The 57,671-nt window shown below is 60.1% G+C and carries 52 protein-coding genes and 1 tRNA gene (2 of these 53 only partly in view); 41 read left to right on the forward strand and 12 right to left on the reverse strand.

Annotation, left to right across the window (positions count from 1 at the left end; genetic code table 11):
• Positions 1-430, reverse strand: partial view of an NBR1-Ig-like domain-containing protein gene (locus tag JH25_RS07745; protein ID WP_005791214.1) — the 5' portion only. Its footprint begins 263 nt before the window's first position; only the first 430 of its 693 coding nucleotides appear in the window; the start codon lies at positions 428-430; its stop codon lies off the left edge, out of view.
• A 229-nt stretch (positions 431-659) separates the two neighbouring features.
• On the opposite strand from JH25_RS07745, the gene JH25_RS07740 reads away from it, so the two are divergent.
• Both JH25_RS07740 and JH25_RS07735 read left to right on the forward strand, forming a co-directional pair.
• Positions 660-1,466 carry a 2OG-Fe(II) oxygenase family protein gene (locus JH25_RS07740; protein WP_032879594.1) on the forward strand — a complete coding sequence of 269 codons (807 nt, stop codon included), beginning with the start codon at positions 660-662 and terminating at the stop codon, positions 1,464-1,466.
• Between the two features lie 26 nt (positions 1,467-1,492).
• Positions 1,493-2,131 (forward strand): LysE/ArgO family amino acid transporter, encoded by a 639-nt coding sequence (locus JH25_RS07735; protein WP_005791208.1) that lies wholly within the window; start codon positions 1,493-1,495, stop codon positions 2,129-2,131.
• On the opposite strand, the gene JH25_RS07730 is transcribed toward JH25_RS07735, so the two are convergent.
• Both JH25_RS07730 and JH25_RS07725 read right to left on the reverse strand, forming a co-directional pair.
• Entirely contained in the window at positions 2,102-2,431 is a 330-nt protein-coding gene (locus JH25_RS07730; RefSeq protein ID WP_032879596.1) for a hypothetical protein, read from the reverse strand. The genes JH25_RS07735 and JH25_RS07730 overlap by 30 nt on opposite strands.
• Positions 2,432-2,515: 84 nt before the next feature.
• Positions 2,516-2,600 (reverse strand) — tRNA-Leu (locus tag JH25_RS07725).
• A 108-nt stretch (positions 2,601-2,708) separates the two neighbouring features.
• On the opposite strand from JH25_RS07725, the gene queA reads away from it, so the two are divergent.
• The 6 genes from queA (at position 2,709) to JH25_RS07695 (ending at position 8,786) form a co-directional block, all read left to right on the forward strand.
• Positions 2,709-3,758, forward strand: coding sequence for a tRNA preQ1(34) S-adenosylmethionine ribosyltransferase-isomerase QueA (queA, locus tag JH25_RS07720; RefSeq protein ID WP_032879598.1), 1,050 nt, complete (start codon positions 2,709-2,711; stop codon positions 3,756-3,758).
• A gap of 5 nt (positions 3,759-3,763) precedes the next feature.
• Positions 3,764-4,879, forward strand: a complete 1,116-nt coding sequence (gene tgt, locus JH25_RS07715; RefSeq protein WP_032803964.1) for a tRNA guanosine(34) transglycosylase Tgt — start codon at positions 3,764-3,766, stop codon at positions 4,877-4,879.
• Positions 4,880-4,922: 43 nt separating this feature from the next.
• Positions 4,923-5,261: a preprotein translocase subunit YajC gene (gene yajC, locus JH25_RS07710; protein WP_003175975.1), complete on the forward strand. Its 339-nt coding sequence runs from the start codon at positions 4,923-4,925 to the stop codon at positions 5,259-5,261.
• A 62-nt stretch (positions 5,262-5,323) separates the two neighbouring features.
• Positions 5,324-7,195: a protein translocase subunit SecD gene (secD, locus tag JH25_RS07705; protein WP_032879599.1), complete on the forward strand. Its 1,872-nt coding sequence runs from the start codon at positions 5,324-5,326 to the stop codon at positions 7,193-7,195.
• A 9-nt stretch (positions 7,196-7,204) separates the two neighbouring features.
• Entirely contained in the window at positions 7,205-8,119 is a 915-nt protein-coding gene (gene secF / locus JH25_RS07700; RefSeq protein WP_032879600.1) for a protein translocase subunit SecF, read from the forward strand.
• 124 nt (positions 8,120-8,243) lie between these two features.
• Complete coding sequence (locus tag JH25_RS07695) at positions 8,244-8,786, forward strand: glycine zipper 2TM domain-containing protein (RefSeq protein ID WP_005791197.1); 543 nt, start codon at positions 8,244-8,246, stop codon at positions 8,784-8,786.
• A gap of 205 nt (positions 8,787-8,991) precedes the next feature.
• On the opposite strand, the gene suhB is transcribed toward JH25_RS07695, so the two are convergent.
• Complete coding sequence (gene suhB, locus JH25_RS07690; RefSeq protein ID WP_005791195.1) at positions 8,992-9,807, reverse strand: type III secretion system regulator SuhB; 816 nt, start codon at positions 9,805-9,807, stop codon at positions 8,992-8,994.
• A 145-nt stretch (positions 9,808-9,952) separates the two neighbouring features.
• Here suhB and trmJ point away from each other — a divergent pair, with 145 nt between their 5' ends.
• The 21 genes from trmJ (at position 9,953) to JH25_RS07585 (ending at position 28,798) form a co-directional block, all read left to right on the forward strand.
• Positions 9,953-10,723, forward strand: coding sequence for a tRNA (cytosine(32)/uridine(32)-2'-O)-methyltransferase TrmJ (gene trmJ / locus JH25_RS07685; protein ID WP_032879601.1), 771 nt, complete (start codon positions 9,953-9,955; stop codon positions 10,721-10,723).
• Between the two features lie 2 nt (positions 10,724-10,725).
• The gene (gene cysE / locus JH25_RS07680) at positions 10,726-11,508 is read left to right on the forward strand and encodes a serine O-acetyltransferase (protein WP_032879602.1); all 783 of its coding nucleotides are present in this window, start codon (positions 10,726-10,728) and stop codon (positions 11,506-11,508) included.
• Positions 11,509-11,810: 302 nt separating this feature from the next.
• Entirely contained in the window at positions 11,811-12,302 is a 492-nt protein-coding gene (gene iscR, locus JH25_RS07675) for a Fe-S cluster assembly transcriptional regulator IscR (RefSeq protein WP_003194020.1), read from the forward strand.
• A 50-nt stretch (positions 12,303-12,352) separates the two neighbouring features.
• Positions 12,353-13,567, forward strand: a complete 1,215-nt coding sequence (locus JH25_RS07670) for an IscS subfamily cysteine desulfurase (RefSeq protein ID WP_003194019.1) — start codon at positions 12,353-12,355, stop codon at positions 13,565-13,567.
• Positions 13,568-13,666: 99 nt separating this feature from the next.
• A complete protein-coding gene (gene iscU / locus JH25_RS07665) occupies positions 13,667-14,053 on the forward strand; it encodes a Fe-S cluster assembly scaffold IscU (protein ID WP_032879603.1) in 387 nt (128 codons plus the stop codon).
• A gap of 28 nt (positions 14,054-14,081) precedes the next feature.
• Entirely contained in the window at positions 14,082-14,405 is a 324-nt protein-coding gene (iscA, locus tag JH25_RS07660; RefSeq protein WP_003209680.1) for an iron-sulfur cluster assembly protein IscA, read from the forward strand.
• An 8-nt stretch (positions 14,406-14,413) separates the two neighbouring features.
• The gene (hscB, locus tag JH25_RS07655) at positions 14,414-14,935 is read left to right on the forward strand and encodes a co-chaperone HscB (protein WP_005791186.1); all 522 of its coding nucleotides are present in this window, start codon (positions 14,414-14,416) and stop codon (positions 14,933-14,935) included.
• A 51-nt stretch (positions 14,936-14,986) separates the two neighbouring features.
• Positions 14,987-16,849: a Fe-S protein assembly chaperone HscA gene (gene hscA, locus JH25_RS07650; protein WP_032879604.1), complete on the forward strand. Its 1,863-nt coding sequence runs from the start codon at positions 14,987-14,989 to the stop codon at positions 16,847-16,849.
• A 3-nt stretch (positions 16,850-16,852) separates the two neighbouring features.
• Positions 16,853-17,194, forward strand: coding sequence for an ISC system 2Fe-2S type ferredoxin (gene fdx, locus JH25_RS07645; protein WP_005791182.1), 342 nt, complete (start codon positions 16,853-16,855; stop codon positions 17,192-17,194).
• Positions 17,195-17,208: 14 nt separating this feature from the next.
• Entirely contained in the window at positions 17,209-17,409 is a 201-nt protein-coding gene (gene iscX, locus JH25_RS07640) for a Fe-S cluster assembly protein IscX (RefSeq protein WP_032879605.1), read from the forward strand.
• 92 nt (positions 17,410-17,501) lie between these two features.
• A complete protein-coding gene (gene ndk / locus JH25_RS07635) occupies positions 17,502-17,927 on the forward strand; it encodes a nucleoside-diphosphate kinase (RefSeq protein WP_003175956.1) in 426 nt (141 codons plus the stop codon).
• Between the two features lie 29 nt (positions 17,928-17,956).
• The gene (gene rlmN, locus JH25_RS07630) at positions 17,957-19,105 is read left to right on the forward strand and encodes a 23S rRNA (adenine(2503)-C(2))-methyltransferase RlmN (protein ID WP_005791178.1); all 1,149 of its coding nucleotides are present in this window, start codon (positions 17,957-17,959) and stop codon (positions 19,103-19,105) included.
• Positions 19,106-19,117: 12 nt separating this feature from the next.
• Positions 19,118-19,876: a type IV pilus biogenesis/stability protein PilW gene (pilW, locus tag JH25_RS07625; protein WP_032879606.1), complete on the forward strand. Its 759-nt coding sequence runs from the start codon at positions 19,118-19,120 to the stop codon at positions 19,874-19,876.
• Entirely contained in the window at positions 19,876-20,880 is a 1,005-nt protein-coding gene (locus JH25_RS07620) for a RodZ domain-containing protein (protein ID WP_032879607.1), read from the forward strand. Before pilW ends, JH25_RS07620 begins: the two co-directional genes overlap by 1 nt.
• Positions 20,881-20,882: 2 nt before the next feature.
• On the forward strand, positions 20,883-21,992 hold the full coding sequence (gene ispG / locus JH25_RS07615; protein ID WP_003175952.1) for a flavodoxin-dependent (E)-4-hydroxy-3-methylbut-2-enyl-diphosphate synthase: 1,110 nt from the start codon (positions 20,883-20,885) through the stop codon (positions 21,990-21,992).
• A gap of 23 nt (positions 21,993-22,015) precedes the next feature.
• Positions 22,016-23,305 (forward strand): histidine--tRNA ligase, encoded by a 1,290-nt coding sequence (gene hisS, locus JH25_RS07610; RefSeq protein ID WP_032879608.1) that lies wholly within the window; start codon positions 22,016-22,018, stop codon positions 23,303-23,305.
• Positions 23,306-23,346: 41 nt separating this feature from the next.
• Positions 23,347-23,988: a YfgM family protein gene (locus JH25_RS07605; RefSeq protein WP_003194010.1), complete on the forward strand. Its 642-nt coding sequence runs from the start codon at positions 23,347-23,349 to the stop codon at positions 23,986-23,988.
• The gene (gene bamB / locus JH25_RS07600) at positions 23,981-25,132 is read left to right on the forward strand and encodes an outer membrane protein assembly factor BamB (RefSeq protein ID WP_005791169.1); all 1,152 of its coding nucleotides are present in this window, start codon (positions 23,981-23,983) and stop codon (positions 25,130-25,132) included. Before JH25_RS07605 ends, bamB begins: the two co-directional genes overlap by 8 nt.
• A gap of 134 nt (positions 25,133-25,266) precedes the next feature.
• Positions 25,267-26,736: a ribosome biogenesis GTPase Der gene (gene der / locus JH25_RS07595; protein ID WP_005791167.1), complete on the forward strand. Its 1,470-nt coding sequence runs from the start codon at positions 25,267-25,269 to the stop codon at positions 26,734-26,736.
• Between the two features lie 134 nt (positions 26,737-26,870).
• Positions 26,871-28,019, forward strand: a complete 1,149-nt coding sequence (locus JH25_RS07590) for a pyridoxal phosphate-dependent aminotransferase (RefSeq protein WP_032879609.1) — start codon at positions 26,871-26,873, stop codon at positions 28,017-28,019.
• Complete coding sequence (locus JH25_RS07585; protein ID WP_032879610.1) at positions 28,007-28,798, forward strand: amidohydrolase; 792 nt, start codon at positions 28,007-28,009, stop codon at positions 28,796-28,798. The genes JH25_RS07590 and JH25_RS07585 overlap by 13 nt, the downstream gene beginning before the upstream one ends.
• A gap of 161 nt (positions 28,799-28,959) precedes the next feature.
• On the opposite strand, the gene leuA is transcribed toward JH25_RS07585, so the two are convergent.
• From leuA to JH25_RS07565, 4 genes are all read right to left on the reverse strand, one after another.
• The gene (gene leuA / locus JH25_RS07580; protein WP_032879611.1) at positions 28,960-30,639 is read right to left on the reverse strand and encodes a 2-isopropylmalate synthase; all 1,680 of its coding nucleotides are present in this window, start codon (positions 30,637-30,639) and stop codon (positions 28,960-28,962) included.
• A gap of 323 nt (positions 30,640-30,962) precedes the next feature.
• Positions 30,963-31,781, reverse strand: a complete 819-nt coding sequence (locus JH25_RS07575; protein ID WP_032879612.1) for a M23 family metallopeptidase — start codon at positions 31,779-31,781, stop codon at positions 30,963-30,965.
• Between the two features lie 3 nt (positions 31,782-31,784).
• Positions 31,785-33,164, reverse strand: coding sequence for an exodeoxyribonuclease VII large subunit (gene xseA, locus JH25_RS07570; protein WP_032879613.1), 1,380 nt, complete (start codon positions 33,162-33,164; stop codon positions 31,785-31,787).
• 10 nt (positions 33,165-33,174) lie between these two features.
• A complete protein-coding gene (locus JH25_RS07565; RefSeq protein WP_032879614.1) occupies positions 33,175-34,065 on the reverse strand; it encodes a LysR family transcriptional regulator in 891 nt (296 codons plus the stop codon).
• 99 nt (positions 34,066-34,164) lie between these two features.
• Between JH25_RS07565 and JH25_RS07560 the strand changes: the two genes are divergently transcribed.
• The 4 genes from JH25_RS07560 to guaA all read left to right on the forward strand — a co-directional run bounded on the left by JH25_RS07560 (position 34,165) and on the right by guaA (position 38,851).
• A complete protein-coding gene (locus tag JH25_RS07560; protein WP_032879615.1) occupies positions 34,165-34,932 on the forward strand; it encodes a sulfite exporter TauE/SafE family protein in 768 nt (255 codons plus the stop codon).
• Positions 34,933-35,069: 137 nt separating this feature from the next.
• Positions 35,070-35,618: a hypothetical protein gene (locus tag JH25_RS07555; protein WP_005791157.1), complete on the forward strand. Its 549-nt coding sequence runs from the start codon at positions 35,070-35,072 to the stop codon at positions 35,616-35,618.
• A 104-nt stretch (positions 35,619-35,722) separates the two neighbouring features.
• Positions 35,723-37,192 carry an IMP dehydrogenase gene (guaB, locus tag JH25_RS07550; protein ID WP_032879616.1) on the forward strand — a complete coding sequence of 490 codons (1,470 nt, stop codon included), beginning with the start codon at positions 35,723-35,725 and terminating at the stop codon, positions 37,190-37,192.
• 81 nt (positions 37,193-37,273) lie between these two features.
• Positions 37,274-38,851, forward strand: coding sequence for a glutamine-hydrolyzing GMP synthase (guaA, locus tag JH25_RS07545; protein ID WP_005791155.1), 1,578 nt, complete (start codon positions 37,274-37,276; stop codon positions 38,849-38,851).
• Positions 38,852-39,063: 212 nt separating this feature from the next.
• Here the strand turns inward: guaA and treR are convergent, their stop codons facing one another.
• On the reverse strand, positions 39,064-39,768 hold the full coding sequence (gene treR, locus JH25_RS07540; RefSeq protein ID WP_032879617.1) for a trehalose operon repressor: 705 nt from the start codon (positions 39,766-39,768) through the stop codon (positions 39,064-39,066).
• A 239-nt stretch (positions 39,769-40,007) separates the two neighbouring features.
• Here treR and treP point away from each other — a divergent pair, with 239 nt between their 5' ends.
• From treP to JH25_RS07515, 5 genes are all read left to right on the forward strand, one after another.
• The gene (gene treP / locus JH25_RS07535) at positions 40,008-41,450 is read left to right on the forward strand and encodes a PTS system trehalose-specific EIIBC component (RefSeq protein WP_032879618.1); all 1,443 of its coding nucleotides are present in this window, start codon (positions 40,008-40,010) and stop codon (positions 41,448-41,450) included.
• 122 nt (positions 41,451-41,572) lie between these two features.
• The gene (gene treC, locus JH25_RS07530; protein WP_032879619.1) at positions 41,573-43,219 is read left to right on the forward strand and encodes an alpha,alpha-phosphotrehalase; all 1,647 of its coding nucleotides are present in this window, start codon (positions 41,573-41,575) and stop codon (positions 43,217-43,219) included.
• A gap of 68 nt (positions 43,220-43,287) precedes the next feature.
• On the forward strand, positions 43,288-44,508 hold the full coding sequence (locus tag JH25_RS07525; RefSeq protein WP_005791151.1) for a maltoporin: 1,221 nt from the start codon (positions 43,288-43,290) through the stop codon (positions 44,506-44,508).
• A 48-nt stretch (positions 44,509-44,556) separates the two neighbouring features.
• Positions 44,557-47,091, forward strand: a complete 2,535-nt coding sequence (ptsP, locus tag JH25_RS07520) for a phosphoenolpyruvate--protein phosphotransferase (RefSeq protein ID WP_032879620.1) — start codon at positions 44,557-44,559, stop codon at positions 47,089-47,091.
• Between the two features lie 2 nt (positions 47,092-47,093).
• Complete coding sequence (locus tag JH25_RS07515; protein ID WP_032879621.1) at positions 47,094-47,372, forward strand: PTS transporter subunit EIIB; 279 nt, start codon at positions 47,094-47,096, stop codon at positions 47,370-47,372.
• A gap of 136 nt (positions 47,373-47,508) precedes the next feature.
• On the opposite strand, the gene mltF is transcribed toward JH25_RS07515, so the two are convergent.
• Positions 47,509-48,969 (reverse strand): membrane-bound lytic murein transglycosylase MltF, encoded by a 1,461-nt coding sequence (mltF, locus tag JH25_RS07510; protein WP_005791148.1) that lies wholly within the window; start codon positions 48,967-48,969, stop codon positions 47,509-47,511.
• 286 nt (positions 48,970-49,255) lie between these two features.
• Between mltF and purL the strand changes: the two genes are divergently transcribed.
• The 3 genes from purL to JH25_RS07495 all read left to right on the forward strand — a co-directional run bounded on the left by purL (position 49,256) and on the right by JH25_RS07495 (position 54,071).
• Complete coding sequence (gene purL / locus JH25_RS07505) at positions 49,256-53,152, forward strand: phosphoribosylformylglycinamidine synthase (protein WP_032879622.1); 3,897 nt, start codon at positions 49,256-49,258, stop codon at positions 53,150-53,152.
• A 4-nt stretch (positions 53,153-53,156) separates the two neighbouring features.
• The gene (locus tag JH25_RS07500; protein WP_003193986.1) at positions 53,157-53,468 is read left to right on the forward strand and encodes an NIF3 1; all 312 of its coding nucleotides are present in this window, start codon (positions 53,157-53,159) and stop codon (positions 53,466-53,468) included.
• A gap of 309 nt (positions 53,469-53,777) precedes the next feature.
• Entirely contained in the window at positions 53,778-54,071 is a 294-nt protein-coding gene (locus tag JH25_RS07495) for a DUF6124 family protein (RefSeq protein WP_032879623.1), read from the forward strand.
• Between the two features lie 64 nt (positions 54,072-54,135).
• Here the strand turns inward: JH25_RS07495 and nagE are convergent, their stop codons facing one another.
• Together nagE and ptsP (JH25_RS07485) are read right to left on the reverse strand one after the other, a co-directional pair.
• The gene (nagE, locus tag JH25_RS07490) at positions 54,136-55,839 is read right to left on the reverse strand and encodes an N-acetylglucosamine-specific PTS transporter subunit IIBC (protein WP_032879624.1); all 1,704 of its coding nucleotides are present in this window, start codon (positions 55,837-55,839) and stop codon (positions 54,136-54,138) included.
• A gap of 26 nt (positions 55,840-55,865) precedes the next feature.
• A protein-coding gene (ptsP, locus tag JH25_RS07485; protein ID WP_032879625.1) for a phosphoenolpyruvate--protein phosphotransferase crosses the window boundary here: on the reverse strand, positions 55,866-57,671 show its 3' portion. Its footprint extends 705 nt past the window's final position; 1,806 of the gene's 2,511 nt are visible here — the last part of the coding sequence; its start codon lies beyond the right edge, outside the window — the gene reads right to left on this strand; it ends in the stop codon at positions 55,866-55,868.

Raw genomic sequence — 57,671 nt, forward strand, 5'->3', positions numbered from 1 at the left:
CCACTCGAACCAATCGTCGACCGCGCCAGGGGCGGGTACCGACGTTCTGGATCTCCCAGGTTTTCTGAAACGTTTCGCCAGGCAGCACGACGGTTTGGTCGGGCGTGGTGACGTCGGCGTTAAACACCACAATGTCGCCAAGATCATGCAGGCCGATGGCTCGGTTGGTGGTTGCCATTGAATGGGTATCGACCGGTGCGCCTGCCAAATCGGCGAAGTAGCGGAACAGCAATAACGGGGACACCTGCAGCGCCTTGGCCAGTTTGATCAGGGTGCGTACCGAGGGATCCTGTGAAATGCCACCCGCTAATCCGTAAAGATAGGTACGCGAAATACCGGCTTCCTTGGCCAGGGTTGTCATGGATTTGCCCAGTTCCCGGCTGCGTCTTACGACCAGTGCTCGGAGTGTGTCGCGGGTTTTGATGCTCATATCCGTACGTTGATCCCCGTCCTTGAAAAATCATCATCTTGTTCGCCAAAAAGGACAACTTGCTCGCCGTTGCGTGTAGTGAGCCCTGCACACTCGCAACCTGCTAGCGCCGTTGTGAAGGACATGGATCGGTCCCTTTCTGTTTGGCTATATCCAGTGTCGCGGTTTCTCGCATGCTTGCGAACCTAGTGTGTGTTGCATTCCTTTACAACTATCTTTGGGTATAGCTATGTCTCGATTAAAAGCATGCTGCGAATCCATAGCCCGATCAGGCTTTGGCATTCTGCAAATTCCTGATGCGATGTTGCAGGACTACAAAAAGATCATCGATGGGTATTCGGCCATTCCCCAGGCCATCAAGGATGAATTTTCCTTTGCCCAGGACACGGATGGGTTTTTCCCTTTTGGCGCCGAGTACTCCCTTGTCGAGGATCACCCTGACCTGTGCGAGCGGTTTTGTTACTGGCCCGCGCACGCTTCAAAAAGAACCGCTTTCGAATTCACCCGAAGTACTTTCGTTGCCGCAGTCGGCAGTTTTGAACGACAGATGAGCGAGTTGGCCCAGGGGGTGATGGATGGCATTTGCGAGGAATTTGGCGTGGCACCCTTGGCCCCCTTTCGCGCGGCATCGTATATCCAGTTGTGTGTCTACGGTCCACAGGCCAAAGACCATTCTCGTAAATTTGCTCAAGATCCTCATGAAGACGGGCATATGCTTTCGTTTATCAAGCCTACCCGCGAAGGGCTGGTCTTGATGAAGGGACGATCGTTGGAACCTGTACGCCTTCTGGAGAACGAGGTCGCGGTGCTGGCGGGCTCCTTGCTGACAGAGCTCTCCGATCATGCCGTGCCTGCCGCCTACCATGCTGTACTTGCGCCCAGCAAACCGGTCGCCAGAAGCTCATTGATTTACTTTGCAAACCCCAATCCGGACCAGTTGCTGACGACCTTTTACCGCCAGAAACCCATTGACCTGGGCAGCACGGTGAATGCTCGTCATACCGGTTTCGGTAATCAGCCGATTCAACTGCGCTAAATAGTCCTGGAGGGCTCGAACAGTCCATGTTTCCTCACTTCAATGCCCTTTACATCGAAGGTTTGCTCTTGGGCATCGGACTGTTCGCCGCCCCAGGCCCGAAAGACACCCTGGTGATCCGCCAAGGTGTCGGTCGCGGGCCGATCTGGGGCGTTGTCGCCATTTGCGTATTGGCCGATATTTTCCTGATCGCTTTCGGGGTCACGGGTTTAGGGTCGTTATTGGGAAGTCGGCCTGAGGTGATGGCGCTATTGCTATTGTCCGGAGCGGCCTATCTGCTTTGGTTTGGTGGCCAGCGTCTGTTGGCTTGTATCCGGGATCAGTCCATGCCGGATGCTCAAGGCGGCAATTCGCAAAGAGGGCTGTTGCGCTCGGCGGTCATACTCGGCTTTGCCAACCCTTATGCATGGCTGGATACCGTGGTGCTGATTGGTTCTATCGGCGCCACGAAACCTGCGGGCCAACAGGCACTGTTCGCGACAGGCGCCATGACGGCATCACTCGTGTGGTTTGTGGTGTTGGCGCTGTGCTGTCAGCGGTTGACAGTATTGTTTCGCAAGCCAGCGGTCTGGCGTTGGCTGGATGCAGGGGTGGCGGTATTGATGGTGTACCTGGCCGTTATGCTGATCACCGATTCATTGCACATCTTTCAGATAGCCCTTTAGAACGGTCAGCGGGCATATCAACTCATCAAGGTGAGAGATGTTTTGCACAGGGGTGGATAGCTTTAGCAATTCACGCCCGAGCACGCTGTCCGCTCCACCCAATGCAATCAACGCCTGGGTGATGCACTCATCGAGCTTCAACTGGATCTCAGCCAGGTTTCCCTGGCGCACCAACAACCCAAACACTTCGCGTTCATAGCCATCCATTGCAGGATCATCGCGCAGCAGCGGGCTGCCGTCCTCGGTTTCATGCGCCAGCTTCAGGGCGAACAGTGCAACCGCTTCAAGCATCAATTCCATGGTCTCACTAACCCCCCACTGCCACGCCCGGCACTTTTTCACAGGCGAAAAAAAGACCTTGAATTTCAAGGTCTTTCTTTAAGATGGTGCCCCGAGGGAGACTCGAACTCCCACTCCTTTCGAAAACGGATTTTGAATCCGCCGCGTCTACCAATTCCGCCATCAGGGCTCAATGGCGGCGAAGTATAGAGATGAGATTACCGTTGGTCAATCACGTTTCATGGTCTATTTTCACTATTTCCGCTAGACTTCCCGGCCCTGCTAGACGAACCCCATCATGCGCGTTGCTGACTTTACTTTTGAGCTCCCTGATTCGCTGATCGCTCGCCACCCTTTGGCCGAGCGTCGCGCCAGTCGACTGCTGACCCTGGACGGGGTCAGCGGTGCCCTCGCACACCGTCAATTCACTGATTTGCTTGAGCATTTGCGCCCGGGCGATTTGATGGTTTTCAACAACACCCGGGTGATTCCGGCGCGGCTGTTCGGCCAGAAAGCTTCCGGCGGCAAGCTGGAAATTCTGGTGGAGCGGGTGCTGGACAGCCATCGTGTGCTGGCCCATGTGCGCTCCAGCAAGTCGCCCAAGCCGGGTTCGAGCATCCTCATTGATGGCGGTGGCGAAGCCGAGATGGTGGCGCGCCACGATGCCTTGTTCGAGCTCAAGTTTGCCGAAGAAGTGCTGCCGTTGCTGGATCGGGTCGGCCATATGCCGTTGCCTCCTTATATAGACCGCCCCGACGAAGACGCGGACCGCGAGCGCTATCAGACGGTGTACTCACAGCGCCTCGGCGCTGTAGCGGCGCCGACTGCCGGGCTGCATTTCGACCAGCCGCTGCTGGATGCGATTGCCGCCAAGGGCGTCGAGACGGCCTATGTGACGCTGCACGTGGGGGCCGGTACGTTTCAGCCGGTGCGTGTGGAGAACATCGAAGACCACCACATGCACAGCGAATGGCTGGAGGTCAGCCAGGACGTCGTGGACGCGGTCAATGCGTGCAAGGCGCGCGGCGGGCGAGTGGTGGCCGTGGGCACCACCAGCGTACGATCACTTGAAAGTGCGGCGCGTGATGGCGTGCTCAAGCCGTTCAGTGGTGACACTGATATCTTTATTTTTCCGGGCCGGCCATTCCATGTGGTCGATTGCCTGGTCACCAATTTCCATTTGCCCGAATCCACGCTCTTGATGCTGGTGTCGGCATTTGCCGGTTACCCGCAAACCATGGCTGCTTACCAGGCCGCCATTGCCAACGAGTACCGTTTTTTCAGCTACGGTGATGCGATGTTTATCACCCGTAACCCGGCGCCACGCGGCCCAGAGGAACAACTATGAGTCGTATGTCGTTTGAATTGTTGGCCACCGACGGCAAAGCCCGTCGCGGTCGCCTGACCTTCCCGCGCGGCACCGTGGAGACCCCGGCGTTCATGCCGGTCGGCACCTACGGCACCGTCAAGGGCATGTTGCCGCGCGACATTGTCGCTACCGGTGCCGAGATTATCCTCGGCAACACCTTCCACCTGTGGCTGCGCCCGGGCACGGAAGTGATCAAAAAGCACGGCGATCTGCATGACTTCATGAAATGGCAAGGCCCGATCCTCACCGACTCCGGTGGTTTCCAGGTATTCAGCCTGGGCGCCATGCGCAAGATCAAGGAGGAGGGCGTAACCTTCGCCTCGCCGGTGGACGGTGCCAAGGTGTTCATGGGCCCGGAAGAGTCAATGCAGGTCCAGCGCGACTTGGGCTCCGACATCGTGATGATTTTCGACGAGTGCACGCCTTACCCGGCTGACGAAGACGTGGCGCGCATCTCCATGGAGCTGTCCCTGCGTTGGGCCCAGCGCTCGAAGAACGCCCATGGTGACAACACCGCGGCGCTGTTCGGGATTGTCCAGGGCGGGATGCACGAAAGCCTGCGTAAACGCTCGCTGGAAGGCCTCGACAAGATCGGCTTCGACGGCCTGGCCATCGGCGGTTTGTCGGTGGGCGAGCCCAAGCACGAAATGATCAAGGTGCTCGACTACCTGCCGGGCCTGATGCCCGCTGACAAACCTCGTTACCTTATGGGCGTTGGCAAACCGGAAGATCTCGTAGAGGGTGTGCGCCGCGGTGTGGACATGTTCGATTGCGTGATGCCAACCCGTAATGCCCGCAATGGGCATCTGTTCATCGATACAGGCGTGCTCAAGATCCGTAACGCGTTCCATCGCCATGATGATTCGCCGCTGGATCCCACCTGTGACTGCTACACCTGCCAGAACTTCTCCCGTGCCTATCTGCATCATCTGGACAAGTGCGGGGAAATGCTGGGTAGCATGTTGAATACCATCCACAATTTGCGTCACTACCAAGTCCTGATGGCTGGTTTGCGCGAGGCTATTCAACAGGGTACATTGGCCGCCTTCGTCGATGCCTTCTATGCCAAGCGCGGGCTCCCTGTGCCGCCCTTGGACTGAGTTTTCCGACCCTAAGATTCACTATTTGCAACTGGAGTGCTAAATGAGCTTTTTTATCTCTAACGCCATGGCTGACGCCGCTGCGCCTGCTGCTGCCGGCCCTATGGGCGGTGGTTTCGAGTGGATTTTCCTGGTCGGCTTCCTGGTCATCTTCTACCTGATGATCTGGCGTCCACAGGCCAAGCGCGCCAAAGAGCAGAAAAACCTGCTGGGCAGCCTGCAAAAAGGCGACGAAGTCGTGACCACTGGCGGCATCGCCGGCAAGATCACCAAGGTTTCCGATGCTTTCGTGGTACTGGAAGTCTCCGACACCGTAGAAATGAAGTTCCAGAAGGGCGCCATCGCCGCCACGCTGCCTAAGGGCACGCTCAAAGCGATCTAAGTAACAACCTTTACCAATCGACGGGGCGCGCAAGGCGCCCCGCGTTATAAGCGGGCGGCGTGATGCTGAACAAATACCCTCTGTGGAAATACGTACTGATCCTGGCGGTGCTGGCGATCGGTTTTATTTATTCCGCTCCCAATCTCTATCCTGATGACCCGGCGATCCAGATCTCTGGCGCCAGCACTTCGCTGCAGGTCAATCAGGCTGATCTGGAACGCGCTAGCAAAGCGCTGACTGACGCGGGCATCCAGGTTAAAGCGGCAACCTTGGCAGCTGGTTCCAAAGGCGGCTTGTTGCGCCTGACCAAGCAAGAAGACCAATTGCCGGCCAAGGACGTTGTACGCAAGGTCATGGGTGACGACTACGTCGTTGCATTGAACCTGGCACAGACCACGCCTCAATGGCTGCGCAGCATTGGCGCGCACCCGATGAAGCTGGGCCTGGACTTGTCCGGTGGCGTGCACTTCCTGCTGGAAGTCGACATGGACAAGGCCCTCGACGCGCGTCTGAAAGTCTATGAAGGCGACGTGAAGAGCCTGCTGCGCAAAGAGAAACTGCGTTATCGCAGCCTGCCGCAGCTCAACGGTGCCATCCAGTTGGGTTTCGCTGACGAAGCTTCCCGCGAGCAGGCCCGTGCGCTGATCCGCAAGAATTTCAATGACTTCGACATCGTTCCGGCCGACTTGAATGGTCAGGCTGTGTTGCGCCTGGCGATGAGCCCGGCCAAGATCGCCGAGATCCGCGAGTACTCCATCAAGCAGAACTTGACCACGGTACGTAACCGCGTCAACGAGCTGGGTGTGGCCGAGCCGATCGTGCAGCGCCAGGGCGCCAACCGTATCGTGGTTGAGTTGCCGGGTGTACAGGACACTGCTGAAGCCAAGCGTATCCTTGGTAAAACCGCCAACCTGGAATTCCGCCTTGCAGCTGAGCCGGGTGCCACTCGTGCGACCTCCGAAGAGTTCGAGTTCCGCGAGGGCAATCGTCCTCCTGCGTTGATCGAGCGTGGCTTGATCATCACTGGTGACCAGGTGACCGATGCCAAGGCCGGTTTCGACTCGCAGCACGGTACGCCCGAAGTGAACATCCGCCTGGATGGCCACGGTGGCGAACTGATGAGCCGCGCCACGCGCAGCAACGTCGGTCGCAGCATGGCGGTGATCTTCATCGAGCAGCGCCCCGTTACCACCTATACCAAGCAGATGGTCAACGGCGTCGAGAAAGACGTGCCGGTGCAGACCTTCAAGGAAGAGAAAAAGATCATCAGCCTGGCGACCATCCAGTCGCCGCTGGGTGCGCAGTTCCGCATCACTGGCCTGAACGGCCAGGGTGAGTCCTCCGAGCTGGCGCTGCTGCTGCGTGCTGGTGGCCTGGCGGCGCCGATGTACTTCGCTGAAGAACGTACCATCGGCCCGAGCCTGGGTGCCGACAACATCACCAAGGGTGTGGATGCGGCGCTGTGGGGCATGTTGTTCGTGTCGCTGTTCATCATCGCCATCTACCGCTTCTTCGGCGTTATCGCCACCGTCGCACTGGCGGGCAACATGGTGATGCTGCTGGCGCTGATGTCGCTGCTGGGCGCGACGCTGACCTTGCCGGGTATCGCCGGTATCGTGCTTACCATGGGTATGGCGGTTGACGCCAACGTGCTGATCTTCTCGCGTATCCGTGAAGAGATCGCCGCCGGCATGACCGTACAGCGTGCTATCAACGAAGGCTTCGGCCGGGCATTTACCGCGATTCTCGACTCCAACTTGACCACTTTGCTGGTCGGCGGGATTCTCTTTGCCATGGGCACCGGCCCCGTCAAAGGTTTTGCGGTGACCATGTCCCTGGGTATCTTTACCTCGATGTTCACGGCCATCATGGTGACCCGCGCAATGGTCAACCTGATCTTTGGCGGGCGTGACTTCAAGAAGTTGTGGATTTAAGGGGCTGCCATGTTACGTACAATCAACTTCATGGGCGTTCGCAACGTTGCGTTCGGCGTCACCGTGCTCCTTACCGTTCTGGCGTTGTTCAGCTGGTTCCATAAGGGCCTGAACTACGGGCTGGACTTCACCGGCGGTACGCTCATCGAGCTGACCTACGAGAAGCCGGCCGATGTCACCCTGGTGCGCAATGAGCTGGTCAAGGCCGGCTATCACGAGGCGGTGGTGCAGAGCTTCGGCGCCACTACTGACCTGCTGGTGCGTATGCCTGGCGAAGACCCGCAACTGGGTCACCAGGTAGCGGAGGCCTTGCAGAAGGTCGGCGGCGACAACCCGGCATCGGTCAAGCGCGTCGAGTTCGTCGGCCCGCAGGTCGGTGAAGAGCTGCGCGACCAGGGCGGCCTCGGCATGCTGATGGCGCTGGTCGGCATCATGATCTACCTGGCCTTCCGCTTTCAGTGGAAGTTCGGTGTCGGCGCCATTGTGTCGCTGATCCACGACGTGATCGTGACCGTGGGGATCCTGGCCTACTTCCAGATCACCTTCGACCTGACCGTATTGGCGGCCGTGCTGGCGATCATTGGTTACTCGCTCAACGACACCATCGTGGTATTCGACCGGGTTCGTGAGAACTTCCGGGTGCTGCGCAAGGCGACGTTGATCGAGAATATCAACATCTCCACCACCCAGACGCTGCTGCGGACCATGGCGACGTCGATCTCCACCTTGCTGGCGATCGCCGCGCTGATGATCTTCGGGGGCGACAACCTGTGGGGCTTCTCGCTGGCGCTGTTCATCGGTGTTCTGGCGGGTACCTACTCGTCGATCTACATTGCCAACGTGGTGCTGATCTGGCTCAACCTCAACAGCGAAGACTTGATCCCTCCTGCTGCTACTGGCAAGGAGGTCGACGACCGCCCTTGATGGGCGTTAGTTGATCGGCTGTTACAAGAAGGGCGCGAGTATTGAACTCGCGCCTTTTTTTTTGCTCCAAGGCTGGGTATAGCGCGGATCTTTCGATCCGTTTGTGATGGTCAGGAGGTTCAACGTGAACAAGTCGTTGCTGGTTGGTGCGGTATTGGGTGCTGTCGGTGTGACTGCCGGGGGTGCTGTTGCCACCTACAGCCTGGTAAAAAGCGGCCCTGAGTATGCGCAAGTACTGGCGGTACAGCCGGTTAAAACCCAGATCAAAACCCCGCGTGAGGTCTGCAAGGACGTCACTGTGACCCGGCAACGTCCGGTGCAGGATCAACATCAAATCGCCGGTACCGTGGTCGGCGCCCTTGCAGGTGGCCTGTTGGGCAACCAGATCGGTGGCGGTAATGGTAAGAAACTGGCCACCGTGGCCGGTGCGGTCGGTGGCGGTTACGCCGGTAACAAGGTTCAGGAAGGCATGCAGAACCGTGATACCTACACCACCACGCAAACCCGCTGTAACACTGTTAACGACATCAGCGACAAGGTTGTCGGTTATGACGTGCGTTACAACCTGGATGGCAAGGAAGGGACTGTGCGTATGGAGCGTGATCCAGGCGGCCAGATTCCAGTCGACAAAGAAGGTCGTCTGATCCTGGGTCAGAACCAGCAGTAATCCCCAGGCCTGGCTTCGATCCAAATGTGGGAGCTGGCTTGCCTGCGATAGCGGTGGGTCAGCAACTAATCACTTGGTTGGCAGCCCGTCATCGCAGGCAAGCCAGCTCCCACATTGGATTGTATTGAGCAGTTGGAATTGGTTTTTTGCTAAATCCCACGCATAAAAAAAGCACCCCTAGGGGTGCTTTTTTGTGCTCGCTCGCTTAACGCTTCAGCGAAGCCGGCAGGTGCGGCTGGATCGCCGTCAGTACGGCCTTGAAGCATTTGGTGTTGCCGGCAACCACGTGGCCTTTCTCCAGGAAGTCGTGACCGCCGGTGAAATCGCTCACCAGGCCGCCTGCTTCCTGAATCAGCAGGGCGCCTGCTGCCATGTCCCACTCGGACAGGCCTGATTCCCAGAATGCATCGAAACGACCGGCGGCGACATAGGCCAGGTCCAGGCTGGCTGCACCGGCGCGGCGGATACCGGCGGTCTGGCCAACCAGGGCGCGGAACATGCCCAGGTAGTTTTCCAGGTTGTCCATCTGGTCGTCACGGAACGGGAAGCCGGTGCCCAGCAGGGCGCCTTCCAGGCTGGTGCGACCGCTGACGCGCAAGCGACGACCATTGAGCTGGGCGCCACGGCCACGGCTGGCGGTGAACTCTTCCTGGCGCACCGGATCCAGCACAACAGCGTGTTCCAGGCGGCCACGGTATTTGCAGGCGATGCTCACGGCAAAGTGCGGGATGCCGCGCAGGAAGTTGGTGGTGCCATCCAGTGGGTCGATGATCCACAGGTAGTCTTCGCCTTCGCCGCTACCTTTGTGCAGGCCGGTTTCTTCGCCGAGGATGCCGTGGGTAGGGTAGGCCTTGCGCAGGGCGTCGATGATCTTCTGTTCGGCGGCGCGATCCACCTCGGATACATAATCCTTGGCGTCTTTTTCGTCGACCTTGATGGTATCCAGGCGCTCGATGGAGCGGAAGATCAATTCACTGGCGCTGCGGGCGGCGCGCAGCGCGATATTCAGCATGGGCTGCATGGATGTGTCACCTAAGGTTGTTAAAGAAAGCCGGGCATTCTAGCAGAAACTTTCCTCAGGTGAAGGACGACGTTAGCTTTCATGGCATAACCTTAGGCTGTTCTGTAAGATTTGCTCCCCTTTCCCGTGTCCGAGAGCGCCTCCCTTGCTGCAAAACATTCGTGTCGTCTTGGTCAATACCAGTCATCCCGGCAATATCGGCGGGGTGGCGCGAGCCATGAAAAACATGGGGCTGACGCGCCTGGTGCTGGTCGAACCGCGGGTGTTCCCGCACCACGAGGCCGATGCCCGTGCATCCGGCGCCAATGACCTGCTGGCAAACGCCCAGATCGTCGCCACCCTGGAAGAGGCTCTGGTCGGCTGCAACCTGGTGCTCGGCACCAGCGCTCGCGATCGGCGTATCCCCTGGCCGCTGCTGGATCCGCGTGAGTGCGGCACCAAAGTGGTGGAAGAGGCCATCGGCGGTGCCGAAATTGCCTTGGTATTTGGCCGTGAAGATTCCGGCCTCACCAACGAAGAGCTGCAGCGATGTCATTATCACGTGCATATCCCCTCAGACCCTGAGTTCAGCTCGCTGAACCTCGGGGCGGCGGTGCAAGTGTTGACGTACGAAGTGCGCATGGCCTGGCTGGCTGCTGCCGGCCAGCCGAGCAAAGTGGAAAAGGACGAAGTGGCGTCGACCAAAAGTGGTGAGCTGGCCACCATGGACGAGCTGGAGCGGTTCTATGAGCACCTGGAGCAAACCCTGGTGGCCATCGAATTCCTCGATCCTGAAAAGCCACGGCACTTGATGGCGCGCCTGCGTCGTTTGTACGGTCGCAGCTCGGTGAGCCGGGCGGAGATGAATATATTGCGTGGCATCCTCACGGAAACCCAGAAAGCGGCCCGTGGTGAGCTTCTTAAGCGGAAGGATTAAAAATGTTCGAGCGTTTGCGAGAAGATATCCAGAGTGTTTTCCATCGTGACCCGGCGGCGCGCAACGCCTTTGAAGTGCTGACCTGCTATCCGGGCCTGCACGCGATCTGGATTCACCGTCTGTCCGGCGCCTTGTGGGGCATGGGCTGGAAATGGCTGGCCCGGCTGGTGTCGAACTTCGGTCGCTGGTTGACCGGCATCGAGATTCATCCGGGCGCCAAGGTGGGCCGTCGCTTCTTTATCGACCATGGCATGGGTATTGTCATAGGCGAGACCGCCGAGATCGGTGATGACGTGACGCTTTACCAAGGTGTGACCCTGGGCGGTACTACATGGAATAAAGGCAAGCGTCACCCGACCCTGGAAAATGGTGTGGTGGTGGGGGCGGGCGCCAAGGTGCTGGGGCCCTTTACCGTGGGTGCCGGTGCCAAGGTAGGTTCCAACGCCGTGGTGACCAAGGCTGTACCTGCTGGCGCCACCGTGGTGGGTATTCCGGGTCGCATCATCGTCAAACCAGAGGTCGGCGACGAGCAGGAGGCCAAGCGCAAGGCCATGGCCGAGAAGATCGGTTTTGACGCCTATGGCGTCAGCGAAGACATGCCCGATCCGGTGGCTCGCGCCATTGGTCAGCTGCTTGATCATCTGCAAGCAGTGGACGGCAAGCTGGACGGTATGTGTGGTGCGCTGAAGGATCTGGGCAGCCCATACTGTGCGAAGGATCTGCCTGAGTTACGCGAAGAGGACTTCGCCGAGATCAAGGACGAGGCCGCCACCAAGGCAAGCTGAAGTCCCAAGGCCGCCAGAGATCCCTGTGGGAGGGGGCTTGCTCCCGATAACGGTGGGTCAGCTAACTGATAAGTGACTGACATTCAGTCATCGGGAGCAAGCCCCCCTCCCACATTCTGATCTCCATTGGTCTCGAGATCTCTGCCAGGCCCTGTTCCCGCTGGTCCATCCCACCCCATCCTGCTATGATTCGCGCGCCCTTTTTACGGGTATTCCTGACTAAAGTACTAGGTCTTATAGTTGACTTAAATACTCGGGAATCGCATACTTGCTCCCATTCTGAAACACCTTGGTACTTGTCCATGAGACTGACTACAAAAGGCCGATACGCGGTGACCGCCATGCTTGACCTGGCCCTGCACGCGCAAACTGGGCCGGTGTCCCTGGCCGATATCTCCGAGCGCCAAGGCATTTCCCTGTCCTACCTCGAGCAGCTGTTCGCCAAATTGCGCCGCAGCAATCTGGTTTCCAGCGTTCGTGGTCCAGGTGGTGGCTATCAATTGTCCCGCGACATGCAGGGCATTCAGGTGGCCCAGGTGATCGACGCGGTCAACGAATCCGTCGATGCCACCAAATGCCAGGGTTTGGGTGATTGCCACGCCGGCGACACCTGCCTGACACACCACTTGTGGTGTGACTTGAGCCTGCAGATCCATGAGTTTTTGAGTGGTATCAGCTTGGCTGATCTTGTGACTCGCCGTGAGGTGCAAGAAGTAGCCCAGCGTCAGGACCAGCGCCGTTGCAATACCAAGGCGCCGCGTCTGGACAAGATCGAAGCGTCCGCCGTCGAGTGACAGCCGAAGAGCTAACGGCGTGCCAGCCAGCCTGATTTAGGAGAAAGTCCATGAAATTGCCGATTTACCTTGATTACTCAGCGACCACCCCGGTTGATCCGCGTGTTGCGCAAAAAATGAGCGAATGCCTGCTGGTTGACGGAAACTTCGGCAACCCTGCCTCCCGTTCCCACGTATTCGGCTGGAAGGCCGAGGAAGCGGTCGAGAACGCGCGTCGCCAGGTCGCTGATCTGGTCAACGCCGACCCGCGTGAAATCGTCTGGACGTCCGGTGCTACCGAGTCCGACAACCTGGCTATCAAGGGTGCGGCGCATTTCTACGCAACCAAGGGCAAGCACCTGATCACCACCAAGATTGAGCACAAGGCTGTCCTCGACACCATGCGCCAACTGGAGCGTGAAGGTTTCGAGGTGACTTACCTTGAGCCCACCACCGACGGTATCGTCACCCCTGCGATGATCGAAGCCGCGATGCGTGAAGACACCATCCTGGTTTCCGTGATCCACGTGAACAACGAAATCGGTACCATCAACGACATCGCCGCCATCGGCGAGCTGACGCGCTCCAAGGGTGTGTTGCTACACGTCGACGCTGCTCAGTCTACCGGCAAGGTCGATATCGACCTGTCCAAGCTGAAAGTCGACCTGATGTCGTTCTCGGCCCACAAGACTTACGGCCCTAAAGGCATCGGCGCTCTCTACGTCAGCCGCAAGCCACGCGTGCGCATCGAAGCGACCATGCACGGTGGCGGCCACGAACGCGGCATGCGTTCGGGCACCCTGGCGACCCACCAGATCGTCGGCATGGGTGAAGCCTTCCGCGTAGCCAAGGAAGACATGGCTGCCGAAAACGTACGTATCAAGGCCCTGAGTGATCGCTTCTACAAGCAGGTCGAGAACCTTGAAGAGCTGTACATCAACGGCAGCATGACTGCCCGTGTACCGCACAACCTGAATTTGAGCTTCAACTATGTCGAAGGCGAGTCGCTGATCATGGCGCTCAAGGACCTGGCGGTCTCGTCCGGTTCGGCCTGTACCTCGGCATCCCTTGAGCCTTCGTATGTATTGCGCGCCCTGGGCCGCAACGACGAACTGGCACACAGCTCGATCCGCTTTACGTTCGGCCGCTTCACCACTGAAGAGCAAGTCGACTATGCCGCGCAGAAGGTCTGCGAAGCCGTCAACAAGCTGCGCGTTCTGTCGCCGCTGTGGGACATGTACAAAGACGGTGTCGATATTTCCAAGATCGAGTGGGCGGCACACTAAATATAGAAGCCGCCACCCAAGCTCTGTAGGAACGTGGCGGTAAACGCAGGCGTTTCTACAGGGTTCCAGAGCGGCCCTGATGAGTGAGGATTCAGTACCATGGCTTACAGCGAAAAGGTCATCGACCACTACGAAAACCCGCGCAACGTCGGCAAGATGAACGCGGAAGATCCTGATGTCGGCACCGGCATGGTCGGCGCTCCGGCGTGCGGCGATGTGATGCGCCTGCAGATCAAGGTCAACGAACAGGGCATTATCGAAGATGCCAAGTTCAAGACCTATGGCTGCGGTTCGGCCATCGCCTCCAGTTCCCTTGCGACCGAGTGGATGAAAGGCAAGTCCCTGGATGAGGCTGTCACCATCAGCAACACCCAGCTGGCCGAAGAACTGGCCCTGCCGCCAGTGAAAATCCACTGCTCGGTACTCGCTGAAGACGCCATCAAGGCGGCGGTTCGCGACTACAAGCAGAAGAAAGGCTTGATCTAAGCATTTGGCGACGAGTAAGGAGTCAACGATGGCTATCAGCATGACAGAAGCGGCAGCGCAGCACATTCGCCGCTCCCTGAATGGGCGCGGTAAAGGTGAGGGGATTCGTCTGGGTGTACGCACCACGGGCTGTTCCGGCCTTGCCTACGTGCTGGAGTTTGTCGACGAGGTGGTTGAAGAGGACCAGGTGTTCGAAAGTCACGGCGAGAAAGTGATCATCGACCCCAAGAGCCTGACCTACCTGGACGGCACCGAGCTCGATTTCGTCAAGGAAGGGTTGAACGAAGGCTTCAAGTTCAACAACCCCAACGTGCGCGGTGAATGTGGCTGCGGCGAAAGCTTCAACATCTGAGGCTACTCGTGGGTACTCCTTGTCATTTCGCTTTATTCGAGCTGCAGCCGAGCTTTCGGCTGGACCTCGAGCAGCTTGCCACGCGCTATCGAGAACTGGCGCGTGGGGTGCATCCGGACCGCTTTGCCGACGCTTCCGAGCGTGAGCAACGCCTGGCCCTGGAGCAATCGGCCAGCCTCAACGAAGCCTATCAGACGCTCAAAAGCCCCCCCAAACGCGCGCGCTATTTGCTGGCGATGAAGGGCGGTGAGTTGCCGATGGAAGTCACCGTGCATGACCCGGACTTCCTGATGCAGCAGATGCAATGGCGTGAAGAGCTCGAAGATCTGCAGGACGAAGCCGATGTGGCGGGTGTCGCGGTCTTCAAACGTCGTCTGAAAACTGCCCAGGACGAGCTCAACGAAAGCTTTGCGGCCTGTTGGGATGATGCTGCGCAACGTGAACAGGCCGAGCGCCTGATGCGGCGTATGCAGTTCCTCGACAAGCTCACCTACGAAGTGCGCCAGCTAGAAGAGCGCCTCGACGATTAACCCAGTGCTGCCCGTGATGCACGCCTGATAGACAGATAAGACCTGATTACCATGGCCCTACTGCAAATCGCCGAACCCGGCCAAAGCCCTCAACCGCACCAGCGTCGCCTGGCGGTCGGGATTGACCTGGGCACCACCAATTCCCTGGTTGCTGCCTTGCGCAGTGGCCTGTCCGAGCCTCTGCCCGATGCCGATGGGCAGGTGATCCTGCCGTCCGCCGTGCGTTACCACCCTGATCGTACCGAAGTGGGTGAGTCGGCCAAGTTGGCCGCGTCCTCGGACCCCCTGAACACTGTGCTGTCGGTCAAGCGCTTGATGGGTCGTGGGCTGTCCGACGTCAAGCAGTTGGGCGACCAGTTGCCGTACCGCTTTGTCGGCGGTGAGTCCCATATGCCGTTTATCGACACCGTCCAGGGCCCGAAAAGCCCGGTCGAAGTGTCGGCTGATATCCTCAAGGTGCTGCGCCAGCGTGCGGAAAAAACCTTGGGCGGCGAGCTGGTCGGGGCGGTGATCACCGTTCCGGCGTATTTCGATGACGCCCAGCGCCAAGCCACCAAGGACGCGGCGAAACTGGCGGGCCTGAATGTACTGCGCCTGCTCAACGAGCCGACCGCTGCGGCTGTGGCCTACGGCCTCGATCAGCACGCTGAAGGCCTGGTCGCCATTTATGATCTGGGCGGTGGCACCTTCGATATTTCGATCCTGCGCCTGACCGGCGGCGTTTTCGAAGTGCTGGCCACCGGTGGCGACAGCGCCCTGGGCGGCGATGACTTCGACCACGCCATCGCTGGTTGGATCATCACCAGCGCCGGTTTGTCTGCCGACCTGGACCCGGGCGCGCAGCGTAACTTGCTGCAAACTGCCTGTGCGGCCAAGGAAGCGCTGACTGATGCTGCATCTGTTGAAGTCCAGTATGGTGATTGGTCGGCACAGCTGACCCGCGAAGCGTTTGACGCGCTGATCGAGCCGATGGTCGCCCGCAGCCTCAAGGCTTGCCGTCGTGCTGTGCGTGACTCCGGTATTGAACTGGAAGATGTCGGCGCTGTGGTCATGGTCGGTGGCTCCACTCGCGTGCCCCGTGTGCGTGAGGCGGTTGCCGAAGCCTTTGGTCGCCAGCCGTTGACTGAAATCGATCCGGATCAAGTGGTGGCCATTGGCGCCGCAATCCAGGCCGATACCCTGGCTGGTAACAAGCGCGATGGTGGCGAACTGCTGCTGCTCGACGTGATTCCTTTGTCCCTGGGCCTGGAAACCATGGGCGGCCTGATGGAGAAGGTGATTCCACGCAACACCACCATCCCCGTCGCGCGCGCCCAGGATTTCACCACCTACAAAGACGGCCAGACGGCCATGATGATTCATGTGCTGCAAGGCGAGCGCGAGCTGATCAGCGACTGCCGCTCCCTGGCGCGCTTTGAACTGCGCGGCATCCCGGCGATGGTGGCTGGTGCAGCGAAGATTCGCGTCACCTATCAGGTCGACGCCGATGGCCTGCTCAGCGTGGCTGCGCGTGAACTGGCCTCGGGCGTTGAGGCCAGCATCCAGGTCAAACCGTCCTACGGCCTGACCGACGGCGAAATCGCCAAGATGCTCAAGGACTCGTTCCAGTATGCCGGTGACGACAAGGTTGCCCGCGTACTGCGTGAGCAGCAAGTGGATGCCCAGCGCCTGCTCGAAGCGGTGCAGGGCGCCCTTGAAGCTGACGGCGAGCGCCTGCTGGATGCCGAAGAGCGCATGGTCATCGACCTGCAGATGCAGGAATTGGCCGAACTGATGAAAGGCAACGATGGTTACGCCATCGAGCAACAGACCAAGCGCCTGTCGCAAGTGACTGATGCCTTTGCCGCCCGTCGTATGGATCAGACGGTGAAAGCCGCACTGGCGGGCCGCAACCTGAATGAAATCGAGGAATAACTGATGCCGCAGGTCACTTTTCTACCGCACGCCGAACACTGCCCGGATGGCATGGTCGTGGAGGCAGAGACCGGCAAGTCCCTGCTTGACGTCGCGCACGACAACCATATCGAGATTGAAAGTGCGTGTGGTGGCGTCAATGCCTGCACCACTTGCCACTGCATCATTCGTAAAGGTTTCGACAGCCTTAATGAGGCTGACGACCTGGAAGAAGACTATCTTGATAGGGCGTGGGGGCTGGAGCCGACGTCGCGTCTGAGTTGCCAGGCGAAAGTGGGGACTGAAGACCTCACCGTTGAAATTCCGAAATATTCGCTCAACCATGCCGCCGAAGCGCCGCATTGATTCAAGGAACTGTCATGAGCCTGAAATGGGTTGATGTACAAGAAATCGCTATACAACTTGCCGAAGCTCACCCTGAGGTCAATCCTCTTACCGTGAACTTCGTCAAGCTGCGCAACCTCGTAATGGCGCTGCCGGATTTTGACGACATCCCTGACCGGGGTGGCGAAAAGGTCCTGGAGGCGATTCAAGGCCTGTGGATCGAAGAAGCAGACTGAGCCGCCTTTTTACGCAGTTAGGCAATACCCAATAACCCGCGTATAATTCGCGGGTTTAATTTTTCGTAAATTACCGTTTCTGGAGTTACACCATGGCTGTTCAACGTACTTTCTCCATCATCAAGCCTGACGCTGTTGCAAAAAACGTCATCGGCGAGATCACCACTCGTTTCGAAAAAGCCGGCCTGAAGGTTGTAGCTTCGAAACTCAAGCAACTGTCCAAGGCTGAAGCTGAAGGCTTCTACGCCGAGCACAGCGCTCGTGGCTTCTTCGGCGACCTGGTTGCCTTCATGATCTCCGGTCCTGTTGTTGTTCAGGTTCTGGAAGGCGAAAACGCTATCGCTCTGAACCGTGAGCTGATGGGCGCTACCAACCCTAAAGAAGCGGCTGCCGGCACCATTCGTGCTGACTTCGCTGAGTCCATCGATGCCAACGCTGTTCACGGTTCGGACTCCGAAGCCGCTGCTGCTCGCGAAATCTCGTACTTTTTCGCTGCTACTGAAGTAACCGCTCGCTAAGCATCGGCTTAAAGAGTGAGGGTGAATCCATGACTACATCGACTGTTAAAACCAACCTGCTGGGTCTGACTCAGCCGGAAATGGAGAAATTCTTCGACTCAATCGGGGAGAAGCGTTTCCGTGCCGGTCAGGTAATGAAGTGGATTCACCACTTTGGCGTCGACGATTTCGACGCCATGACGAACGTCAGCAAGGCCCTGCGCGACAAGCTCAAGGCCATTGCCGAGGTGCGTGGTCCCGAGGTTGTCAGCGAGGACATCTCCAGCGACGGCACCCGTAAATGGGTGGTGCGCGTGGCGTCCGGCAGCTGCGTCGAGACCGTGTACATTCCCCAGGGCAAACGCGGCACCTTGTGCGTTTCGTCCCAGGCAGGCTGTGCCCTGGATTGCAGTTTCTGCTCCACCGGCAAGCAAGGCTTCAATAGCAACCTCACCGCCGCCGAAGTCATCGGCCAGGTGTGGATTGCCAACAAATCCTTTGGCAGCGTCCCGGCGACCGTCGACCGTGCCATCACCAACGTGGTGATGATGGGCATGGGTGAGCCGCTGCTGAACTTCGACAACGTGATTGCGGCCATGCACCTGATGATGGACGACCTGGGCTACGGCATCTCCAAGCGCCGTGTGACCCTGTCGACCTCCGGCGTGGTGCCGATGATCGATGAGCTGGCCAAGCACATCGACGTCTCCCTGGCGTTGTCGTTGCACGCACCGAATGACGCATTGCGTAACCAATTGGTGCCGATCAACAAGAAGTATCCGCTTAAGATGCTGCTCGAATCTTGCCAGCGTTACATGGCGACCTTGGGTGAGAAGCGTGTGCTGACCATTGAGTACACCATGCTCAAGGACATCAACGACAAGGTCGAGCACGCGGTCGAGATGATCGAGTTGCTCAAGAACACGCCGTGCAAGATCAACCTGATCCCGTTCAACCCGTTTCCACATTCTGGCTACGAGCGGCCGAGCAACAACGCCATCCGCCGTTTCCAGGATCAACTGCACCAGGCCGGCTACAACGTCACCGTACGCACCACCCGTGGTGAAGACATCGACGCCGCCTGTGGCCAATTGGTAGGGCAGGTGATGGACCGCACCCGCCGCAGCGAACGTTATATCGCCGTGCGCGAACTTAACGCCGCCGAAGATTTGCCGCAAATTGCTGTGAATCGAATCTGAGAGAGGATCTCTATGCCCTTGCGCCTTGCGCTGCTTTTACTGCTTACCGGCCTCGTTGCCGGTTGTGTTTCATCGGGCCATGACAGCCCTTTGCACACCACTAAAGGCCGTGATGAGGCGCGGGTTGCCTATGTGCAATTGGGCTTGGGGTATTTGCGTCAAGGTATGAGCGAGCAAGCCAAGGTGCCGCTGAAAAAGGCCCTTGAACTGGACAGCGCGGATGCCGATGCCAACGCCGCACTGGCTCTGGTGTTTCAGGCCCAGGCAGAGCCTGAGCTGGCCGACCGCTATTTCAGCAAGGCCCTGGCTTCCCGTCCTGCCGATCCCAGGTTGCTGAACAACTATGGCAGTTTCCTGTTCGAGCAGAAACGGTATGACCAAGCCGCCGCTTATTTCCAGCAAGCCAGCGCCGATACTCTTTATCCTGAGCGTTCGCGGGTGTTCGAGAACCTCGGGGTGACCTCGATGCGCCTGGGTCAGCGCGACAGCGCGCGTCAGCAGCTGGAAAAAGCCCTGCATCTGAACAGTCGCCAGCCACGGGCTTTGCTCGAAATGGCTGAGTTGTCTTACGAAGACAGGCATTATGTGCCGGCACGAGACTATTACGAGCGTTTTAGCCTGCTCAGCGGGCAAAATGCACGTAGTCTATTGCTCGGTGTGCGCCTGGCGACGGTTCATGAAGAACACGACACGGCCGCACGTTTTGGCCAGCAACTCGAACGACTCTATCCCGGTACGCCGGAATATCAGCAATACCTGTCGGAGCAATGATGAAAGCCGCGCACCCGGAAGATGTAGCAGCTAATCGCGTAAACCCAGGCGAAACCTTGCGTCAGGCCCGCGAAAGCAATGGTTGGTCGCTGGCGGAAGTGGCCCTCAAGCTCAATTTGACCAGCACGTCCCTGGCCAATCTGGAAGCCGGCGCGTTCGACAAGCTGCCTGGGCACACCTTTGCCCGTGGCTATATTCGCGCCTACGCCAAATTGCTGGGTATTGACCAGGCCGTGCTGGTGCAGGAATTCGACCAGTTCACCGGTACCGATGCCCAGGGCAGCAATGTCCATGGCCTTGGGCGCATCGAAGAGCCAACGCGGGTTTCCCACACGATTTTGCGGATTGTCAGCCTGTTGCTGCTGGTTGCCGTGGTCGGCGGCGGTTTCGTCTGGTGGCAAGACCAGGCCTCCCAGCGCAACAAAGACCTGACCAGCAACGCCATGGAGCACGTCGAAGTCGAAAGCGCCGATGGCACCACCCAGATTCATCCGCTGGACGAGCCGGAAGACCAGGCAGTTGCCGAAGGGCAGGCCGCACCGCAAGTGCCGGCTACGGCTGAGCAGCCGGCGCCGCAAGTGGGCACCACGCCTGCTGACACTGCGGCGGTACAGGCGCCGGTGACCCCGGCAGCACCCGTGGTTCAAGCTCCTGCGGCACCCGCACCCGCACCCGCACCCGCACCCGCACCCGCGACGCCTGCGCCAGCCGCACCGGTAGCGCCAGCAATGTCGCCTCCGACCACCCCTGCGTTGATCGCCGGTGACGGGCGCGTACAGATCACCTTCATCGCTGACTGCTGGACGCAGGTCACCGATGGCAACGGCAAAGTGCTGTTCAGCGGTTTGAAGCGTAAGGGAGATACGCTTGACCAGGGCGGCAAGCCTCCTTTGACGCTGCGTCTGGGCTTTGCCCGTGGCGCGCAAGTGGCCTACAACGGCCAGCCTGTAGACGTGGCGCCGTTCACCAGTGGCGAGACCGCTCGCCTCAAGTTGGGACAATAGTCATGCACGGCGAATCTCCAATCAAACGTCGCGTATCGCGCAAGATCTGGGTCGGCTCGGTGCCCGTGGGGGGCGATGCCCCCATTGCAGTGCAAAGCATGACCAACAGCGACACTAACGATGTGGCCGCCACCGTCGCCCAGATCAATCGTCTGGAAGCGGCCGGCGTAGACATCGTGCGGGTTTCCGTACCGGACATGGATGCCGCCGAGGCTTTCGGCCGCATCAAGCAGTTGGTCAAGGTGCCGCTGGTTGCCGACATTCACTTCGACTACAAGATTGCACTGCGCGTGGCCGAGCTGGGTGTGGACTGCCTGCGTATCAACCCGGGCAACATCGGTCGCGAAGACCGCGTGCGCGCCGTGGTGGACGCTGCCCGTGATCGTGGGATTCCGATCCGCATTGGCGTGAACGCCGGCTCCCTGGAAAAAGACCTGCAAAAAAAATACGGCGAGCCTACCCCGGCGGCGCTGGTCGAGTCGGCACTGCGCCACGTTGAGCACCTGGAGCGCCTGAATTTCCAGGACTTCAAGGTCAGCGTAAAGGCCTCCGATGTGTTCATGGCGGTAGAAGCCTACCGCCTGCTGGCCAAGGAAATCGTGCAACCACTGCACTTGGGTATCACTGAAGCTGGCGGTTTGCGCTCAGGCACAGTGAAATCTGCGGTGGGTCTCGGTATGCTGCTCGCCGAAGGGATTGGCGATACTATCCGCATCTCCCTGGCGGCAGACCCCGTAGAGGAAGTGAAGGTCGGCTACGACATTCTCAAATCCCTGCGTTTGCGTTCCCGTGGTATCAACTTCATTGCCTGCCCGAGCTGCTCGCGGCAGAACTTCGACGTGGTGAAAACCATGAACGACCTGGAGCTGCGCCTCGAAGACCTGCTGGTGCCGCTGGATGTCGCAGTCATCGGTTGCGTGGTCAACGGGCCGGGTGAGGCCAAAGAGGCTCATGTGGGCCTGACCGGTGGTACGCCGAATTTGATTTACATCGACGGCAAGCCGTCGCAGAAGCTAACGAATGACAATCTGGTGGATGAGCTGGAAAAGCTGATCCGCGAGAAAGCGGCCGAGAAGGTCGCCGCTGACGCAGCGCTGATCGCTCGCGGCTGATTGAACGAATTTAAGGATTTGATGTGAGCAAGTCTCTGCAAGCCATTCGTGGCATGAACGACATCCTGCCGGAGCAGACGCCACTGTGGCGCTACTTCGAAAGCACTGTCGCGCGCCTGCTGGATAACTACGGTTACAAGCAGATCCGCATGCCGATCGTCGAGTTCACCGAGCTGTTCAAACGCTCCATCGGTGAAGTGACCGACATCGTCGAAAAAGAGATGTACACCTTCGAAGACCGCAACGGCGACTCCCTGACCCTGCGTCCGGAAGGCACTGCCGCGTGCGTGCGCGCCGTACTGGAACATGGCATCACCGGTGGTGGCCAAACCCAGAAGCTCTGGTACATCGGCCCGATGTTCCGCCACGAGCGCCCGCAGAAAGGCCGCTATCGCCAGTTCCACCAGATCGGTTGCGAAGTCTTCAACCTGGACGGTCCGGACATCGACGCCGAGCTGATCGTGCTGACCTGGCGCCTGTGGGGCCAACTGGGCATCCGCGATGCGGTCAAGCTCGAACTCAACAGCCTGGGTACCAGCGAGTCCCGGGGCCGCTATCGCGAAGCCCTGGTCGAATACCTGTCGGCTCACTTGGACAAGTTGGACGAAGACAGCCAGCGCCGTCTGAAGACCAACCCGTTGCGCGTTCTGGATACCAAGAACGCCGACACCCAGGCCGTATTGGTCAACGCACCGAAAATGGCCGATTACCTGGACGACGAATCCCGCGTGCACTTCGAGGGCCTCAAGGCTCGCCTGGATGCCGCGGGGATTCCCTACGTGATCAACCCCAAGCTGGTGCGTGGCCTCGACTACTACAGCAAGACTGTATTCGAGTGGGTCACCGACAAGCTCGGCGCCCAAGGCACCGTGTGTGCCGGTGGTCGCTACGACGGCCTGGTCGAGCAAATGGGCGGCAAGCCGACTACGGGCGTGGGCTTTGCCATGGGTATCGAGCGACTGATCCTGTTGCTGGAAACCCTTGAACAGGTTCCCGAAGAAATTTCCCGTCAGGTGGACGTGTACCTGTGCGCTTTTGGCGAGGCTGCCGAACTGGCCGCACTGGCCTTGAGCGAGAAGGTGCGCGACCAACTGCCGAACCTGCGCCTGCAGATCAATGCCGGCGCCGGCAGCTTCAAGAGCCAGTTCAAGAAGGCCGACAAGAGCGGTGCGCTGTACGCACTGATCCTTGGCGATGACGAATTGGCCCAGCAAGTGATAGGTTTCAAACCCCTGCGTGGCCAGGGTGAACAACAGAACGTTGCCTTTGATGCGCTCGCTGCGCACTTGGCCACCTGCGTCGTGCAGGGTTGAAGCTGTCGAACAGCCGAATTTAGCGATTAAGGAGTATTGGGGTGTCGAGTACTGATGATGAGCAACTGGCCGAGTTCAAGGACTGGTGGCAGCGTAACGGCAAGCCCCTGGTCACTGGCGGCCTGCTGGCGTTAGTGGTGGTGTTCGGCTGGCAAGCCTGGACCAAGTATCAGGCCAACCAATCCCAGGGCGCCTCGATCGTTTACCAGCAATTGCTGGAAACTACCCTGACGCCGGACGGCAAGCCTGACCCTGCACAGGTGGCAGACCTGGCCGGCAAGCTGAAAAACGAATTCGGCGGTAGCACCTACGCCCAGTACGGCAGCCTGTTCGTCGCGAAAGTCGCGGTCGATACCGGCAAGCTGGATGACGCAGCCACCGAGCTGAAGGCCATTGCCGACAAGCCGACCAACCCGACCCTGGGTGAAATCGCACGTCAGCGCCTGGCACAGGTATTGGCGGCACAGAACAAGGCTGACGAAGCACTCAAACTGCTCGACGGCGATGCTGACAAGGCATTCGTGGCCACTCGCGAAGAGCTCAAGGGCGACCTGTTGGTCCAATTGGGTCGTACCGACGAAGCCCATGCTGCGTACCAAAAAGCCAAGGCGGCGCTGTCTGATGAAGCGGCGGTCGGTGGCTTACAAATCAAGCTCGACGACTTGGCCAAAGGGGATGCGTGACGTGATCCGTTGGAAACATGCAGCATTGCTGGCTCTGGCCGTTTTGGCCGCGGGTTGCAGCAGCAACAGCAAAAAAGAACTGCCACCTGCCGAGCTGACCAGCTTCAAGGAAGAAGTGGTCCTGCAAAAACAATGGAGCCAATCCATTGGTGACGGGCAGGGCGACCTCTACAACCTGTTGCAGCCGGCGATCGACGGCGACAACATCGTGGCCACTGATTCCACTGGCGTCGTGGTTGCCATGGATCGCATGAACGGCGACGTCAAGTGGAAGAAAGACCTCGAGCTGCCGGTTTCCGGTGGTGTGGGTGTCGGCTACGGCATGGTGCTGATCGGTACGCTCAAAGGTGATGTGGTCGCACTCGACTCCAGCACCGGCGAAGAGAAATGGCGCGCTCGCGTGACCAGTGAAGTGCTCTCGGCGCCAGCGACCAACGGCGATATCGTCGTGGTGCAGACCCAGGATGACCGCGTAATCGGTCTGGATGCCTCCACTGGCGACCAACGCTGGTTGTACGACAGCACCCCGGCGGTGTTGACCCTGCGTGGTACCAGTGGTCCGATTGTGACCAACAATCTCGCTGTGGCTGGCCTGTCGACCGGTAAAGTAGTCGCCCTGGATACCCAGAACGGCGTGCCGGCGTGGGAAACCCGTGTGGCTATCCCGCAAGGCCGTTCCGAGCTGGACCGCGTCGTGGACATCGACGGTGGCCTGCTGCTGTCGGGTGAAACCCTCTACGTGGCCACCTATCAGGGCCGTGTTGCCGCGCTGGACCTGCAAAGCGGCCGCATCAACTGGCAGCGTGATGCTTCCAGCTATGCGGGTGTCGCCCAAGGGTTTGGCAGCGTCTACGTGAGCCTGGCCTCCGGCACCGTTGAAAGTGTCGATGAGCGTTCCACCACTGCACTGTGGAGCAACGACTCGCTGGCTCGCCGCCAACTGTCGGCACCGGAAGTCTTCTCCAGCTACGTAGCAGTCGGTGACTTTGAAGGTTACCTGCACCTGCTGAGCCAGGTGGATGGTCGCTTTGTCGGTCGCCAACGTATCGACAGCGACGGCCTGCGTGCGCGTCCGCTGGTGGTAGGTAACATGCTTTATGTGTATGGCAACGGCGGCAAGCTGGAAGCCCTGACCATCAAGTAAGAACCATGCTTGGGGTAACACCCAGGCGGCCCTGCTTTTGCGGGGCATGCGGCATCTGACGATGCTGCCCCGAGCACCAGCCGCTGCCCTGCAGCGGCTTTTGTATTTTCTGAAATAACGAAGTGGAGAGCCGCATGGTTCCCGTAATCGCCCTGGTGGGCCGACCTAACGTCGGCAAGTCCACCTTGTTCAACCGCCTGACCAGGACTCGCGACGCCATTGTCGGCGACTTGTCCGGTCTGACCCGTGATCGCCAATACGGTGAGGCAAAGTGGCAAGGGCGCTCCTACATTATTGTCGACACCGGTGGTATCTCCGGTGACGAGCATGGCATGGACGAAAAAATGGCCGAGCAGTCGCTGCTGGCCATTGAAGAAGCCGATGTCGTGTTGTTCCTGGTGGACGCCCGCGCGGGCTATACCGCCGCTGACCAGATGATTGGCGAGCACCTGCGCAAGCGCAACAAGCGTTCCTATCTGGTCGCCAACAAGATCGACAACATCGATCCTGAGGCGGCCCGTGCCGAATTCAGCCCGATGGGCCTCGGTGATGCGATCCCGGTCGCGGGTGCCCACGGCCGTGGCATCACCCAGATGCTGGAAATCGCCCTGCGCGACTTCCCCAAGGATGATGTCGAGGAAGAAGAGGGCGAGGAAGAGATCGTCGCTGAAGGCGAGGAAGCCAAGCGCATTCCTGGCCCGAGCGAAAAAGACGGTATCAAGATCGCTATCATCGGCCGCCCGAACGTCGGCAAGTCGACCCTGGTCAACCGTATGCTCGGTGAAGACCGCGTTATCGTCTACGACCAGCCCGGCACCACTCGCGACAGTATCTACATCCCGTTCGAGCGTAACGACGAGAAGTACACGCTGATCGACACCGCTGGTGTGCGCAAGCGCGGCAAGATCCACGAAGAAGTTGAAAAGTTCTCCGTGGTCAAAACCCTGCAAGCGATCAAAGACGCCAACGTGGTGATCTTCGTGATGGACGCCCGCGAAGGCGTGGTGGACCACGACCTCAACTTGCTGGGCTTTGCCCTGGAAGCCGGTCGGGCCCTGGTGATCGCGATCAACAAGTGGGACGGCATGACGCCGAGCGAGCGCGATTTCGTCAAGATCGAACTGCAGCGTCGGTTGTTCTTCGTCGAGTTCGCCGATATCCACTTTATCTCGGCACTGCACGGTACTGGCGTGGGTAACCTCTACGCCTCGGTACAGAACTCGTTCAAGTCCGCGGTCACCCGCTGGCCGACCAACCGTCTGACCCAGATCCTCGAAGACGCCGTGGGCGAGCACGCACCGCCGATGGTCAACAACCGTCGGATCAAACTGCGTTACGCCCACTTGGGTGGTGCCAACCCGCCGATTATCGTGATCCACGGTAACCAGATCGAGAAGGTGCCCAAGTCCTACGTGCGTTACCTGGAAAACACTTACCGCCGAGTCTTGAAACTGGTCGGTACGCCGATCCGTATCGAGTTCAAGGGTGGCGAGAACCCATACGAAGGCAACAAGAACACACTGACCGACCGTCAGGTGAACAAGAAGCGTCGTTTGATGACTCACCACAAGAAGGCCGACAAGAAGCGCCGTGACAAGAAATAACGGCAGCTTTGCGTTGTAAGCGACACGCTGCAAGAGAGGGCTCCTTTGGAGCCCTTTTTTGTGCGCGACCGTTTGTGCCTTGACCCGATGCAATTGGCAGCTTAAAACTTGGGGCTCACCTGCAGGGGCCTCCGATGATCACCAGCAAGCTGCCGAATGTCGGCACGACCATTTTCACCACTATGTCGCAACTCGCCGCTGAAACCGGCGCGCTCAACCTGTCCCAGGGTTTCCCGGATTTCAATGGCCCGCAAGGTTTACTCGATGCAGTGGGCAAGCATATCGCTCTGGGTCACAACCAGTACGCGCCCATGACCGGCTTGCCCGTGTTGCGTCAGCAGGTGGCCGCCAAGATTGCTCGCAGTTATGGCGCCGCAGTCGATGCCGACAGCGAGGTGACCATCACTCCTGGCGCCACCGAGGCGATCTTCTGCGCGATCCAGGCGGTGATTCGCAGTGGCGATGAAGTCATCGTGTTCGACCCCAGCTACGACAGCTATGAGCCCTCGGTGGAGCTGGCCGGTGGTCGTTGCGTTCATGTGCAACTGAGTCTGGACGGTTTTGCCCTCGACTTCGAGCAGATCAAGGCGGCGCTGTCGCCGCGCACCCGCATGATCATCATCAACTCGCCACATAACCCCACTGGTGCGCTGATCAGCCGCGCCGAGCTGGACCAGTTGGCCGAACTGATCCGCGACCGCGATATCTACCTGGTCAGCGATGAGGTCTACGAACACCTGGTGTTCGACGGTGTGCCTCACGTCAGCATATTGGCCCATCAGGAGCTGTATCAGCGCGCCTTCGTGGTCAGCTCCTTCGGCAAGACCTATCACGTGACCGGCTGGAAAACCGGTTACGTGGTCGCGCCGCCGGCTCTGACTGCCGAACTGCGCAAGGTGCATCAATATGTCAACTTTTGCGGCGTGACCCCTTTGCAGTACGCTTTGGCTGACTTCATGGCTGATCACCCGGAGCATGTCGAAGAACTGCCGGCCTTTTACCAGGCCAAGCGCGACATGTTTTGCGACCTGCTGGGGCCATCCCGCTTCAGTTTTACCCGGGTGAGCGGCACTTATTTCCAACTGGTGGATTACTCACAGATTCGCCCAGACCTGGATGACATTGCCATGTCCTTGTGGATGACCCGCGAACACGGCGTGGCGACCATACCGGTCTCGGTGTTCTACCAGAACCCACCCCAAGGCCAGCGCCTGGTGCGTCTGTGCTTTGCCAAACGCGAGGAGACGCTGCAACAAGCAGCCGAAAAGCTATGCGTGATCTGAGTGCACTGCCCAATCTGAACATCGCCCTGATTCAGACCAGCCTGGTGTGGCATGACCGTCAGGCTAACCTTGAGCATTTTGAGCTGCTGCTGGAGCAGGCCAATGGTGCGGACCTGATCATACTGCCGGAGATGTTCACCACCGGTTTCTCCATGGAGTCAGCCACCCTCGCCGAGCCGGAAAAGGGGCCGACCCATCACTGGCTCCAGGCGCAGGCAACCAAATACAACGCGGTGATCACTGGCAGCGTGATTATCCAGGCCGCCGACGGTAGCCACCGCAACCGCCTGTTGTGGGCAAGGCCGGATGGCGAGGTGCTGCATTACGACAAGCGTCACCTGTTCCGCATGGCCGGTGAGCACGATCACTACACCCCCGGCGAACGCCAGGTGCAGTTTGAGTTAAAGGGCTGGCGCATTCGCCCACTGATTTGCTACGACCTGCGCTTCCCGGTATGGAGTCGCGATGCCCAGGACACCGACTTGCTGCTGTACACCGCTAATTGGCCCGGTGCACGTCGTCAGCATTGGAACCGCTTGTTGCCGGCGCGGGCGATTGAAAACCTGTGCTATGTGGCTGCCGTGAATCGGGTAGGCACGGATGGCAAAGGATTTGCCTATACAGGCGACAGCCAGGTGCTGGATTTCCAGGGTGAAACCTTGCTGAGTGCAGGGGAGGCGGACGGGGTGTTCCAGGTGATTCTGGATGCAGCGGAGCTGGCTGCTTATCGCACCAGGTTTCCAGCGAACCTGGATGCCGATAGCTTTCAGTTTGTCTGATAAACCGCTATCGGGAGCAAGCCCCCTCCCACTTTGATTTGCGAATACATTCAAATGTGGGAGGGGGCTTGCTCCCGATAGGGCCATCAGCGCCACCATAACCCCAAAGCAAAAAGGCCCCTGGATTCACACCCAGGGGCCTTTCACATTTCAGCAGCCGATTACGCCGCTTTGGCTTCCAACTGGCTCAGCGAGCGGTTCAGCGCACTGAACAGCGCCTTGAAGCTGGCGGTGGTGATGTTTTCATCAATGCCCACACCATGCACCGGACGTTCGCCGTTCACGCGCAGTTCAATGTAGGCGGCCGCCTTGGCATTGGTGCCCGCACCGATGGCATGTTCGTTGTAGTCCATGATCTCCACGCCAATCGGCAGGCCGGCCACCAAGGCTTCCAGCGCGCCGTTGCCTTTGCCTTTCCAGTGCAGGTTGGTTTCGCCCTGGCCCTTGCCGGAAACTTCCACCTCGACAAAGCTGTTGCCGTTCTCTTCCTGCAGGCGATGGCTGACCAGCGCGTACGGGGTGTTGGCTTGCAGGTATTCACGCTGCAGCAAGGCGTAGATCTGCGGCGCAGTCATCTCAAGGCCCACGCGGTCGGTTTCGGCCTGCACAACCTGGCTGAACTCGATCTGCATACGACGCGGCAAGCTGATGTCGTATTCCTGCTCCAGCAGGTAGGCGATGCCACCTTTGCCCGACTGGCTGTTTACACGAATCACCGCTTCGTAGCTGCGGCCAATGTCCGCCGGGTCGATCGGCAAGTACGGCACTTCCCACAGCGCATCGTCTTTCTGCTGGGAGAAGCCTTTGCGGATCGCGTCCTGGTGGGAGCCGGAAAACGCGGTGTGTACCAGGTCGCCCACATAAGGATGACGCGGGTGCACCTGGATCTGGTTGCACTCTTCAACGACTTTGCGCACACCGTCGATATCGGAGAAGTCCAGTTGCGGGTCCAGGCCCTGGGTGTACATGTTCAGGGCCACGGTCACCAGGTCGACGTTGCCGGTACGCTCGCCGTTGCCGAACAGGCAGCCTTCGACGCGGTCGGCGCCGGCCATCAGGCCCAGTTCGGTGGCGGCCACGCCGGTGCCGCGATCGTTGTGGGTGTGCAGGCTGATGATCACGCTGTCACGACGGTTGATATGGCGACCGAACCACTCGATCTGGTCGGCATAGATGTTCGGTGTGGCGCATTCAACGGTGGCCGGCAGGTTGAGGATCATCTTGTGCTCGGGCGTCGGGTTCCACACCTCGATCACTGCGTCGCAGACTTCCTTGGCGAACTCCAACTCAGTGGCGCTGAACGTTTCCGGGGAGTATTCGAAGGTCCACTGGGTTTCAGGCTGTTGGGCGGCGTATTTGACGAACAGTTTGGCCGCGTTGACGGCGATAGCCTTGATGCCATCCTTGTCCTGGTTGAACACGATGCGTCGGAACGATGGCGACGTGGCGTTGTACAAGTGCACGATGGCCTTCTTGGCGCCGCGCAGGGATTCGAAGGTGCGTGCGATCAAGTCTTCACGGCCCTGGGTCAGCACCTGGATGGTGGTGTCCTCGGGGATGTGGTTGTCTTCGATCAGGGTGCGCACAAAGTCGAAGTCGGTTTGCGAGGCGGCCGGGAACGAGGCTTCGATTTCCTTCACGCCTACAGATACCAGGGTCTTCCAGAAACGCAGCTTTTTCGCGGCGTCCATCGGCTCGATCAGCGACTGGTTGCCATCACGCAGGTCAGAGCTGCACCAGATCGGCGCGGTGGTGATGGTCTTCGATGGCCAGGTGCGGTCCGGAATATCAATGGTCGGGAACGCGCGGTACTTCGACGACGGGTCTTTGAGCATGCTCATCGGGAAATCCTTTGTTGTAGGGGCCGAGAAAAGGCGGCCTGCCGTGAAACTGTTTTTGGGGAGAAAGCTTGGGACGAGGCAGATCGATTCAGCCTGGCAGTCGTGCGCTGACGAGGCACAGGCTGCGGTGCTGGCGAAGCTGAATGAGGGTGTGAGAGGTTTTCATAAGCCCAACCCTAACCGCAGGGGTGAAAGATGGCAAGCAGTCGATAAAAATTGAGATAAGTTCTGCTCTGTGCAGAATAAACGAGATTTTATGCTGGTTTTGAAGTTGATAGCTGGTTTTAATTGCGCGCCGGTGATGGGGCGCGCAATTGCGTGTTTCAGGGTTGGAATGCGCCGATAAAGATAGCCGGGTCAACCCGTGCGTCGTTCAGGCTGACGTTCCAGTGCATGTGCGGCCCCGTCGCCCGTCCGGTCGAACCCACCTTGCCCACGACCGCACCGCGCACCAGTTGCTGGCCCACCTTCACGTCGATCTTCGACATATGGCAGAACATGCTGATAAAGCCCTGGCCATGGTCGACGAATACCGTGTTGCCATTGAAGAAGTAATTGCCAACCAGAATCACCTTGCCGTTCGCGGGCGTCTTGATCGGCGTACCGGCCGGTACGGCGAAGTCGAGGCCCGAATGTGGGTTGCGCTCTTCGCCGTTGAAGAAGCGCCGCACCCCGAACTTGCTCGACAACGGGCCGTTCACCGGTTTGTCCAGCACCAGGTTGCTCGGCAGGGTGGGGCTGAAACTGCGGTAAGCCTTGAGCTGTACCGCCAACTCGCCTTCGATGCGCTTGAGCTGGGCCGGGTCAGGGTTGACCTGGCTTTTATTCTTCAGCGTGATGCGCTGTTCCGGGTACTTCTTGTAACCGACGATAAACGGCAAGTTGCGCCCGCCGCTGCTGATGCGCTCGTTACCAGGCTTGACCGTCAACGGGATACCGACGATGGCTAGCCAGTTGTCCTGTTCTTTGACCACCAGTACCGGTTTGCCTTGGTATGTGGCTTTGGGCGCCGTGGCGGCCGGTCCCAGTTCGACCACGGCCACACCACCGGGCACCGGTTTGTTCAAGGTGCGGGTGATATAGCTGTCCGCGTAGGTATTCATGGACAGGCACAGCAGCAACAAACTCAGTAGACGTGGCATCAATCAATCCAGTAGCGAAAGGGTGACGGGTGTCAGGTGATTGTCTTCCACCCGCACTTGCAGTTGACCTTCACCCAGGCGCGCGGTCAGGCGCTGGCCGGTGTGGGTTTGTGCGGCATTGCGAATCGCCTGGCCGCGTTCATCCAGCAGGATGCTGTAGCCACGGCCCAGGGTCGCCAGCGGGCTGACCACCTGCAACGTCTGCACCTGGCTTTGCAGTTGCAGGCGTCGGGCCTTGAGACCTTCGCGCATGGCTCGGGGCAGGCGTTCGGCGAGGCTGTCCAGGCGCTGGCGCAACAGCGCCAATTGGCGGCCCGGATGCTGGCCGGCGAGGCGGGTCTCCAGGCGAATCAAGCGCTCGCGACGGGTATTGAGGCCGCGCTCGAAGGCGCGGCGCATACGCATGTCCAGGTCATCCAGACGTTGTGCCTGCTGGCGCAAGCGCTCGCCCGGGTGACGCAGGCGCCGGGCCATGCCTTCCAGGCGCAGGCGGCTGTGGCTCAGGCGGTTGCGCATCAGCATCACCAGGCGCCGATGCAGGTTGTCTACCTGGCGCACCAGATGGCTGGCGTCCGGTGCCAGCAGCTCGGCGGCGGCGGAGGGCGTCGGAGCGCGCACGTCCGCCACAAAGTCGCTGATTGACACATCGGTTTCATGGCCGACGGCGCTGACGATGGGCGTGACGCAGGCGTCCACCGCTCGGGCCACGGCTTCTTCGTTGAAGCACCAGAGATCTTCCAGTGAGCCGCCGCCACGGGCCAGGATCAGCGCGTCGAAGCCGCGGGCATCGGCGAGTTTGAGCGCCCGCACGATCTGCGGGATCGCCTCGCGGCCCTGCACAGCGGTCGGGATCAGTGTCAGTTCAATGTTCGGCGCCCGGCGGCGGAACACACTGATGATGTCGCGAATCACCGCGCCGGTCGGCGAACTGATGATGCCGATACGCCGCGGGTGCGCGGGCAGCGGCACCTTGCGCTCGGCGCTGAACAGGCCTTCGGCGCTGAGCTTTTCCTTCAAGGCATCGAAGGCCAGGCGCAGCGCGCCATCGCCGGCAGGTTCCACGGTGTCGAGGATCAGTTGATAGTCGCCACGCCCCTCGAACAACGAGACCTTGCCACGCACTTTGACCGCCAGGCCGTCCTTCAACGCCTGGCGCACGCGTGCAGCGTTGTTGCGAAACAGCGCGCAACGCACCTGGGCCCCGCTGTCCTTGAGGGTGAAATACACATGGCCGGAAGCCGGGCGGGCGAGGTTGGAGATTTCGCCTTCGACCCAGATATTGGTGAACACGTCTTCCAGCAACACCCGCGCGCGGCCGTTGAGCTGGCTGACAGTCAGGACTTCGCGGTCCAGGCCCAGACGGGCAAAAGGATCTTTAATCATGGGCGGCAGTTTATAGGCATTCGTGCAGGGTTTGACAGAACTGCTCTACCAGCGCGTTCGGCGCCTGCGCGCAGGCGAGGGCCACGGTGCTATGGCAGTCCGGGTCGGCCAGGGGTAAAAAGTGCAGGTTGGCGGGGGCGATGTCCTGCATGGATTTTGGTAACAAGGCAATGCCGAAACCGGCCTGGATCAATTGCAACTGCGTGGTCTTGCGCGACATCACCCGTGCGGCCCTGGGGAAAAATCCTGCACGCATGCACAGTTCGGCCGACAGATAACTCAGCCCGCCGCGTTGGGGATGGGGGACCGAGATAAACGCTTGGTCCTTTAGCTGCGCCAACTCCACCGGCGCGTCGCTGCGTGCCAACGGATGATTCGGCGGCACCGCCAGCACCAACGGCTCCGTGTACAACGGCAGCACACGCACGCCGTCGCGCTGGCGCAGTACGGGCAAGCGCAGCAGGCCGACGTCCAGGCGACCCTCGGCGATGTCCTCCAACTGGGCTTCGGAGGAGAGCTTGGCGATATCCACCGATACTCCAGGGCAGCGCTCTAGCCAGGTGCTGATGCCGTGCAATAACGCGCCGCTCATCGGCACTGTGCTCGAGTGACTCAGGCGCAGCGTGCCAAGCTGGCCATTGCCTACTAGGGTCGCCACTTCGCTGGCCTTGAGCAACTCACTCAGCAAATTGCGCGCCCGTGGGTAGAACGCTTCACCGGCCGCTGTGAGCCGCGGTTGGCGTGCGGTGCGTTCGAACAATGGGGTTTGCAGTTGATTTTCCAGTTCCTTAATCTGCCGGCTCAAGGCCGACTGCGCCACAAACAGGCGTTCGGCCGCGGCACTGAAGCTGCCGCTCTCGGCGATTTCGACGAAGTAACGCAGTTGCCGCGTGGAGATCACGAGTCATGCCTTTTTGAGATGAGTGGCTAGCTTTGAAGATATTAGTCGCAACAGTCGCCAATGGCTAAAGTGAAGGCCATGTGCAACAAGGAATAACCCATGAGCCTGGTTGAGTTGATGAGTCAGTGGTCGTTCGGGGCTGTGGATTGGCTGGTGATCGGCCTGGGTGTGGTGCTGGCCTATGTGGTGTTTGGCATTGCCGGGTTCGGGACGGCCTTGGTCGCCGGGCCGATCCTGATTGTGTTTATGCCACTGTCGAAGATCATCCCGTTGCTGGTGCTTCTCGACTTTGTCGCGGCGTTTGGCGGCTTGCTGCAAACGCGGCGCGATGTGAACAAACCAGAACTGTTGCGGTTGCTGCCCTGCATGGCCATCGGCTGCAGCCTGGGCGTGGTGTTTTTGCTCAACCTGCATTCGGACCTGTTGCTGCTGTTGATGGGCCTGTTTATCAGCGCCTACGCGATTTACAGCCTGGCCGTGAAGGCACGGCCGACTGAGCTGGCAGCGGGCTGGTCGATTCCCATGGGCACTGTTGGGGGGCTGTTTGGTGCGCTATTCGGCAGTGGCGGCTTTTTATATGCGATTTACCTGAACAGCCGTTTGCCCAAGGACGCGGCGCGGGCCACGCAAAGCGCGCTGATCAGTTGCAGCACGGTCGTGCGTTTGAGTCTGTTCCTGATTGCCGGCGTGTATGCAGATTTGCCGTTATTGATGTTGGCGGTTTGCCTGTTGCCGGCGATGGCCCTGGGGCTGTGGTGTGGACGCAGGCTGACGATGCGGCTGTCCCGTGAGGCGTTCGTGCGGTTGGTGACATGGTTGGTATTGGCCAGTGGTATTGCGCTGATCGGGCGGTATGTGAGTACTTGACCTGATTTTTTCAGGGATTAAGCTGCCGTCCTCCCGGGCGTCATCGCGGGCAAGCCCGGCTCCCACATTGGAATGCGATCAACTGTGGGAGCCGGGCTTGCCCGCGATGGCGCCAATAGCCACACCGCAGGACTCCCATGAACTCCCAAAGCATCCTTGTCCCGAAAATCTCCACCTTGCCCGTCCACGAACCCCGCGCCCGGGCGATTGTGCGCTGGCTGGTGCGCAAGAACATCATCAAGGAAGAACTCACCACTTGCGGGCGTACCGGCAACCGCATGGGCTACGCCCTGGCCGATGGCGCCCGCGCCGTGGTGCTGCACCCTGAAGCGCTGCCGTTCAACGAGCCGGTCAATGGCCTGGAGATCATCTACAAGCGTTGCATCTACACGCCGGCCAAGGGGTTCCTTGAAGAAGCCGGCTGCCCGGAATGCCTGAAGGAAGTTGGCGAGGCGCTGTTCGAAAGCCTGGAAGACTGGATGCCTGGTCACACCGACAACTTCACCTGCCCGCTGTGTGGGCATGAAGATGACATCAACGGCTTTCTGTTCCTGCAGGAATGCGGGTTTTCCAACCTGGGGTTCATCTTCAACAACTGGGCGGAGGCGGGGTTCAAGCAGAGCTTTATCGACGAATTTGCCGATTGGTTGGACCAGAAAATGAGCTGGGTCAAAGTCGAGCTTTAATCCTTCTATCAGTATTACCAAGTTTGTCAGAGTTTTACATTGAGCCGGGCAGGGTGCATGTATATAATGGCGCGCTTCCATTTTCCCGCTCGGGAGCCCCCGCGATGCTGCGTATCAGCCAAGAAGCTCTGACATTCGACGACATTCTCCTAGTGCCCGGTTATTCCGAGGTGCTTCCTAACGAAGTCAGTCTCAAGACCCGCCTAACCCGTGGCATCGAGCTGAATATTCCCCTGGTTTCCGCTGCCATGGACACCGTCACCGAAGCCCGTCTGGCCATTGCCATGGCTCAGGAAGGCGGCATCGGCATCATCCACAAGAACATGACTATCGAGCAGCAAGCTGCCGAAGTGCGCAAGGTCAAGCGTTACGAAGCCGGTGTGGTGAAAGATCCAATCACCATCGAAGCCGACGCCACCGTGCGTGACCTGTTCGAACTCACTCGCATGCACAACATCTCCGGCGTCCCGGTGCTGCACGATGGCGACCTGGTCGGCATCGTCACTTCCCGTGACGTGCGTTTCGAGAACCGCCTTGAAGTCACCGTCCGTGAAGTGATGACGCCTAAAGAGCGCCTCGTTACTGTCAAGGAAGGCGCCGACAAGAACGATGTGCGCGAACTGCTGCACAAGCACCGCATCGAGCGCGTGCTGATCGTCGATGACAAATTCGCCCTCAAGGGCATGATGACCGTCAACGACATCGAAAAAGCCAAGGCCTACCCGCTGGCCAGCAAGGATGACCAGGGTCGTCTGCGTGTTGGCGCGGCAGTCGGCACCGGTAAAGACACGGGCGACCGCGTTTCGGCGCTGGTTGCTGCCGGTGTTGACGTGGTGGTGGTCGACACCGCCCACGGTCACTCCAAAGGCGTGATCGACCGCGTGCGCTGGGTCAAGCAGAACTTCCCTGGCGTGCAAGTGATCGGCGGCAACATCGCCACCGGCGCTGCCGCCAAGGCTCTGGCCGAAGCTGGCGCTGACGCTGTCAAGGTCGGTATCGGCCCTGGCTCGATCTGCACCACGCGTATCGTCGCCGGTGTGGGCGTGCCGCAGATCAGCGCTATCGCCAACGTCGCCGCTGCCCTTGAAGGCACTGGCGTACCGTTGATCGCCGACGGCGGCATCCGTTTCTCCGGTGACCTGTCCAAGGCCATCGTGGCCGGTGCTTCCTGCGTGATGATGGGCTCGATGTTCGCCGGTACCGAAGAAGCGCCTGGCGAGATCGAACTGTTCCAGGGCCGTTCGTACAAGGCTTACCGTGGCATGGGGTCGCTGGGCGCCATGTCCCAGGCGCAAGGTTCTTCCGATCGTTACTTCCAGGACTCCTCGGCAGGCGCCGAGAAGCTCGTACCGGAAGGTATCGAAGGCCGTGTGCCGTACAAAGGCACCCTGAGCGCGATCATCCATCAACTGATGGGCGGCCTGCGTTCCTCGATGGGCTACACCGGCAGCGCCGACATCGAAGAAATGCGCACCAAGCCAGAGTTCGTACGGATCACCGGCGCAGGCATGGCTGAATCCCATGTCCACGACGTGCAGATCACCAAGGAAGCGCCAAACTACCGTGTAGGTTGAGCCTTCCAGCAAAATGTTAAGTAACCGGGGCTGTTCTTTCAGCCCCGAGTTGTTTCTGATTCATTAGACGAGACTGACTTCATGGCCCTCGACATTCACGCCCATCGCATCCTGATCCTCGATTTCGGTTCCCAGTACACCCAGCTGATCGCCCGCCGCGTGCGTGAAATCGGCGTGTACTGCGAACTGCACCCGTTCGACATGGACGACGCAGCGATCCGCGAATTCGCCCCTAAAGGCGTCATCCTCGCCGGTGGCCCCGAGTCCGTGCACGAAGCCAACAGCCCGCGTTGCCCGCAAGCGGTATTCGACCTGGGCGTACCGGTGTTCGGTATCTGCTACGGCATGCAAACCATGGCCGAACAACTGGGCGGCAAGGTGGAAGGCTCCGAGCTGCGTGAATTCGGTTATGCCCGTGTGGACGTGGTCGGCAAGAGCCGCCTGCTGGACGGCATTGAAGACCACATCGACGCCGACGGCCTGTTCGGCCTCGACGTCTGGATGAGCCACGGTGACAAGGTCACCAAGATGCCGGAAGACTTCCACATTCTGGCCAGCACCCCAAGCTGCCCGATCGCCGGCATGTTCAGCGACGAGCGTCGTTACTACGGCGTGCAGTTCCACCCGGAAGTGACCCACACCAAGCAAGGCGGGCGCATCCTGTCGCGCTTCATCCTCGACATCTGCGAGTGTGAAGCCCTGTGGACCCCTTCGAAAATCGCTGAAGACGCCATCGCCCAGGTGCGCGCTCAGGTCGGTACCGACAACGTGTTGCTCGGCCTGTCCGGCGGCGTGGACTCCTCGGTAGTTGCTGCCTTGCTGCACAAGGCCATCGGCGACCAGCTGACCTGCGTATTCGTCGACAACGGCCTGCTGCGCCTGCACGAAGGCGAGCAAGTGATGGCCATGTTCGCCGAGAACATGGGCGTCAAGGTGATCCGCGCCAACGCTGAGGAGCAGTTCCTCAACAACCTGGCCGGCGAGTCCGACCCGGAGAAGAAGCGCAAGATCATCGGCCGTACCTTCATCGACGTCTTTGATGCCCAGTCCAACAAACTGGACAACATCAAGTACCTCGCCCAAGGCACCATCTACCCAGACGTGATCGAGTCGGCCGGCGCCAAGAGCGGCAAGGCCCACGTGATCAAGTCCCACCACAACGTGGGTGGCCTGCCTGAGGAAATGAACCTCAAGCTGGTAGAACCGCTGCGCGAGCTGTTCAAGGACGAAGTCCGCCGTCTGGGCCTGGAACTGGGCCTGCCGTACGACATGGTCTACCGCCACCCATTCCCAGGCCCGGGCCTGGGCGTGCGTATCCTCGGTGAAGTGAAAAAGGAATACGCCGACCTGCTGCGTCGCGCCGACCACATCTTCATTGAAGAACTGCGCAAGGCCGACTGGTACCACAAGGTCAGCCAGGCGTTCGTGGTGTTCCAGCCGGTGAAATCGGTTGGCGTTGTAGGCGATGGTCGTCGTTACGCCTGGGTTGTTGCGCTGCGTGCCGTAGAGACGATCGACTTCATGACCGCCCGTTGGGCACACCTGCCTTACGAACTGCTGGAGACGGTCAGCGGCCGTATTATCAATGAAATCGAAGGCATTTCGCGCGTGACGTATGACGTGTCGAGCAAGCCGCCGGCGACGATTGAGTGGGAATGATCCTGCAATAGCAGGTGAGTGCTGAATAACAGAACCCCGGCCTGGTGCCGGGGTTTTGTGTTTTTGGGGATGTCAGTGCCTGATCAAGCAGCCTATGGTTGGCCAGGATGCACGCGAGGCATGACTCGCGCGATGTCGGAGCTTTCCGAATACCGAGGCACTCACCCAGAGTTCGAGGCGGTAGGGGAGAAGATGATCTTCCCGGATTACGCTCAGCGCCGCGCAATATCCGAAAAGTAAAACTTATCCAACGTATGCCGCGACTCGGTGTACTCGAACTGCCTCCCGTCCTGCAAAAACGTCTGGTTACTCACCACGATCACATGGCTTTGCCCATCAAGGTCCAGGTGCGCCTGGTCGTCTTTGCTGCGCGGCAGGGCTTCGATGGTGCGCTGTGCATAGCTGATCTGCAGCCCCAGCGTTTGCTCGATAAACGCGTAGATCGACTGCTCGGCAATCGAGTGGTCCAGGCCGGGGATCAGGTCGGCAACGAAGTGGTTGATGTCCAGGATCACGCGCTTGCCACCGATGCGTCGTACGCGTTTGACGCGGGTGATCAGCGTGCCGGGCTCGGCTTCGATGTGTTGCAGCAAAGAGCCTTCCAGCGGGATCTGGGTGAATTCGACGACGTCAGTGCGTACGTCATCGCCCAGGTCGGCGTGGGTCTCGTGAAAGCTGACAATGCCGCCCAACTGGAACTCGATCGGGTTGGGCGACAACACAAAGGTGCCCTTGCCATGGATTTTTTGCGCAAAGCCACGCTCCTGCAACTGCTCGATGGCGCGTCGCACGGTGCCACGGCTGGCCTGGTAGGCGTCCATCAGTTCGGTTTCGGAGGGAAGGCGCGTACCGCGTTGCAGGCGTTCGGTGGTGATGCTGGCAAGCAGATCCGTATAGATCTGGTTGTATTTGCTCATGAGATGGCTCTGTGCCTGGCTTGCATTCAAGGCAGGAACCTTAGTGGCAGAGGTGGGGTTTGTCCATTGGATAGCCGTGCAGGCGAGGGAAAAGTCTGACAGTAAGCTCCCACATATAAACAAAAGTGTAACTCGTACAGACGAGTTGTTGATTTAACTCGTACAGACGAGTACTTTTCCCTCCTCGGCGTGCTGCCAATGACTGCCACCCATAAAAACAATCACAGTGGAAAACGAGCATGAGCCACGACTATTCGTCTACTGCCCGCGAGATTCTCGAGCACCTCGGGGGCCGCGATAACCTTGAGCAAGCTGCCCATTGCGTGACCCGCCTGCGCCTGGCGCTCAAGGACCCAAGCCTGGTCAACGGCAATGCGTTGAACCAGGTCGATCTGGTCAAGGGCTCGTTCTTTACCGGCGGCCTGTTCCAGGTGGTGATCGGCCCCGGCGAAGTGGAGAAGGTCTATGCCGCCCTGCGCGAACTGACCGGCCTGGCCGCCTCAACCATTGCCGACGTGAAGAAAGCCGGCGGCGACAAGACCAACCCCATGCAGCGTCTGGTGCGGGTGTTTTCCGATGTGTTCATGCCGATCCTGCCCGCGCTGATCATCGCCGGCCTGTTGATGGGCGTGAACAACCTGATGGGCGCCAAGGGCATGTTCATCGAAGGCAAGACGCTGCTGGAGGCCTACCCGAACCTGGATGGCCTGTGGAGCCTGATCAACCTGATGGCAAACACCTCGTTCGTGTTCCTGCCGGCGTTGGTGGGCTGGTCGGCAGCCAAGCGTTTTGGCGGCAGTGAAATCCTCGGCATTGTGCTGGGCCTGATGCTGGTGCACCCCGACCTGCTCAACGCCTGGAACTACGGCAAGGCGGTCGCCGGCCTCGACGGCCAGAGCCTGCCGTACTTCGATATCTTCGGCTGGTTCCAGATCGAGAAGGTGGGTTATCAAGGGCAGATCCTACCGATCCTGATGGCCGCCTTCGTCATGAGCGTGATCGAAAAGTGGCTAAGGGCGCGGGTACCGAATGCGATTCAATTGCTGGTCGTGCCGATCACCACCATCGTTGTTACCGGCGTGCTGGCCCTGGCGATCATCGGCCCGGTCACCCGCCACCTCGGCATCCTGATTACCGAAGGCCTGGTCACCCTGTTTGAGATTGCACCCATGATTGGCGGGGCGATTTTCGGCCTGCTGTATGCGCCATTGGTGATCACCGGTATGCACCACATGTTCCTGGCCGTCGACCTGCAGCTTATTTCGACCCAGGGCGGCACCTTTATCTGGCCAATGATCGTCATGTCCAACCTGGCCCAGGGCAGCGCCGCATTGGGCGTGTTCTACATGACCCGCAATGCGCGGGACAAAAGCATGGCGTCCACCTCGGCAATTTCGGCTTATTTCGGCATCACCGAGCCGGCGATGTTCGGGGTGAATCTGCGCTTCAAGTTCCCGTTCTATGCCGCTCTGCTGGGCTCGGCGCTGGGCAGTATTTTCCTGTCGCTGAACAAGGTAACGGCTTCGGCCATCGGCGTCGGTGGCTTGCCCGGGTTTATCTCGATTGTGCCGAGTGCGATTCCGATGTTTGTGATCGGCATGATCGTGGCGATGGTCGTGCCGTTTGCGCTGACTTGCCTGTTGAGCATGAAGATCATTCGGCCTGGTTACCGGGTCGCCTGAAGATCGCTATCGCAGGCAAGCCAGCTCCCACAGTGATTTGTGAACACATTCAAGTGTGGGAGCTGGCTTGCCTGCGATGAGGCCAGAAGGGCCAGCACCCAACTCTACTGAAGGAACCCACCATGCAAACCTGGCAACACTCGGTGATCTACCAGATCTACCCCAAAAGCTTCCACAGCCACGCGGGTAACGCTACCGGTGACCTGCTGGGCATCGTCGACAAGCTCGACTACTTGCACTGGCTGGGCGTGGATTGCCTGTGGGTCACCCCGTTTTTGCGCTCACCCCAGCGCGACAACGGCTACGACATCAGCGATTACTACGCCATCGACCCCAGCTACGGGACCATGGCCGACTGCGACTTGCTGATCAGCGAAGCGGCCAAGCGCGGCATCAGGCTGATGCTCGACATCGTGGTCAACCACACCTCCGTCGAGCACGAGTGGTTCCAGCAGGCACGCAGCAGCCTCGACAACCCTTACCGCGACTTCTACATCTGGCGCGACCAGCCGAACAACTGGGAGTCCAAGTTCGGCGGCTCGGCCTGGGAATACGAAGCGCAGACTGGCCAGTACTACCTGCATCTGTTCGACCACACCCAGGCCGACCTCAATTGGGACAACCCCAAGGTGCGCGCCGAAGTGTTCAAGATGATGCGCTTCTGGCGTGACAAAGGCGTGGGTGGGTTCCGCCTGGACGTGATCAACCTGATCTCCAAGCCCGCCGATTTCCCCGAGGACACCAGCGACGGCCGCCGCTTCTACACCGACGGCCCGCATGTGCACGAGTACCTGCAGCAAATGCACCGCGAAGTCTTCGACGGCCATGACCTGATCAACGTGGGCGAGATGTCGTCCACCCGCCTGGAACACTGCATTCGCTACTCGAATCCGGCCTCGAAAGAGCTGTCGATGACCTTCAACTTCCATCACCTGAAAGTCGATTACCCCAACCTGCAAAAGTGGGTAAAGGCCGATTTCGATTTCCTGCAACTCAAGCAGATTCTCTCTGATTGGCAGACAGGCATGCAGGCCGGTGGCGGTTGGAACGCGCTGTTCTGGTGTAACCACGACCAGCCACGGGTGGTTTCGCGATTTGGTGATGACGGCGAATATCGCGTGGTCTCGGCCAAGATGCTTGCCACCGCGCTGCACTTCCTCCAGGGCACACCCTATGTGTACCAGGGCGAAGAACTGGGGATGACCAACCCGGGCTTTGACAGGATCGAACAATACCGCGATGTAGAAACCCTGAATATCTTCCGACTCAAGCGCGATGCGGGAGAGTCCGAAGCATCGAGCATGGCGGCGATCATGCAGAAGTCCCGCGACAACGGGCGTACGCCGATGCAGTGGAACAGCCAGGCCAATGCCGGTTTCAGTCGTGGCGAGCCCTGGATTGGCATCCCGGACAACGCCGCGCGCATCAATGTCGAAAGTCAGCTGGATGACCCGGACTCGGTGCTGCATCACTACCGAGCATTGATCGCCCTGCGGCGCCGCGAACCTCTGATCCAGCAAGGCGTTTATCGCCCGCTGCTGCAAGACCATTCCAAGGTTTGGGCCTACCTGCGTGAAGGCCAGGGCGAGCGCCTGCTGGTGCTCAACAACTTCTACGGCACGCCGTGCGAAATCCAATTGCCCGATCAGGTGATCAACGCGGCGTGCGAACAACGTTTGCTGATCAGCAACTACCCCGACTGCCCGGTGCGCACGAGCACGGTGGTGTTGCGCCCTTACGAATCGTTTGTGCTGCACCTCAAGGGCTAAGCCGCCCTACGGGCGATCGCGTCACGCAAGACAGTAAGAAATAACAATAAAAATAAAAGGAGCGCTTCATGAAAACAAAAATAAAGCTGGGTCTTATCGCCTCTTGCCTCGCTGCGCCGTTTGGCGCCCAGGCTCTGGAATTCGCCGGTTACTTGCGCAGCGGCGCAGGCACATCGACGGGCAGTGGCAAGCAGCAATGCTTCCAACTACCGGGGGCGCAAACCAAGTACCGCTTGGGCAACGAATGCGAGCAATACGCTGAGCTGGAATTGCGCCAGGACCTGCTGACCCTCGATGACGGGTCGGTGTTCAGCGTCGATGCCATGGCTTCCCTCTACAACCAGTACGACCGTGCCCTGAAATTCCAGGGCGAAAACAACGGTTCGGCGCGTATGCCGCAGATGTACGCGCAATGGTCCAACCTGCCCAGCCTCAATGGCGGTTCGCTGTGGGCCGGGCGGCGTTACTACAAGCGTAACGACATCCATATCTCCGACTTCTACTACTGGAACCAGAGCGCCACCGGAGGGGGAATCGAGGACGTGCTGATCGGCGGCTTGAAATACAGCTACGCGCTGTCACGCAAGGACAACCTGTACCAGAAGGAATACGCCACCCGTCACGACTTCAACGTCGCAGGTTTCAATACCAACCCTGGCGGCGAGCTGGAGCTTGGCTTGAGCTACATCGCCAAGGCTGGCGGGCGTGACGCCAACAGCGGATGGGCGCTGACCGCGCAGCATGTACAAGCTGCATTCCTGGGGGGCAAGAACAAGTTTGCCCTCCAGTACGGCGAAGGCCCAGGCACCGGCCTGGGCTATACCGGCAATACCGCGTTGGACAGGAGCAGCAAAAGCTACCGGGTAGTGGAGTTCTTCGACTGGCAGGTGACCCCGCGTTTCGGCGGGCAAGTTGAAGCGGTGTACCAGAAAGACGTGCGCCCAGGGCGCCAGGACCAGAATTGGATCTCCCTCGGCGTGCGCCCGGCGTATGCCATCAGCGAGCAATTCAAACTGGTCGCTGAGCTGGGTCACGATCAGGTTGACGCCACGGGGGGCACGCGCAAGTTGAGCAAATTCACGTTCGCTCCGACCTGGTCGCCCAAAGGTCCTGAGTTCTGGGCTCGGCCGGAAGTGCGGTTGTATTACACCTATGCGTCCTGGAACCAGGCGGCCAAGCGTGCGGCCAATGAGCTGGCGGCGGGTTCGGCATTATCTGATACCGGTGCCTATGGCACTGCGCGGCATGGCTCGAACATGGGTGTACAAGTCGAGTACTGGTGGAAGTAATTCGGTAGCTCCCAATGATCTTTAAAAAACACAACAACAGGTGAAGTCATGACCCCATCTAAACCCCTGACACTGCTGGCGCCCCTGTCCGGGGTCCTGCTGGCGCTGGATCAGGTACCCGACCCGGTATTTTCCGGTCGCGTGATCGGCGACGGGCTGTGCATCGACCCGACCTCGCAGACGCTCTGCGCGCCGTTGGCCGGGGTGATCAGCAACATTCAGGACAGCGGTCATGCGGTCAGTGTCACCGACGACAACGGCGTGCAGGTGTTGCTGCATATCGGTCTGGACACCGTAAACCTGGCTGGCCAGGGCTTCACCCGTCTGGTCGAGGAAGGCCAGCGGGTGGAGGCTGGGCAGCCGCTGATAGAGTTCGATGCCGACTATGTGGCGCTCCATGCACGCAGTCTGCTGACCTTGATGCTGGTGGTGAGCGGCGAGCCGTTTGAGCTGTTGGTGGCAGACCGGGCGTTGGTCGAGGCCGGCCAGCCACTGTTGCGAGTATTGACCGGGCAGGTATCTGCCGAGTTGGATGAGGAGGAGGGTAACGCGCTGTTCTCCAAGCCACTGACTGTGCCCAACGCTCATGGCTTGCACGCCCGGCCTGCGGCGGTGCTTGCCCAGGCGGCGAAAGGGTTCAACTCGAGCATTTACCTGCACAAGCAAACCCAGAGTGCGAATGCCAAGTCCCTGGTGGCGATCATGGCGTTGCAGACCTGCCAGGGCGACAGCGTGCAGGTGAGCGCGGCGGGCGAAGATGCCGAGGCGGCGATCCAGGCCCTGGTGGCGTTATTGCTCGACGGCTGTGGCGAGACCTTGCCGGTAGCGGTCGAGAAAATCAACACGCCCGCCGCGCCGGCGTCCTCGGCCACTGTGTTACGAGGTGTCTGCGCATCGCCGGGCTCGGCGTTCGGCCAGGTCGTCCAAGTGGCTGAGACGGCGCTCGATATTCCCGAAGCTGGCGTCGGAGAAACCTTTGAGCGGGCCGCATTGGCGCGCGGCCTACGGGCGGCAAGCGAGGCGCTGCAAGACTTGCAAGCCAAGGCGGCCGGCAGTGCCCAAGCCGAAATTTTCCGCGCTCATCAGGAATTGCTCGAAGATCCAACCCTGCTTGAACAAGCCTATAGCCTGCTGGCCGAGGGCAAGAGTGCCGCCTTTGCCTGGAACCGCGCCACAGTGGCGACCGCCCGACTCTTCGAGGGCTTGGGTAAGGCACTGCTCGCTGAACGTGCAGCGGACTTGGCCGACGTTGGTCGGCGCGTGCTCAAGTTGATCCTGGGCGTGCCCGAGCGATCCATGGAGCTGCCGGAGTGCGCCATCCTGGTCGCCGAGCAACTGACACCCTCACAAACCGCCGGCCTGGATACCGGTAAAGTCCTGGGCTTCGTCACGGTCGCCGGTGGCGCTACCAGTCATGTGGCAATCCTTGCCCGCGCGCTGGGCCTGCCGTCCATTTGTGGGGTGCCGAGCCAGGTATTGGCCCTGGCCAACGGCAAACGGGTACTGCTCAATGCCGACAAAGGCGAGCTGCATCTGGAGCCGGACCTGGCTGAAATCGAACAATTGCAGGCGGTTCGCCAACAGCAAAAGCTGCGACTGCAACGTGAGGTGGCACAGGCCTCACGGGCGGCGGTCACCCGCGATGGGCATCACGTTGAAGTCACCGCCAATGTCGCCTCGTTGCAGGAAGTGGAGCAGTCCCTGACCCTGGGCGGGGAAGGCGTGGGCCTGCTGCGTTCGGAGTTCCTTTACCTGGACCGCAACCGCGCCCCGAGCGCCGAAGAACAGGCTGGCACTTACAGCGCCATCGCCCGTGCCCTTGGCAGCGAGCGCAACCTGGTGGTGCGCACCCTGGATGTGGGCGGCGACAAACCCTTGGCCTATGTGCCGATGGAGAGCGAGACCAACCCGTTCCTTGGCCTGCGCGGTATTCGCCTGTGCCTGGAGCGCCCCGAACTGCTGCGTGAACAGCTGCGCTCGATCCTTGCCAGTGCAGGCTTGGCGCGACTGCATATCATGTTGCCGATGGTCAGCCTGCTGTCGGAGCTGCACCTGGCGCGCAAGATGCTCGAAGAAGAGGCATTGGCGCTTGGGCTGACCGAGTTACCGAAGCTGGGCATCATGATCGAAGTCCCCAGCGCAGCGCTGATGGCGGATGTGTTTGCGCCCCATGTGGATTTCTTCTCCATCGGCACCAACGACCTGACCCAATACACCCTCGCCATGGACCGCGACCACCCGCGTCTGGCCAGCCAGGCCGACAGTTTCCACCCGGCGGTACTGCGCCTGATCGACATCACGGTCAAAGCGGCCCATGCCCACGGCAAGTGGGTGGGGGTATGTGGCGCGCTGGCCTCTGAAACAGTGGCAGTGCCGGTATTGATCGGGCTCGGCGTGGATGAGCTGTCGGTCAGCGTGCCGCTGATCCCGACCATCAAGGCCACCGTGCGTGAGCTGGACCTGCACGACTGCCAGATCATCGCCCGCCAGGTGCTGGGCCTGGAAGAAGCCAATCAAGTGCGTGAGGCCCTGCGCCTGTACCACGCGGCCACCGTTGAAACATCATCTGTCGTGGAGCACTGAGCATGTTCGAGAAATTGCAGCGGGCGTTCTGGAAAGCCCTGACGCCTGATTTGGTGGCGGATTCGGTTGCCGCACCGACACCGAGCCTGTTGTCGGCCGAGGTGCTGAGTGCATTGGGCGGGGAGGGGAACGTTACTTCACAGAAGCGCGTGGCTCTCACGCGGGTGCGCGTGCAATTGAAGGAGGTGGGTGGGTTGGATGAGTCGGCGTTGAAGGCTGCCGGTGTACCCGCAGTAATGGTACTGCCGGGCGGCGTGGTCCATCTGCTCACCGGCCTATAAGGCTACGATGATCAAATGTGGGAGCCGGGCTTGCCCGCGATAGCAGTGTGTCAGGCGCCGAATACCTTGACTGTCAGGCCGCCATCGCGGGCAAGCCCGGCTCCCACAGGGATTTGCGGTGTGCGGGCTGTCGTGATCAGAGTTGAGGGCTGTCCTGCGGCGGCTTGGTCTTGTCCACACCCGGCACATGCAGGTTGCCTTCCACCACCTGGTTGCCTTCCAGCTGCGGCTGGGTCACCCAGGTGAGAATGTCGTAGTAACGCCGGATGTTCGCCACAAAATGCACCGGCTCCCCGCCACGCGCATAACCATAGCGGGTCTTGCTGTACCACTGCTTCTGCGACAAGCGCGGCAGCATCTTCTTCACGTCCAGCCACTTGTTCGGGTTCAGGCCTTCTTTCTTGGCCAGGATACGTGCATCGTCCAGATGACCGGTGCCGACGTTATAGGCGGCGAGGGCAAACCAGGTGCGGTCGGGCTCGGCGATCTTGTCGTCCAGCTCATCCTTGATCCTGGCCAGGTACTTGGCGCCGCCCATGATGCTCTGCTTGGGGTCCAGGCGGTTGGACACGCCCATGGCTTGAGCGGTGTTCTGGGTCAGCATCATCAGGCCGCGCACGCCGGTCTTGGAGGTGACCGTCGGTTGCCACAGCGATTCCTGGTAGCCGATGGCTGCCAGCAGCCGCCAATCGACTTTCTCTGCCTTGGCATAGGCACGAAAGTGCTTCTCGTACTTGGGCAGGCGTTGTTGCAGATGCTGGGCAAAGGTATAGGCGCCCACATAGCCGAGTACGTCGACATGTCCGTAATAACGGTCTTTCAGACGCTGCAACGTGCCGTTCTTCTCGACCTTGTCCAGGTAGCTGTTGATTTCGTTGAGCAGGCTGTTGTCGTCGCCTGCCGCCACGGCCCAGCTTTGGTTGCTGGCATTGCCGAGGTCGAACGCCACGCGCACATTGGGAAAGTACACCTGGTTCATGGCGACTTCGTTGGAGTCCACCAGGGTCAGGTCGATCTGCCCCTCGTCGACCATGCGCAGCAGGTCGACTACTTCAACGGCGTCGGACTCTTCGTATTCGATTGCAGGATTCTGCTTCTTCAGCGCCGCTAGTTGTTCGGCGTGGGTGCTGCCCTTGAGCACCATGATCTTCTTGCCCGCCAGATCGGCTGCATTGGTGGGGCGCGATTGGCCATTGCGATAGATGATCTGCGGGGTCACTTCCAGGTACGGGTGGGAAAAACGCACCTGCTGCTGGCGCTGCTCGCTGCTGACCAGGCCGGCGGCGGCCAGAACCGGGCCGTTGGGTTTGCCCAGCTGACCGAACAGGTCATCGAGGTTGTCGGCGGTCTCGATTTCCAGCTTCACGCCCAGCTCGTCGGCAAAACGCTTGACCAGTTCATATTCGAACCCGGTCTCCCCGTTACGGTCCTGGAAATACGTGGCCGGACTGTTCCGGGTGACCACCCGCAATACGCCATCCTCCTTGATTCGCTCAAGCGTGCTGGGCTTATCAACACAGGCACTGAGCGTCAGGAAGAGCAGGGTGGCGATGAGCCATTTGACCCATCGCGGGCGCAAAACAGTTGGGGAGAACATCTGCGCAGTATACGCAAACGGCCCGTGGCGCCATATCTCGACAGCGCTGCACTTGTCTGCTAGCGCGGTTAAAACTGTGCTGCAGCCCGCAGAAACGCGGCCTGGAGCGCCATTGTGACGGTTAAAATAACTGCCCTCGACACCGCGGATTTCCTGCCGATGCCGTGCAAACCCTGCCAACTGACGTTCGGCAGCGGCCACCGGTGCCGTTTCGGGTGCCGTTGGCGAAGGTTTACGCTAGAATGCACGGCCTCAAAGCACACCCCTTCCCGAGGCTGTCCCGAAGATGTTGATCCTGCGCGGCGCTCCTGCCCTTTCTGCCTTTCGCCACAGCAAACTCCTTGAGCAACTGAGCCAGAAGGTTCCAGCTGTTACAGGCCTTTACGCTGAATTTGCTCACTTCGCCGACGTTACCGGCGTCTTGACCGCCGACGAACAGCAAGTGCTGGCACGCCTTCTGAAGTACGGCCCAAGCGTTCCCGTTCAAGAGCCGACTGGCCGCTTGTTCCTGGTTCTGCCGCGGTTCGGCACCATCTCGCCCTGGTCGAGCAAGGCCAGTGACATCGCCCGCAACTGCGGCCTGGATAAAATCCAGCGCCTGGAGCGTGGGATCGCCTTTTACGTCGCTGGCCAGTTCAGCGATGCCGAAGCCGAGCTGATCGCCAGCAGCCTGCATGACCGCATGACCCAGATCATCGTCAGCCAGCTGGAGCAGGCTGCCGGCCTGTTCAGCCACGCTGAGCCCAAGCCGCTGACCGCGATTGACGTGCTCGGCGGCGGCCGCGCCGCCCTCGAGAAGGCCAACACCGAGCTGGGCCTGGCCCTGGCCGAAGACGAGATCGACTACCTGGTCAACGCCTTCACCGGCTTGAAGCGCAACCCCCACGACATCGAACTGATGATGTTCGCCCAGGCCAACTCCGAGCACTGCCGTCACAAGATCTTCAACGCCAGTTGGGATATCGACGGCCAAAGCCAGGAAAAAAGCCTCTTCGGCATGATCAAGAACACCTACGTGATGCACAGCGAAGGCGTTCTGTCGGCTTACAAGGACAACGCCTCGGTCATCGTCGGCTCCGTCGCCGGTCGCTTCTTCCCGGACCCGGAAACCCGCCAGTACGGCGCGGTGCAGGAGCCGGTGCACATCCTGATGAAGGTTGAAACCCACAACCACCCGACCGCGATTGCCCCGTTCCCGGGCGCAGCCACCGGTTCCGGCGGCGAAATCCGTGACGAAGGCGCCACCGGCCGTGGCGCCAAGCCCAAGGCGGGCCTCACCGGTTTTACCGTGTCCAACCTGCAGATTCCGGGCTTCGAACAGCCGTGGGAAGTGCCGTACGGCAAGCCTGAGCGCATCGTCACCGCGCTGGACATCATGATCGAAGGCCCCCTGGGCGGCGCCGCGTTCAACAACGAATTCGGGCGTCCGGCGCTGACCGGTTACTTCCGTACCTTCGAACAATCCATCACCACCCCGCGTGGCGATGAAGTGCGCGGTTACCACAAGCCGATCATGTTGGCCGGCGGCATGGGCAACATCCGTGAAGAACACGTCAAGAAAGGCGAGATCCTGGTCGGCTCCAAGCTGATCGTGCTCGGCGGCCCGGCGATGTTGATCGGCCTGGGCGGCGGCGCGGCTTCCTCCATGGCCACCGGCACCAGCTCGGCAGACCTGGATTTTGCTTCCGTACAGCGCGAAAACCCTGAGATGGAACGCCGCTGCCAGGAAGTCATCGACCGTTGCTGGCAATTGGGCGACAAGAACCCGATCAGCTTCATCCACGACGTCGGCGCCGGCGGTTTGTCCAACGCCTTCCCGGAACTGGTCAACGATGGCGACCGCGGTGGCCGTTTCGAACTGCGCAACATTCCAAACGACGAGCCGGGCATGGCCCCGCACGAAATCTGGAGCAACGAATCCCAGGAACGTTACGTGTTGGCCGTCGGCCCTGAAGACTTCGCACGCTTCCAGGCCATCTGCGAACGTGAGCGTTGCCCGTTTGCCGTGGTCGGCGAAGCCACTGCCGAGCCGCAGCTGACGGTTACCGATAGCCACTTCGGCAACAGCCCGGTAGACATGCCGCTGGAAGTGCTGCTGGGCAAAGCCCCGCGCATGCACCGTTCGGCGGTACGTGAAAACGAACTGGGCGATGATTTCGACCCAAGCACGCTGGAGCTGGCCGACAGCATTGAGCGCGTGCTGCACCACCCGGCCGTGGCGAGCAAAAGCTTTTTGATCACCATCGGCGACCGCACCATCACTGGCCTGGTTGCCCGTGACCAAATGGTTGGCCCATGGCAGGTGCCGGTGGCCGACGTTGCCGTCACTGCCACCAGCTTCGACGTGTATACCGGTGAAGCCATGGCCATGGGCGAGCGCACGCCGCTGGCCCTGCTGGACGCACCGGCGTCGGGCCGCATGGCCATTGGTGAAACCCTCACCAACATAGCCGCCTCGCGTATCGGCAAGCTGTCCGACATCAAACTGTCGGCCAACTGGATGTCCGCTGCCGGCCACCCCGGTGAAGATGCGCGCCTGTACGACACCGTCAAGGCTGTCGGCATGGAGCTGTGCCCGGAACTGGGTATCACCATTCCGGTGGGCAAGGACTCCATGTCCATGGCCACTCGTTGGAATGATGAAGGCACCGACAAGAGCGTCACCTCGCCACTGTCGCTGATCGTCACCGGTTTCGCACCGGTCACCGACATCCGCCAGACCCTGACCCCGCAATTGCGCATGGACAAGGGCACCACCGACCTGATCCTGATCGACCTGGGACGTGGCCAGAACCGCATGGGTGCCTCGATCCTGGCGCAGACCCATGGCAAGTTGGGCAAACAGGCACCGGACGTCGATGACGCCGAAGACCTGAAAGCTTTCTTCGCCGTGATCCAGGGCCTCAACGCCGACGGTCACCTGCTGGCTTACCACGACCGTTCCGACGGTGGTTTGCTGACCAGCGTTGTCGAAATGGCCTTCGCCGGTCACTGCGGCCTGAATATCGTGCTCGACAGCGTTGCCGAGGATGCTGCCGAAATCAACGGCATCCTGTTCAACGAAGAGTTGGGCGCCGTGATCCAGGTTCGCCAGGACGCGACTCCGGACGTACTCGCACAATTCAGCGCTGCCGGCCTTGCCGAATGCGTGGCGGTGATTGGCCAGCCGATCAACAACGGCGAAGTCAATATCTCGTTCAACGGCGACACGGTCTTTACCGGTCAGCGCCGCTTGCTGCAACGCCAGTGGGCCGAGACCAGCTACCAGATCCAGCGCCTGCGCGACAACGCCGACTGCGCCGAGCAGGAATTCGACGTGATCCTGGAAGAAGACAACCCGGGCCTGAGCACCATGCTCAGCTTCGACGTCAACCAGGACATCGCCGCGCCTTACATCAAGAAGGGCATTCGCCCACAGGTTGCCGTACTGCGTGAGCAGGGCGTCAACGGTCAGGTGGAAATGGCCGCGGCGTTCGATCGCGCCGGTTTCAATGCGATTGACGTGCACATGAGCGATATCCTCGCCGGTCGCGTTGATCTCAACGAGTTCAAAGGCCTGGTGGCCTGCGGTGGTTTCTCCTACGGCGACGTGCTGGGTGCCGGTGAAGGCTGGGCCAAGTCGGCCCTGTTCAACAGCCGTGCTCGCGACGCGTTCCAGGGCTTCTTCGAACGCAACGACAGCTTCACCCTGGGTGTGTGCAACGGTTGCCAGATGATGTCCAACCTCAGCGAACTGATCCCGGGCAGCGAGTTCTGGCCGCACTTTGTGCGCAACCGTTCCGAGCAGTTCGAAGCCCGTGTCGCCATGGTGCAGGTGCAGGAGTCCAACTCGATCTTCCTGCAAGGCATGGCCGGTTCGCGTATGCCAATCGCCATCGCCCACGGTGAAGGCCATGCCGAGTTCGCCAGCGAAGAAGCGCTGCTTGAAGCCGACCTGTCCGGCACCGTGGCCCTGCGTTTCGTCGACAACCACGGCAAGGTCACCGAAAGCTACCCGGCCAACCCGAACGGCTCGCCACGCGGCATTACCGGCCTCACCAGCCGCGACGGCCGCGTGACCATCATGATGCCGCACCCGGAGCGCGTATTCCGCGCCGTGCAGAACTCGTGGCGCCCGGAAGAGTGGAACGAAGACGGCGCCTGGATGCGCATGTTCCGCAACGCGCGTGTGTGGGTGAACTAAGGCCGTGTACAAGCTCGCCTTCTTCGTGCCCGACAGCCATGTGGAGACGGTGAAAACCGCCGTCTTCGCAGCCGGCGGCGGGCGCATCGGCGACTACGACAGCTGCGCCTGGCAAGTGCTGGGCCAGGGCCAATTCCGCGCGTTGGACGGCAGTCAGCCGTTTATCGGGCAGGTCGGCCAGGTTGAAGTGGTTGAGGAATGGAAGGTTGAGCTGGTGGTGGCGGATGAGTTGATTGTGGCTGTTGTGGCTGCTCTCAAACTTAGCCACCCGTATGAGACTCCAGCGTATGAGGTGTGGCAGTTGGCGGATTTTTGATCGGCTGGCTGCATAAACAAGAAACCCGCTGGGCCAGTTTGGTCAGCGGGTTTTTTGTTGGCTGTAAGTGCCAATCGCAGGCAAGCCAGCTCCCACATTTGACCCCGTTGTCAGACCGTACATCAATCCCATGTGGGAGCTGGCTTGCCTGCGATGGCGTCGGTGCAAGCGCCTCAGAACTTTCCGACAAGCCTTTCAGGTTGTCCGTCGGAACTCGCACAACTAACCTTCTCGAGTCGCTGCCAATTCAGTGACCGGGACTGCAAGCCTGAAAAATCACTAGGAGCCTATTCCATATGGAGTTTAATGATGATCAGCGACAACTTGCTAACTGGTTCAATCTCATCTCAAGCCGAGTCCCGCCAAGCTGGTGATTTACCGTCCGACCAGATCTTCACCGTAATACCCAGTCTGAACAGCGAAACCCTGCTCGCCAATGCTTCCCAAGACCTGGCATCCGTGCAGGCACTGGCGGGTCATCTGGCTTTTGATGTCGACGGTCCGCAGCGTGATGCCGTGCTGGGGATTCATCGAATGGTTGAGGGCATCCAGTTGATGGTGGATCGGGTGCTGGATTTAGTTGAAGTGCCTGAGCAGAAGTAATCAGGCGCCTGTGAGGGCCAATCGGGAGCAAGCCCCCGATGAGGCCAGAAAAGCCACTACAGCTCTAAACCCTGGCGCCGACCTCACGGCCACTGACCAACCGCTCCAACGCCTCACCCAAGCCAGAGGCCTTGTCACCAACCAACAAGTGCCAAACACCGCTCTCAAGCTGACTCACACCTTGGCAACCGAGCGCAGTGAGCTGAGCTTCAGACAACCCCGAATCATCCCCCAACTCCACCCGCAACCGGGTCATCGCCACAGCTTCCAGCTGGCGCAAATTCCCTCGGCCACCCAGCGCATTCAGCCATTGCTCGGCCTCTTGCACATTCACCGTCAGGGGCTTATCCACAGGTGCAACCGCTACAGGCGCTGCAACAAACCCTGGCATGGCCAAACGAATTTCATCAGCAATGCTATCGGCCATCGGCCCGACCACCACCTGCAAACTCCCGCCGTTACCCGGGCGCACTACAGCCATGGCGCCCAGTGCTTTCAGTTCAGCATCCACCGCCTTGTTGCGATCAACCATGTCCAACCGCAGCCGCGTGGTGCATGCACCCACACTCAGCAAGTTCTCAGCACCACCCAACGCCTGGATATAAGCCGTAGCACGCTGGTTATCACTCATCGCTTCAGCCTGCACCACCTGGATATCTTCACGCCCCGGCGTCTTCAGGTTGAAGCGGCGGATGCAGTAGCTGAACACGCTGTAGTAGATCACCGCGTAGGCCAGGCCCACCGGCACCACCAGCCAGCCATTGGTGGACTTGCCCCAGCCCAGCACCATGTCGATAAACCCACCGGAGAAGGTAAACCCGAGGTGGATGTTCAGCATGTTGGTGACTGCCATCGACAGGCCGGTGAGCAGCGCGTGAATCAGGTACAGGAACGGTGCCAGGAACATGAAGGCAAATTCAATCGGTTCAGTCACCCCGGTCAAAAACGAAGTCAGCGCCATCGACAGAAAGATCCCGCCCATGACTTTACGGCGCTCTGGCAACGCATTGCGGTACATCGCCAGGCACGCAGCCGGCAAGCCGAACAGCATCACCGGGAACATGCCGGTCATGAACTGGCCGCCTTTGGGGTCGCCGGCAAAGTAGCGCGTCAGGTCGCCCGTGACCACCGCGCCGGTTACCGGGTCGGTGAAGCTGCCGAACACGAACCACGCCATATTGTTGAGGATGTGATGCAACCCGGTGACGATCAGCAGGCGGTTGAACACGCCAAACACGAACGCACCCAGGCTGCCGCTTTCCATCAACAACACGCCAAAGCTGTTGATGCCGTGCTGGATCGGCGGCCAGATCAGACCGAAGATCACGCCCAGGCCCACCGCCGAAAACCCGGTGACAATCGGCACAAAGCGTCGCCCACCAAAGAACGCCAGGTACTCCGGCAGCTTGATGTCCTTGAAGCGGTTATACAGCCCGCCCGCCATCAGGCCACTGGCGATACCGGCGAGCATGCCCATGTTGATGGTGGTATCCATCACCTTGAGGGTCGAGATCATCACCAGGTAGCCAATCGCCCCGGCCAGGCCGGCGGTGCCGTTGTTGTCGCGGGCAAAGCCCACGGCGATGCCGATGGCGAAGATCAGCGCCAGGTTGGCGAAGATCGCCTGCCCGGCATCATGCATCACCGCGATGTTGAGCAAGTCGGTGTCGCCCAGGCGCAGCAAGAGGCCGGCGATTGGCAGGATCGCAATCGGCAGCATCAGGGCGCGGCCCAGGCGTTGCAGGCCTTCGATAAAGTGTTGGTACATGGCGTGTCTCCCTATTCTTGTTGTTTTCAGCTCAGCGGCCAGTGGTGTTGACAGGCTTGGCGAACGGCCTTGGCACTGCTCAGGTCGAGCAGCTCAAGGCTCAGTTGCCGGCATTGCGCCGCGTCCAGGTGGCGGACGCGGTCCTTGATTTCGCCGATCTGCGGCGGGCTTACCGACAGCTCACTGACCCCCAGGCCGACCAGTACTGGCGTGGCCAGTGGGTCAGACGCCAAGGCACCGCACACGCCGACCCAACGCCCGTGTTTCGCCGCACCGGTGCAGGTTTGGGCGATCAGCCGCAGCAAGGCAGGATGCAGCGCATCAACGCGGGCGGCCAAGCCTGCGTGGTCGCGGTCCATCGCCAGGGTGTACTGGGACAGGTCATTGGTGCCGATGGATAAAAAGTCCGCGTGTTCGGCCAACTGCTCGGCCATCAGCGCGGCGGCGGGCACTTCGATCATCACGCCCAGCTCGGGGCGCTGCGTCAGCTCCAGCTCCACGCACAGTTCATCCAGGCGCTGGCGAATCTGCAGCAGTTCATCCACCTCGCTGACCATCGGCAACAGGATGCGGCAGCGCGCCAACGGCGAGACTTGCAGCAGGGCGCGCAGTTGCTGGTCGAGCAGTTCAGGGCGCACCTGGGCCATGCGAATACCGCGCAGGCCCAGCACCGGGTTCGCCTCGACGGGCAGCGGCAGGTAATCGAGCTGCTTGTCGCCACCCACATCGATGGTGCGGATGATCACCGACTTGTCACCCATGGCATCCAGCACGGCCTGATAAGCCTGGCGTTGTTCCTGCTCATCCGGCGCGGTACGGCGGTCAACGAAGAGGAATTCAGTGCGCAGCAGGCCGACGCCATCGGCACCGTTGTCAAACGCCACCTGGGCTTCGGCGCTGGAGGCGACATTCGCCGCGACTTCAACCGTCACGCCATCGGTGGTGCGCGCTGGTTGTTGGGCTTGGGCCTGTTGTTGCTGGCGTCGTAATTTCTGTGTTTCGCGAATCTGGTGAACTTCGGCGTGGCGCGCTTCGCTGGGGGCCAGTTCCAGGCGGCCGTTGGCGGCATCGAGTACCACCCGCTGGCCTTGGGGTACGTCGAGCACTTCATTGCCCAGGGCGACGAGACACGGCAGGCCTTTGCCCCGGGCCAAAATCGCCACATGGGAGGTCGCACCGCCTTCGGCCATGCAGATGCCAGCGGCGTGTTGCTCGCTCAGTTGCAGCAAGTCCGAAGGTGTCAGCTCATGGGCACTGACAATCGCCCCCGCCGGCAATTCGAAATGCCAGGCTTCACCCAGCAACGCACGCAGCACCCGTTGTTGAAGGTCTCGCAGGTCATTGGCGCGCTCGGCAAACAGTGGTTTGCCCAACGCCAGCAGCACGGCGCATTGGGCCTGGATCGCATCACGCCAGGCATGGGTGGCGGCGCTGCCTTGTTCGATGGCAGCGGTGGCTGCGTCGAGTAATGCCGGGTCTTCCAGCAGGGCGAGGTGGGCGGCAAAGATCTCTTCTTCTTCGACGTTCTTGCGTTGGCGCGCCTGGCCCAGCGTATTGCGGATTTCGCCGCGCACTTGCTCAAGGGCGGCATCCAGGCGTTGCAGTTGTTCGTCGACGCTATGATTGCCGCTGTCTTGCGGCAGTTCGATGCCCGTCAGGCGGAACAATGGCCCACATACCAGGCCCGGTGCCGCGCATACGCCTTGCAGCACATTGGCTTCGGTATTCGCCCGGCGTGGTGTGGCAACGACCGGCGCGTGATGCTCCTCGTGGATCGCCACGGACAGCGCGGCGACCAATGCCTGTAACGCCGCCTCGCCATCCTTGCCACG

It is taken from the genome of Pseudomonas sp. BRG-100 (assembly GCF_000737955.1).
Taxonomy (GTDB): Bacteria; Pseudomonadota; Gammaproteobacteria; order Pseudomonadales; family Pseudomonadaceae; genus Aquipseudomonas; species Aquipseudomonas synxantha_A.

Excerpts from the sequence above, each read along its gene's own strand:
- secD (WP_032879599.1), top strand. The coding sequence starts at position 5,324 with ATGCTGAACAAATACCCTCTGTGGAAATACGTACTGATCCTGGCGGTG.
- ptsP (WP_032879620.1), top strand. The coding sequence starts at position 44,557 with ATGACCCCATCTAAACCCCTGACACTGCTGGCGCCCCTGTCCGGGGTC.
- JH25_RS07495 (WP_032879623.1), top strand. The coding sequence starts at position 53,778 with ATGATCAGCGACAACTTGCTAACTGGTTCAATCTCATCTCAAGCCGAG.
- xseA (WP_032879613.1), bottom strand. The coding sequence starts at position 33,164 with ATGATTAAAGATCCTTTTGCCCGTCTGGGCCTGGACCGCGAAGTCCTG.
- fdx (WP_005791182.1), top strand. The coding sequence starts at position 16,853 with ATGCCGCAGGTCACTTTTCTACCGCACGCCGAACACTGCCCGGATGGC.
- hscA (WP_032879604.1), top strand. The coding sequence starts at position 14,987 with ATGGCCCTACTGCAAATCGCCGAACCCGGCCAAAGCCCTCAACCGCAC.
- nagE (WP_032879624.1), bottom strand. The coding sequence starts at position 55,839 with ATGTACCAACACTTTATCGAAGGCCTGCAACGCCTGGGCCGCGCCCTG.
- JH25_RS07620 (WP_032879607.1), top strand. The coding sequence starts at position 19,876 with ATGAAAGCCGCGCACCCGGAAGATGTAGCAGCTAATCGCGTAAACCCA.
- JH25_RS07585 (WP_032879610.1), top strand. The coding sequence starts at position 28,007 with ATGCGTGATCTGAGTGCACTGCCCAATCTGAACATCGCCCTGATTCAG.
- bamB (WP_005791169.1), top strand. The coding sequence starts at position 23,981 with ATGCGTGACGTGATCCGTTGGAAACATGCAGCATTGCTGGCTCTGGCC.
- treP (WP_032879618.1), top strand. The coding sequence starts at position 40,008 with ATGAGCCACGACTATTCGTCTACTGCCCGCGAGATTCTCGAGCACCTC.
- JH25_RS07525 (WP_005791151.1), top strand. The coding sequence starts at position 43,288 with ATGAAAACAAAAATAAAGCTGGGTCTTATCGCCTCTTGCCTCGCTGCG.
- JH25_RS07670 (WP_003194019.1), top strand. The coding sequence starts at position 12,353 with ATGAAATTGCCGATTTACCTTGATTACTCAGCGACCACCCCGGTTGAT.
- suhB (WP_005791195.1), bottom strand. The coding sequence starts at position 9,807 with ATGCAGCCCATGCTGAATATCGCGCTGCGCGCCGCCCGCAGCGCCAGT.
- iscU (WP_032879603.1), top strand. The coding sequence starts at position 13,667 with ATGGCTTACAGCGAAAAGGTCATCGACCACTACGAAAACCCGCGCAAC.
- iscA (WP_003209680.1), top strand. The coding sequence starts at position 14,082 with ATGGCTATCAGCATGACAGAAGCGGCAGCGCAGCACATTCGCCGCTCC.
- pilW (WP_032879606.1), top strand. The coding sequence starts at position 19,118 with ATGCCCTTGCGCCTTGCGCTGCTTTTACTGCTTACCGGCCTCGTTGCC.
- leuA (WP_032879611.1), bottom strand. The coding sequence starts at position 30,639 with ATGAGCATGCTCAAAGACCCGTCGTCGAAGTACCGCGCGTTCCCGACC.
- ndk (WP_003175956.1), top strand. The coding sequence starts at position 17,502 with ATGGCTGTTCAACGTACTTTCTCCATCATCAAGCCTGACGCTGTTGCA.
- queA (WP_032879598.1), top strand. The coding sequence starts at position 2,709 with ATGCGCGTTGCTGACTTTACTTTTGAGCTCCCTGATTCGCTGATCGCT.
- JH25_RS07590 (WP_032879609.1), top strand. The coding sequence starts at position 26,871 with ATGATCACCAGCAAGCTGCCGAATGTCGGCACGACCATTTTCACCACT.
- JH25_RS07515 (WP_032879621.1), top strand. The coding sequence starts at position 47,094 with ATGTTCGAGAAATTGCAGCGGGCGTTCTGGAAAGCCCTGACGCCTGAT.
- purL (WP_032879622.1), top strand. The coding sequence starts at position 49,256 with ATGTTGATCCTGCGCGGCGCTCCTGCCCTTTCTGCCTTTCGCCACAGC.
- JH25_RS07560 (WP_032879615.1), top strand. The coding sequence starts at position 34,165 with ATGAGCCTGGTTGAGTTGATGAGTCAGTGGTCGTTCGGGGCTGTGGAT.
- JH25_RS07740 (WP_032879594.1), top strand. The coding sequence starts at position 660 with ATGTCTCGATTAAAAGCATGCTGCGAATCCATAGCCCGATCAGGCTTT.
- der (WP_005791167.1), top strand. The coding sequence starts at position 25,267 with ATGGTTCCCGTAATCGCCCTGGTGGGCCGACCTAACGTCGGCAAGTCC.
- JH25_RS07735 (WP_005791208.1), top strand. The coding sequence starts at position 1,493 with ATGTTTCCTCACTTCAATGCCCTTTACATCGAAGGTTTGCTCTTGGGC.
- iscR (WP_003194020.1), top strand. The coding sequence starts at position 11,811 with ATGAGACTGACTACAAAAGGCCGATACGCGGTGACCGCCATGCTTGAC.
- treR (WP_032879617.1), bottom strand. The coding sequence starts at position 39,768 with ATGAGCAAATACAACCAGATCTATACGGATCTGCTTGCCAGCATCACC.
- ispG (WP_003175952.1), top strand. The coding sequence starts at position 20,883 with ATGCACGGCGAATCTCCAATCAAACGTCGCGTATCGCGCAAGATCTGG.
- JH25_RS07730 (WP_032879596.1), bottom strand. The coding sequence starts at position 2,431 with ATGGAATTGATGCTTGAAGCGGTTGCACTGTTCGCCCTGAAGCTGGCG.
- JH25_RS07555 (WP_005791157.1), top strand. The coding sequence starts at position 35,070 with ATGAACTCCCAAAGCATCCTTGTCCCGAAAATCTCCACCTTGCCCGTC.
- guaA (WP_005791155.1), top strand. The coding sequence starts at position 37,274 with ATGGCCCTCGACATTCACGCCCATCGCATCCTGATCCTCGATTTCGGT.
- JH25_RS07575 (WP_032879612.1), bottom strand. The coding sequence starts at position 31,781 with ATGCCACGTCTACTGAGTTTGTTGCTGCTGTGCCTGTCCATGAATACC.
- yajC (WP_003175975.1), top strand. The coding sequence starts at position 4,923 with ATGAGCTTTTTTATCTCTAACGCCATGGCTGACGCCGCTGCGCCTGCT.
- iscX (WP_032879605.1), top strand. The coding sequence starts at position 17,209 with ATGAGCCTGAAATGGGTTGATGTACAAGAAATCGCTATACAACTTGCC.
- tgt (WP_032803964.1), top strand. The coding sequence starts at position 3,764 with ATGTCGTTTGAATTGTTGGCCACCGACGGCAAAGCCCGTCGCGGTCGC.
- cysE (WP_032879602.1), top strand. The coding sequence starts at position 10,726 with ATGTTCGAGCGTTTGCGAGAAGATATCCAGAGTGTTTTCCATCGTGAC.
- rlmN (WP_005791178.1), top strand. The coding sequence starts at position 17,957 with ATGACTACATCGACTGTTAAAACCAACCTGCTGGGTCTGACTCAGCCG.
- mltF (WP_005791148.1), bottom strand. The coding sequence starts at position 48,969 with ATGTTCTCCCCAACTGTTTTGCGCCCGCGATGGGTCAAATGGCTCATC.
- treC (WP_032879619.1), top strand. The coding sequence starts at position 41,573 with ATGCAAACCTGGCAACACTCGGTGATCTACCAGATCTACCCCAAAAGC.
- guaB (WP_032879616.1), top strand. The coding sequence starts at position 35,723 with ATGCTGCGTATCAGCCAAGAAGCTCTGACATTCGACGACATTCTCCTA.
- secF (WP_032879600.1), top strand. The coding sequence starts at position 7,205 with ATGTTACGTACAATCAACTTCATGGGCGTTCGCAACGTTGCGTTCGGC.